This is a genomic window from Pseudoalteromonas sp. SWN166, from assembly GCF_015864485.1.
Taxonomy (GTDB): domain Bacteria; phylum Pseudomonadota; class Gammaproteobacteria; order Enterobacterales; family Alteromonadaceae; genus Pseudoalteromonas.
The window spans coordinates 1-57671 of sequence record NZ_JADYXB010000013.1 but is presented as its reverse complement, the minus strand read 5'-3'; the positions used below and the strand labels follow the sequence as shown (position 1 = coordinate 57671).

48 protein-coding genes and 2 pseudogenes (1 of these 50 running past the window's edge) are annotated in these 57671 nt (G+C 39.0%); 22 read left to right on the top strand and 28 right to left on the bottom strand.

Going from position 1 to position 57671, the window contains the following annotated elements:
* The 4 genes in view from I6F49_RS10025 to I6F49_RS10010 are tightly spaced (at most 53 nt apart) and all read left to right on the top strand, a layout consistent with a single transcriptional unit that may run on beyond the window.
* A protein-coding gene (locus tag I6F49_RS10025) for a DUF4331 domain-containing protein (RefSeq protein ID WP_197180191.1) crosses the window boundary here: on the top strand, nt 1–188 show its end. Its footprint begins 1405 nt before the window's first position; the window shows 188 of its 1593 coding nt (coding positions 1406–1593); its start codon lies beyond the left edge, outside the window; its stop codon occupies nt 186–188.
* A gap of 11 nt (nt 189–199) precedes the next feature.
* Entirely contained in the window at nt 200–709 is a 510-nt protein-coding gene (locus tag I6F49_RS10020) for an Ig-like domain-containing protein (RefSeq protein ID WP_197180189.1), read from the top strand.
* A 53-nt stretch (nt 710–762) separates the two neighbouring features.
* Nucleotides 763–1788, top strand: coding sequence for a hypothetical protein (locus tag I6F49_RS10015; protein WP_197180187.1), 1026 nt, complete (start codon nt 763–765; stop codon nt 1786–1788).
* The gene (locus I6F49_RS10010; RefSeq protein ID WP_197180185.1) at nt 1785–2897 is read left to right on the top strand and encodes a HupE/UreJ family protein; all 1113 of its coding nucleotides are present in this window, start codon (nt 1785–1787) and stop codon (nt 2895–2897) included. Before I6F49_RS10015 ends, I6F49_RS10010 begins: the two co-directional genes overlap by 4 nt.
* Before the next feature lie 59 nt (nt 2898–2956).
* Here the strand turns inward: I6F49_RS10010 and I6F49_RS10005 are convergent, their stop codons facing one another.
* From I6F49_RS10005 to I6F49_RS09980, 6 genes are all read right to left on the bottom strand, one after another.
* Nucleotides 2957–3583: a TetR/AcrR family transcriptional regulator gene (locus I6F49_RS10005; RefSeq protein WP_166420024.1), complete on the bottom strand. Its 627-nt coding sequence runs from the start codon at nt 3581–3583 to the stop codon at nt 2957–2959.
* 97 nt (nt 3584–3680) lie between these two features.
* The gene (locus I6F49_RS10000) at nt 3681–5099 is read right to left on the bottom strand and encodes an efflux transporter outer membrane subunit (protein WP_197180183.1); all 1419 of its coding nucleotides are present in this window, start codon (nt 5097–5099) and stop codon (nt 3681–3683) included.
* The gene (locus I6F49_RS09995) at nt 5096–8230 is read right to left on the bottom strand and encodes an efflux RND transporter permease subunit (RefSeq protein WP_197180181.1); all 3135 of its coding nucleotides are present in this window, start codon (nt 8228–8230) and stop codon (nt 5096–5098) included. Before I6F49_RS09995 ends, I6F49_RS10000 begins: the two co-directional genes overlap by 4 nt.
* Before the next feature lie 12 nt (nt 8231–8242).
* Nucleotides 8243–9412, bottom strand: coding sequence for an efflux RND transporter periplasmic adaptor subunit (locus I6F49_RS09990; protein WP_197180179.1), 1170 nt, complete (start codon nt 9410–9412; stop codon nt 8243–8245).
* Nucleotides 9413–9703: 291 nt separating this feature from the next.
* Nucleotides 9704–11005, bottom strand: coding sequence for a hemolysin family protein (locus tag I6F49_RS09985; RefSeq protein WP_197180177.1), 1302 nt, complete (start codon nt 11003–11005; stop codon nt 9704–9706).
* 256 nt (nt 11006–11261) lie between these two features.
* Complete coding sequence (locus I6F49_RS09980) at nt 11262–12371, bottom strand: arginase family protein (protein ID WP_197180175.1); 1110 nt, start codon at nt 12369–12371, stop codon at nt 11262–11264.
* A 464-nt stretch (nt 12372–12835) separates the two neighbouring features.
* Here I6F49_RS09980 and udp point away from each other — a divergent pair, with 464 nt between their 5' ends.
* Nucleotides 12836–13591, top strand: a complete 756-nt coding sequence (gene udp, locus I6F49_RS09975) for a uridine phosphorylase (protein ID WP_166420018.1) — start codon at nt 12836–12838, stop codon at nt 13589–13591.
* 184 nt (nt 13592–13775) lie between these two features.
* Here udp and cdd read toward each other — a convergent pair whose 3' ends face one another.
* The gene (cdd, locus tag I6F49_RS09970) at nt 13776–14702 is read right to left on the bottom strand and encodes a cytidine deaminase (RefSeq protein WP_197180173.1); all 927 of its coding nucleotides are present in this window, start codon (nt 14700–14702) and stop codon (nt 13776–13778) included.
* Between the two features lie 159 nt (nt 14703–14861).
* Entirely contained in the window at nt 14862–17507 is a 2646-nt protein-coding gene (gene ppc, locus I6F49_RS09965) for a phosphoenolpyruvate carboxylase (protein WP_197180171.1), read from the bottom strand.
* Nucleotides 17508–17627: 120 nt separating this feature from the next.
* Between ppc and I6F49_RS09960 the strand changes: the two genes are divergently transcribed.
* The 5 genes from I6F49_RS09960 (at nt 17628) to I6F49_RS09940 (ending at nt 21450) form a co-directional block, all read left to right on the top strand.
* Nucleotides 17628–18026 (top strand): thiol-disulfide oxidoreductase DCC family protein, encoded by a 399-nt coding sequence (locus tag I6F49_RS09960; protein WP_197180169.1) that lies wholly within the window; start codon nt 17628–17630, stop codon nt 18024–18026.
* The gene (locus I6F49_RS09955; protein WP_197180167.1) at nt 18023–18751 is read left to right on the top strand and encodes an SDR family NAD(P)-dependent oxidoreductase; all 729 of its coding nucleotides are present in this window, start codon (nt 18023–18025) and stop codon (nt 18749–18751) included. The genes I6F49_RS09960 and I6F49_RS09955 overlap by 4 nt, the downstream gene beginning before the upstream one ends.
* A 9-nt stretch (nt 18752–18760) precedes the next feature.
* Complete coding sequence (locus I6F49_RS09950; protein ID WP_165740765.1) at nt 18761–19372, top strand: flavin reductase family protein; 612 nt, start codon at nt 18761–18763, stop codon at nt 19370–19372.
* A gap of 73 nt (nt 19373–19445) precedes the next feature.
* A complete protein-coding gene (locus tag I6F49_RS09945; protein WP_197180165.1) occupies nt 19446–20666 on the top strand; it encodes a M24 family metallopeptidase in 1221 nt (406 codons plus the stop codon).
* A 124-nt stretch (nt 20667–20790) separates the two neighbouring features.
* The gene (locus tag I6F49_RS09940; RefSeq protein ID WP_197180163.1) at nt 20791–21450 is read left to right on the top strand and encodes a DsbA family oxidoreductase; all 660 of its coding nucleotides are present in this window, start codon (nt 20791–20793) and stop codon (nt 21448–21450) included.
* Between the two features lie 814 nt (nt 21451–22264).
* On the opposite strand, the gene I6F49_RS09935 is transcribed toward I6F49_RS09940, so the two are convergent.
* The 8 genes and pseudogenes from I6F49_RS09935 to I6F49_RS09905 form a co-directional block, all read right to left on the bottom strand.
* The gene (locus I6F49_RS09935) at nt 22265–23260 is read right to left on the bottom strand and encodes a DUF4062 domain-containing protein (protein ID WP_197180161.1); all 996 of its coding nucleotides are present in this window, start codon (nt 23258–23260) and stop codon (nt 22265–22267) included.
* A gap of 217 nt (nt 23261–23477) precedes the next feature.
* Nucleotides 23478–23778: pseudogene (locus I6F49_RS20635) on the bottom strand (transposase); the annotation flags it as partial.
* A gap of 679 nt (nt 23779–24457) precedes the next feature.
* On the bottom strand, nt 24458–24736 hold the full coding sequence (locus I6F49_RS09930) for a peptidylprolyl isomerase (RefSeq protein WP_002959014.1): 279 nt from the start codon (nt 24734–24736) through the stop codon (nt 24458–24460).
* A gap of 102 nt (nt 24737–24838) precedes the next feature.
* Nucleotides 24839–25261 carry a thiol-disulfide oxidoreductase DCC family protein gene (locus tag I6F49_RS09925; protein ID WP_197180159.1) on the bottom strand — a complete coding sequence of 141 codons (423 nt, stop codon included), beginning with the start codon at nt 25259–25261 and terminating at the stop codon, nt 24839–24841.
* A gap of 24 nt (nt 25262–25285) precedes the next feature.
* Nucleotides 25286–25813 (bottom strand): response regulator transcription factor, encoded by a 528-nt coding sequence (locus I6F49_RS09920; RefSeq protein ID WP_197180157.1) that lies wholly within the window; start codon nt 25811–25813, stop codon nt 25286–25288.
* Nucleotides 25810–27051 carry a sensor histidine kinase gene (locus I6F49_RS09915; RefSeq protein WP_197180258.1) on the bottom strand — a complete coding sequence of 414 codons (1242 nt, stop codon included), beginning with the start codon at nt 27049–27051 and terminating at the stop codon, nt 25810–25812. Before I6F49_RS09915 ends, I6F49_RS09920 begins: the two co-directional genes overlap by 4 nt.
* Nucleotides 27052–27112: 61 nt before the next feature.
* Nucleotides 27113–27517, bottom strand: coding sequence for a nuclear transport factor 2 family protein (locus I6F49_RS09910; protein ID WP_197180154.1), 405 nt, complete (start codon nt 27515–27517; stop codon nt 27113–27115).
* A gap of 8 nt (nt 27518–27525) precedes the next feature.
* The gene (locus I6F49_RS09905; RefSeq protein WP_197180152.1) at nt 27526–28833 is read right to left on the bottom strand and encodes a metal-dependent hydrolase family protein; all 1308 of its coding nucleotides are present in this window, start codon (nt 28831–28833) and stop codon (nt 27526–27528) included.
* Nucleotides 28834–28986: 153 nt separating this feature from the next.
* Here I6F49_RS09905 and I6F49_RS09900 point away from each other — a divergent pair, with 153 nt between their 5' ends.
* On the top strand, nt 28987–30066 hold the full coding sequence (locus I6F49_RS09900; RefSeq protein WP_010553987.1) for a ketoacyl-ACP synthase III: 1080 nt from the start codon (nt 28987–28989) through the stop codon (nt 30064–30066).
* A 70-nt stretch (nt 30067–30136) separates the two neighbouring features.
* Nucleotides 30137–30523 carry an SMU1112c/YaeR family gloxylase I-like metalloprotein gene (gloA2, locus tag I6F49_RS09895; protein ID WP_165741174.1) on the top strand — a complete coding sequence of 129 codons (387 nt, stop codon included), beginning with the start codon at nt 30137–30139 and terminating at the stop codon, nt 30521–30523.
* Nucleotides 30524–30561: 38 nt separating this feature from the next.
* Here gloA2 and I6F49_RS09890 read toward each other — a convergent pair whose 3' ends face one another.
* Both I6F49_RS09890 and I6F49_RS09885 read right to left on the bottom strand, forming a co-directional pair.
* Nucleotides 30562–31926 carry a leucyl aminopeptidase family protein gene (locus I6F49_RS09890; RefSeq protein ID WP_197180150.1) on the bottom strand — a complete coding sequence of 455 codons (1365 nt, stop codon included), beginning with the start codon at nt 31924–31926 and terminating at the stop codon, nt 30562–30564.
* Nucleotides 31927–32013: 87 nt separating this feature from the next.
* A complete protein-coding gene (locus I6F49_RS09885) occupies nt 32014–32436 on the bottom strand; it encodes a hypothetical protein (protein ID WP_007582356.1) in 423 nt (140 codons plus the stop codon).
* Nucleotides 32437–32548: 112 nt separating this feature from the next.
* On the opposite strand from I6F49_RS09885, the gene I6F49_RS09880 reads away from it, so the two are divergent.
* The 3 genes from I6F49_RS09880 (at nt 32549) to I6F49_RS09870 (ending at nt 37136) form a co-directional block, all read left to right on the top strand.
* Nucleotides 32549–32719, top strand: a complete 171-nt coding sequence (locus I6F49_RS09880) for an oxidoreductase-like domain-containing protein (protein WP_010553991.1) — start codon at nt 32549–32551, stop codon at nt 32717–32719.
* Nucleotides 32720–33029: 310 nt separating this feature from the next.
* The gene (locus tag I6F49_RS09875) at nt 33030–35612 is read left to right on the top strand and encodes a TonB-dependent receptor plug domain-containing protein (protein WP_197180148.1); all 2583 of its coding nucleotides are present in this window, start codon (nt 33030–33032) and stop codon (nt 35610–35612) included.
* A gap of 90 nt (nt 35613–35702) precedes the next feature.
* The gene (locus I6F49_RS09870) at nt 35703–37136 is read left to right on the top strand and encodes a tetratricopeptide repeat-containing sulfotransferase family protein (protein ID WP_197180146.1); all 1434 of its coding nucleotides are present in this window, start codon (nt 35703–35705) and stop codon (nt 37134–37136) included.
* Nucleotides 37137–37301: 165 nt separating this feature from the next.
* Here I6F49_RS09870 and I6F49_RS09865 read toward each other — a convergent pair whose 3' ends face one another.
* Nucleotides 37302–38204 (bottom strand): alpha/beta fold hydrolase, encoded by a 903-nt coding sequence (locus tag I6F49_RS09865; protein ID WP_165741399.1) that lies wholly within the window; start codon nt 38202–38204, stop codon nt 37302–37304.
* A 128-nt stretch (nt 38205–38332) separates the two neighbouring features.
* Between I6F49_RS09865 and rlmF the strand changes: the two genes are divergently transcribed.
* Nucleotides 38333–39265, top strand: coding sequence for a 23S rRNA (adenine(1618)-N(6))-methyltransferase RlmF (gene rlmF, locus I6F49_RS09860; protein ID WP_165728408.1), 933 nt, complete (start codon nt 38333–38335; stop codon nt 39263–39265).
* Between the two features lie 40 nt (nt 39266–39305).
* Nucleotides 39306–40310 carry a low-specificity L-threonine aldolase gene (gene ltaE, locus I6F49_RS09855; RefSeq protein WP_197160450.1) on the top strand — a complete coding sequence of 335 codons (1005 nt, stop codon included), beginning with the start codon at nt 39306–39308 and terminating at the stop codon, nt 40308–40310.
* Here ltaE and I6F49_RS09850 read toward each other — a convergent pair.
* The 7 genes and pseudogenes from I6F49_RS09850 to I6F49_RS09820 all read right to left on the bottom strand — a co-directional run bounded on the left by I6F49_RS09850 (nt 40284) and on the right by I6F49_RS09820 (nt 49312).
* Complete coding sequence (locus I6F49_RS09850; RefSeq protein ID WP_007582344.1) at nt 40284–40877, bottom strand: thymidine kinase; 594 nt, start codon at nt 40875–40877, stop codon at nt 40284–40286. The genes ltaE and I6F49_RS09850 overlap by 27 nt on opposite strands.
* Nucleotides 40878–40930: 53 nt before the next feature.
* Complete coding sequence (locus tag I6F49_RS09845) at nt 40931–41401, bottom strand: methylated-DNA--[protein]-cysteine S-methyltransferase (RefSeq protein WP_166421152.1); 471 nt, start codon at nt 41399–41401, stop codon at nt 40931–40933.
* Nucleotides 41401–42764 (bottom strand): annotated as a pseudogene (locus tag I6F49_RS09840) (DNA-3-methyladenine glycosylase 2 family protein). Before I6F49_RS09840 ends, I6F49_RS09845 begins: the two are co-directional and overlap by 1 nt.
* 74 nt (nt 42765–42838) lie before the next feature.
* Nucleotides 42839–43450: a superoxide dismutase gene (locus tag I6F49_RS09835; RefSeq protein WP_165740466.1), complete on the bottom strand. Its 612-nt coding sequence runs from the start codon at nt 43448–43450 to the stop codon at nt 42839–42841.
* A 16-nt stretch (nt 43451–43466) separates the two neighbouring features.
* Complete coding sequence (locus tag I6F49_RS09830) at nt 43467–43973, bottom strand: hypothetical protein (RefSeq protein ID WP_197180144.1); 507 nt, start codon at nt 43971–43973, stop codon at nt 43467–43469.
* An 80-nt stretch (nt 43974–44053) separates the two neighbouring features.
* Nucleotides 44054–44536: a GNAT family N-acetyltransferase gene (locus I6F49_RS09825; protein ID WP_197180142.1), complete on the bottom strand. Its 483-nt coding sequence runs from the start codon at nt 44534–44536 to the stop codon at nt 44054–44056.
* Between the two features lie 12 nt (nt 44537–44548).
* Nucleotides 44549–49312 carry a PAS domain-containing protein gene (locus I6F49_RS09820; RefSeq protein ID WP_166421150.1) on the bottom strand — a complete coding sequence of 1588 codons (4764 nt, stop codon included), beginning with the start codon at nt 49310–49312 and terminating at the stop codon, nt 44549–44551.
* A 252-nt stretch (nt 49313–49564) separates the two neighbouring features.
* On the opposite strand from I6F49_RS09820, the gene I6F49_RS09815 reads away from it, so the two are divergent.
* The 5 genes from I6F49_RS09815 to bfr (I6F49_RS09795) all read left to right on the top strand — a co-directional run bounded on the left by I6F49_RS09815 (nt 49565) and on the right by bfr (I6F49_RS09795) (nt 54989).
* Complete coding sequence (locus I6F49_RS09815; protein ID WP_166421149.1) at nt 49565–50440, top strand: cation diffusion facilitator family transporter; 876 nt, start codon at nt 49565–49567, stop codon at nt 50438–50440.
* A 57-nt stretch (nt 50441–50497) separates the two neighbouring features.
* Complete coding sequence (locus I6F49_RS09810; RefSeq protein WP_197180140.1) at nt 50498–51562, top strand: PepSY-associated TM helix domain-containing protein; 1065 nt, start codon at nt 50498–50500, stop codon at nt 51560–51562.
* A gap of 78 nt (nt 51563–51640) precedes the next feature.
* Entirely contained in the window at nt 51641–53776 is a 2136-nt protein-coding gene (locus I6F49_RS09805; RefSeq protein ID WP_197180138.1) for a TonB-dependent receptor, read from the top strand.
* A gap of 265 nt (nt 53777–54041) precedes the next feature.
* A complete protein-coding gene (gene bfr, locus I6F49_RS09800; protein WP_002958985.1) occupies nt 54042–54512 on the top strand; it encodes a bacterioferritin in 471 nt (156 codons plus the stop codon).
* Between the two features lie 12 nt (nt 54513–54524).
* Nucleotides 54525–54989, top strand: coding sequence for a bacterioferritin (gene bfr / locus I6F49_RS09795; protein ID WP_197180135.1), 465 nt, complete (start codon nt 54525–54527; stop codon nt 54987–54989).
* A gap of 66 nt (nt 54990–55055) precedes the next feature.
* Here bfr (I6F49_RS09795) and I6F49_RS09790 read toward each other — a convergent pair whose 3' ends face one another.
* A complete protein-coding gene (locus I6F49_RS09790; RefSeq protein WP_002960627.1) occupies nt 55056–55250 on the bottom strand; it encodes a (2Fe-2S)-binding protein in 195 nt (64 codons plus the stop codon).
* Nucleotides 55251–55687: 437 nt separating this feature from the next.
* Complete coding sequence (locus I6F49_RS09785) at nt 55688–56587, bottom strand: HNH endonuclease (protein ID WP_197180132.1); 900 nt, start codon at nt 56585–56587, stop codon at nt 55688–55690.
* Nucleotides 56588–57671: the final 1084 nt, after the last annotated feature.

Sequence of the window (57671 nt, the reverse complement as noted above, 5' to 3'; positions counted from 1 at the left end):
TGCGCGTTGTGATGGGGCGTTTATGTCATCCTATTCCTGTAAATGGCGAAGACACTGACTTAGGCCTTTGTACACCAGAGGATGCTAATACGGGTACAGTTCCATTTACTGATGGCGCACCTGTTGATGCAACAATGATGGACTCAGCATTCCCATACCTTGCAACACCTATTGCAGGATCTAAATAAGGAGTTAACTAATGCGTAATTTAAAAACTACCCATATTTGTGTTCTCCTCAGTGCATTAACATTGGGAGCATGTAGTAGCGATGATGATAAAAAACAGCCTACTCCGGTTGTAAACACAGCGCCTACAGCAAGTGATGCAATGCTAACTACACAAACTGAAGTAAGCATTACCGATATGCTTAGCGCAACCGACAATGATGGCGATTCGCTTACTTACTCGTTAACAAGTGAGCCAACTCTTGGAACTGTTACCGTTAATAGCGATGGTAACTTTACCTACACACCGAATAAAGAAGTGACAGGTTCAGATAGTTTTATGTTTGGTGTAAGTGATGGCGTTAATTCGCAAGTAACTGCAACAGTGAACATTACAATTGACGCACTACAAGTCGACTTTGCTCAATTTTCAACCGATGCATTTAATCAAGCCCCAAATGCAGAGCCGTTAACTGTTAACGGTCGGGTGTTTACAAACACCGATACCGATGTTGATGGATTGATTTCAACAAACGGTAACTAACCAAGTAATTAAGCTGACAGGCCATGGATGGCTTTTTTCAAAGGATATTTATAATGCATTTATCAATTTTTAAGTCCGTCGCATTTATTACTTTATGCCTAACACCCCTTGCGTTAAGCGCTGCGCCTTTTACCCCAAAAGATGATGCAGTTATTGCTAAAAGTAATTCAACGCTTAGTGCTTCCCTCTCTGTTGACGAAATAAATACATTAGTCACTAACAGCCAATATGCCGGCCAAACAGAGCGCTTACAGGGGCTACTTAAAACCCGTTTAGCCCAGCTATATAAACACACACCCTCATCTCAAATTGGTTACTTATATGCTCGCGTTTTACAAAAAGAGCACCTTTTTGACGAAGCTATTGATATTGCTAACAACGTTTTGATTGGAGAGCCAAAACATAGTAATAGCCATTTATTGCTAGCCAATATATTTATGACTCAAGGTAAGTTCGCACAAGCAAAAAAACACTGCGTAGCCTTAATTGGGCAAGTAAGCACTATTACTGCTAGCACCTGTGTACTCGATGTACAAAGCCAACATGAAAGCGTTTTAGGCAGCTACCAAGCATTAATAAAAATTATAAATAATAATCAAACTAGCCTAGCTACAAACCATGTTTTAAGTGAAATGAGCTACCGTTTAAATAACTACAAACAAGCTATGTCTCACTTACAAAGTGTAGATTTAGTTCAAGCCCCAGTGAGCCTTATTGTTTTATGGGCCGATATTCAAATTGCTCTAAATCAACCACAACAAGTATTAAATACATTAAGCGTACTGCTTCCTGATAAAAGTAATTTAGAGGATGCTATTTTGCTAAGACTTTCAATCGCAGAAAAAAAACTAAATAAACGCGATAAAAAATGGCAAAATACAATGACGCAAAGAGTTGCACTACGAGAGCTTCGCAAAGATTCTTTTCATGCAAGTGACTTAGCTAAATATTACCTTGATGTACAACCAAATCGCGAAAAAGCACTTTACTGGGCTCATATTAATTGGCAACAGGCTAAAATGAGCACCGATGAGCAATTACTTACTCAAGCAAAAGCGATGCAACGAGACACACTATGAAAACGCTTTATCTATTTATACTCACTTTAATGCTGTGCATTTTTTCAACTTACAGCTTTGCCCATCAATTAAGTACAAGTTATATAACCTTAAATAGCGAGAGCAATAACGACACCAACAAAAACCAATACACGGGTACCTGGCAAATAAATATAGCCGACTTAGAGCACGCAGTGCCTCTGGATTTAGACAAAAACGGGCAAATTTCATGGGCAGAAATAAAAGCAAAGCGCAGCTCAATTAATAACTTCATTACAGAAAATTTAAATATCACGCAAAACGAGCAAGCTTGCCATTTAACAAGTGAAGGTATCTATCAGTTAGATAACCATTTTAACCAGCCTTATTTGGTTATTCCGATAATGTTTAGTTGCAATGACAGTGAAACAATCTCTCTTTCTTATTCTGCTTTTTTTAAAACCGATGCTAATCATAAATCCATCGTAAATATAAATGGTGTATCTCGTGTATTTAATATCAACGAGGCTCAGCAAACATTTAGCTTTGAAAAATCTAGTTATTTAAGCACGTTCAATCAATACGTATATCAAGGTGTTTTACATATCTGGATAGGTATTGATCATATTTTATTTTTAATCGCCCTATTACTTACCTGTGTTTTAAAGCGTAGTGAAAAAACATGGCAAGGTATTAGCTCTAAAAAACAAATTATTAAACACACAGCATGGATAGTAACCGCGTTTACACTTGCGCACTCTATTACGCTTACCGCCACCGCTATGAACTTAGTCTCGCCAAATAGTCGTTGGGTAGAGCTTGGAATTGCTATCTCTGTTTTATTTGCAGCATTAAATAATGTTTGGCCGCTGATACTTCGTTTAGGTTGGCTTACTTTTGCTTTTGGTTTACTACATGGGATGGGATTTGCAAGCGTACTTGGCGAGCTTGGCTTGTCGAGCGACTATCAATTATTGAGCATTTTAGCATTTAATTTAGGTGTCGAAATAGGTCAGCTCAGTATATTACTGGTTGCGCTGCCATTACTTATTTATGTACGAAACTATACCTGGTATAGCAAGTGGTTAATGCCAATGGGTTCTGTAGCAATAGCAATAATTGCTCTGCAATGGTCAATAGAGCGTTTTTAAAGTATAAAAAAGCTAGCCAATAGTTGGCTAGCTTACTTTTTAGTTATCTATTTTGCGCTTTACTGTGCTTTATCAAATGGCATTAGTAATGTTTTCATCGCTGGACGAAGCGCTATTAATACTGTTTCTTCGGTTAACTCTGGGTAGAGTAACTTTCTAAGTAATAACCCTGCCATCATCGAAAAAATAACATTAATTCGGCTTTCAAGTTCAAGTTCATCAATATCTTTTAGCGCACTTCGCTCACTTGTTAAAAGCTGTCTCATGCGATCTCTTGCCTGAACATCAGTTTCGCGTAAAAGTGTTGCCACTTTAACATTTCGACCTGCTTCAGCCATCATGTCTAAATCAATAACACACGATCCCGTGTCCATGTGCCTTTGCACACCAATGTTTAAGCCATCAATGAGCGCTTGAAGTACATCACCAGGATGATCTTCAAACTGTTGGAAGATAGAAAACATCTCTTCCATGTCTTTTTCAATAATGCTTTCTATAATTGCTTCTTTGCTTTCAAAGTAATTATAAATATGGCCTGCACTCATCCCTGCCGTTTTAGATATTTCAGCCATGCCTGCACCGTGGTAACCTTTTCGGCGAAAACACTCTGCAGCAGCTGTTAGTATTTGCTCACGCCTAGCCAGTGCTATCGCGGGATCTGTTTGCCTTTTTGCTTTAGGCTTCATGTTCAACTCCACTACTAAGTCTTAAACTCAGTAAAGCGAGTACTATAAATAGCCTCGCTGTATCATTAAAATGCAGCTCGCAAGCGAGCTGCTAATATTACTGCTCTTCCTGAGTTGTTTTGTCGCTCGTATTCCATCCGCCACCAAGTGCTTTGTATAAGTTAATTTGACTAGCAAGATATGATTGCTGGCCGCTAATTAACTGTTGCTGCGCGCCATACCAAGTACGCTGAGCATCAAGTACTTGTAAGTAGCTGTCTGCGCCTTTTTCGTAGCGCATTTTTGATAAATCAAACGTGATTTGTCGGCTACTTATAAGCATATCAAGCGCACTTAATTGCTCTTGATAGCCTTCTCTGTCGGCAAGTGCATCGGCCACTTCGCGAAACGCATTTTGAATTTTTTGTTGGTACGTTGCCACTGCAATTTCTTGATCTGCTTTTGCTACATCAAGATTAGCTTGGTTACGTCCCATATTAAAAATAGGTAAGCTAATTGACGGTACAAAACTCCATGTACCTGAGCCCGAATCAAACAAGCCACTCAAATCACTTGAAGCAGACCCCGCATTGGCCGTTAAGCTAATACTTGGATAAAACGCCGCACGTGCAATACCAATATTGGCATTTGCGGCAAGCAGTAAATGCTCAGCGGCTTTAATATCTGGGCGCTGCGAGAGCAAATCAGACGGTAAGCCAACCGGTACTTCTGGCATGCTAATCAAGTTAGTAAGGTCTTTATTAGGCAGTAAATCAGCCGAAACAGATTTACCCACTAATAAATCTAGAGCGCTTTTATCACGCTTTAATAAACGCTTATACGTTGCTATGTCTACTTTTGCTGTAGCAACTGTACTTCTAAGCTGCTCAAGCGTAATTGAAGACGTTGCACCTAAATCAAAGCTTTTTTGTGTAAGCGATAATGACTCTTGCTGAGAGGTTAACGTTTCTTTTGCAAGCTCTAGTAGTTGTAAGTCTGTTGCGTAATTAAGCCATGCATTTGCAAGCTCTGAAATTAAAGACACCTGCGTACTGTATTGGCTAAGCTCTGTAGAGTATAAATTTTGCAATGCTTGCGCTGATTGATTGCGCACTTTGCCCCAAATATCTAACTCGTATGAGGTAATACCTACCGTTGCACTGTATTGCGAGCTAATAGCTGCATCGCCAGTACCCGATAAATCAGCCGGTAAACGCTGGCGAGTACCAGAAGCATTTAAATCAAGCGACGGATATAAAGCAGAATCTTCAATTTGATACAAACCACGCACACGCTGCACGTTAAGTACAGCAATTTGCATGTCTTTATTATGCTCAAGGCTTTGCGTAATTAATGTTTGTAGTTTTTCATCATTAAAAAACTGCTGCCAATTTAATTGTTGTGCTGAGCTTTGCTCAGTACCTGATGCATAAGCATCAGATACTGGTAGAGCAAGATCTTTTTGCTCTGGTGCAAGTTGGCAACCACTTAGTACTAATAAAGCAATGGCACTTAGGCTGAATGTTTTAATACTCATTCTGCACTCTCCTTCGTTGTCTCTTTAGCTTTACCTGGGAATACACGGCGAACTAAAACAAAGAATAAAGGTACAAAAACAACGACTAATATTGATGATGCAAGTGTGCCACCAATAATTGAAATACCTAGTGCATTTTGCGCACCAGAGCCCGCGCTTGAGGCGATTGCTAGTGGGATTACACCACAAATAAACGCCATTGAAGTCATTAATATTGGACGTAAACGAAGGCGTACCGCAGCAACTGCAGCATCAACTAGCCCTAGTCCTTCATCCATTTTATGAATAGCAAATTCAACAATTAATATCGCATTTTTAGAGGCTAAACCAATGGTGGTCAACAAGCCTACCTGCAAGTAAATATCGTTAGATAAGCCACCACCAAGCGCCGCCATAATTGCACCAAATATACCCAGTGGCACAATCATCATTACCGCAAATGGTACCGACCAACTTTCATAAAGTGCGGCTAAACATAAAAATACAAACAACAGCGATAAGCCATATAGTAAAGGTGCTTGACCACTACTAGAGCGCTCTTGGAATGAAATACCGGTCCATTCAGACGAAATACCATTTGGTAGCTGTTTAACTAAACGTTCCATTTCATCCATTGCTTGGCCTGTACTGTAACCCGGCGCTGCACTACCTTGAATTTCCATTGCTGAAAAACCATTGTAACGCTCTAAGCGAGGTGATCCGTAAGTCCAATAGGCACTAGCAAAGGCTGAAAACGGCACCATATCGCCATTATTATTGCGCACATACCACTTATTTAGATCCTCAGGCACCATGCGCGATTGTGCGTCACCTTGCATATACACTTTTTTAACTCGACCACGGTCAATAAAGTCATTCACATAACTACTACCCCATGCTGTCGAAAGTGTACTGTTGATATCGTTTTGCGACACGCCAAGCGCTTCGGCTTTTGCAAGGTCTGTATCAAGTTGCAGCTCTGGCATATCTTCTTGTCCGTTTGGACGTACACCCGCTAAAATTGGACTTTGACTTGCTAAACCTAATAATTGATTTCGTGCAGCTAATAACTCATCGTGGCCTAGGCCTACACGGTCTTGTAAGAAAATATTAAAGCCATTAGCAGTACCCAGCTCAACAATTGCAGGTGGCGGGAATGCAAACACAAACGCTTCTTTTATAGTCGAAAAGTAACCCATCGCTTTACCTGCAACACCTTGTACCGATAAGTCATCGCGTTGACGTTCATCCCAATGTTTAAGGTTAACAAAGGCAATTGCTGAGTTTTGACCAGAGCCTGCAAAACTAAAACCAGTCACGGTAAAAATACCGTTTACTGCTTCAGATTGATCGTTTAAAAAGTGATTTTCTACCTTTTTAACAACCTCAAGCGTTTGCTGTGTTGTAGAACCTGCTGGTAATGAAACTTGGTTAAACAAAATACCTTGGTCTTCGTCTGGTAAAAATGCGGTTGGTAAATGTGAAAATACATAAACCATGCCACCCACTATCACAGCGTAAATAAGTAAGTAACGCTTAGAGTGATTGATCATACGGCTTACAAAGCCTTGTGCACCGCGATTCGTTTTATCAAAACCTCGGTTAAATCCAGAGAAAAACTTACCAATAAACGAGCCATCGTCGTGAACATGGCTTGGTTTTAATAACGTAGCACACAGTGCTGGTGTTAAAATAAGGGCAACCAATACCGAAAGCCCCATTGCCGATACCAATGTAATAGAGAACTGACGATAAATAATACCCGTCGAGCCACTAAAAAATGCCATTGGAATAAATACAGCCGAAAGCACCATCGCTATACCTACCAGCGCACCTTTAATTTCGTCCATTGATTTACGCGTAGCTTCGAGCGCTGAGAGCTTTTCTTCAGTCATTAATCGTTCTACGTTTTCTACAACAACGATTGCATCATCTACCAATAAGCCTATGGCAAGTACCATTGCAAACATCGTTAGCGTATTTATCGAATAACCAAAGGTGTATAAAATACCAAACGTACCTAGTAAAACCACTGGCACGGCAATAGTTGGAATAAGTGTTGCCCTAAAGTTTTGTAGGAACAAATACATAACTACAAAAACAAGTACAACAGCTTCAATTAAGGTGTGAATAACTTTTTCGATAGAGAGCGATACAAACGGCGTTGTGTCGTAAGGTACAACAGCATCTAACCCTTCAGGGAAAAACGGTTTTAGCTCTTCAATTGCTTTTTTAACTCCAGCGGCAGTATCAAGTGCATTAGCACCACTGGCTAGTTTAATACCTAAGCCTGATGCTGGCTGACCGTCATAACGAGCAACAACGCGGTAGCTTTCGCCGCCAAGCTCTACTCTAGCAACGTCCTCAAGGCGAACAAAAGAGCCATCTGGGTTGGTTTTAACTAAGATTTTTTCAAATTGCTCTGGCGTTTGTAATCGACTTTGCGCTGTTACTGTTGCATTAAGTTGCTGACCATCAACGGCTGGCATACCGCCAAGTTGACCGGCAGATACTTGTGCATTTTGTGCAGAAATAGAGGCACTAATATCGGCAGGTGTAAGCTGATAGTTTTGTAACTTTGAAGGGTCTAACCAAATACGCATCGCGTACTGAGAACCAAACAGCTGCACTTCACCTACGCCTTCAACACGCGACACAATATCTTGCACGTTTGATGAAACATAATCGCCAATATCAATATTGGTCATGCTGCCATCTTTAGACACAAAAGCATAAACCATTAAAAAGTTACGCGCTGACTTTGCAACTACAACACCTTGCCTTTGTACGGCTTCTGGTAAAAGTGGAGTTGCTGTTGCTAATTTATTTTGCACTTGAACTTGTGCAATATCAGGGTCTGTTTCGGCGCTAAACGAAAGTGTAAGCGTAGCAGAACCGCTAGATTCTGACGTTGATGACATATAAAGCAGGCCATCAAGCCCTTTCATTTTTTGCTCAATAACTTGCGTTACCGTATCTTCGAGTGTACGCGCAGATGCACCAGGGTACGTTGCCGTAATACTCACTGCAGGTGGTGCAATTGAAGGATACTGCGAAATAGGTAAACTCCTAATCGCCAAAATACCTGCAAGCATCACTACAATAGCGAGTACCCAAGCAAATATCGGTCTATCGATAAAAAATCGTGACATTAAAACTCTCCGTTATTGCGCTTGATCGGCTTTAGCAGGCGATTGAATTTCAGAAGGATTCACTGGTGCACCAGGACGGATTTTTTGTAAGCCTTCAACTATTAACTTATCGCCATCCATTAAGCCATCGGTAACAAGCCAGTCAGCACCTATTGTGCGGTCTACTTTTAAAACACGACTTTCAACAGTATTCTCTTTACTCACAACCATTGCCGTTGGCTCACCTTTTGAGTTTCGGCTAACACCACGTTGCGGGGCTAAAATAGCACCGGCCTTAACGCCTTCCACAATAGAAGCGCGGGCATACATTCCTGGCAATAATAGTTTTTCTGGGTTTGAAAATTTAGCACGTAATGTTACTGAGCCAGTACTTGGATCAACGGTCACTTCGGAGAACTGCAATGTACCTTTATGAGGATAAACAGAGCCATCTTCCATAATAAGTTCAACGTCAGTTTGGCTAGTAGAATCTACGCTTAGTGCACCTGATGATAATGCTTTTTTAAGTTTTGTAAGCTCATTACTTGATTGTGTTAAATCAATATAAATTGGATCTAGCTGAGTTACGGTAGCAAGTGCAGTACTTTGATTGGCACTGACTAGTGCACCCACTGTTACGCTTGATTTACTAATTTGACCACTAATTGGTGAAGACACATGGCTGTAATCAAGGTTAATTTGCGCCGATTTTAACTGCGCTTTAGCCGTTAATAATTCAGCATTTGCTTGCTTGTAAGCAGCGTCTGCTTCGTCAAAATCTTGTTGACTGACGGCTTTAATTTTTAATAATTCACTATAACGCGATGCTTTTGATTTAGAACTTGCAATGCTTGCTTGTGCGCGCGCTACGCTTGCTTCACTTGCTGCTAAGTCAGCTTCAAATGTCGCAGGATCTATTTGATACAGAGCCTGGCCTTGTTTAACCTCTTTACCTTCTACAAATAAACGAGATTGCACAATACCACTTACTTGAGGGCGTATTTCAGCAATTTGAAATGCACTGATACGACCAGGAAGTTCTTTTTTGAGAGTAAGCGCTTGGCTTTTTAATGTAAGTACACCCACTGGCACAGCTTTAGGAGCTGAAGCTTGTGACTGCTCAGCTGCCTGGTCACAACCAGTTAAAGCAACAGAACCGACGAGGGCTGATAATACAAATAAAGCGATGCGGGAACGCTGCATGTTAAATACCTTTCAGTTTAGAGTGAACGATCATTCTAAATTAAAACGCGCTGAAAATGAATCTTAATTAGAAGAAATTTACACAAACTTACACTCCCCAGTGCAATATACGTATTAGGTCGTATTTGATGTTAATTAGATGACAACAGGATTAAACTTGTATGAAAATAAAACAACTTAACATATTGAAATGATTTTTTATTTTAGGAACAAAGCTTCTAACAAACACAAAAAAGCCAAGCAAATATAGCTTGGCTATTTATATAAACGACTAGCGTCATACCTAGTTTTTTAAGGGGTAATAGTAGTCTGCGGGGTGATAACCCTTGAAACTAACAATTGCTCTACCCTAATCCCTTCAACATCAACAACTTCAAACTTAAAGCCTGCAAAAGTTAAATGCTCTGCGCGTTTAGGTATTCGCTTCATGTTGTAAATTAAAAATCCAGCAACTGTTTCATAGTGCATCTGAGCAGGAAACTCTTCTATATCAAGTACTTTTGCTAAATCTGTAATTGGCGTTAGTCCATCTACAAGCCATGAGTTTTTATCGCGTTCTATGATTAATTCGTCGCCTTGGTGAGTTATTAAATCACCCATAAACCCTTTCATTAAATCTTTAACCGTAACAATACCCACTGAAAGCGCATATTCGTTTACTACTACCGCAAATGGTTTTGCTGCACTTTTAAACGCATTTAAAGCTTCTGATAGGCTTAGTGTTTCAGGTAAGTAAAAAACATCTTTATCAATCAAGTCGTCGTTTATATTGGCGGCTTCGCCTTTTAGGACTTGTCGTAAAATATCTTTAGATTCAACAGAGCCATGCAACTTATCTAAATTTCCTGATACCACTAAAAAGTGATTATGAGGATGATCTATAATTTTAGTGGCAATATCATGGCTAGATTCGTTTAAATCAAAATACACAATTTGGTCACGTGGCGTCATCACGCTTGATAAAAAACGGGCTTCTAGGTCAAACACATTGCCAATGAGTTCATACTCTTGCTTTTGCAAGCTACCATACGCAGCACCTGCATCCATCATGGCAACAATGTCCTCTGTTGTTACATTGTCTTCTCGCTCAGCGGGTACTTTAAATAAGCGCAGCACAAAGTTAGTAACCCCATTAAAAAACATAACAAGAGGCGTAAGCGCAAATGTAACCCAGCGCATAATGGTTACTACACGAACTGCAACGGCCTCTGGCATTATCATCGCTAAACGCTTTGGCATTAAATCGGCAAACAATATAAACAAAGATGTAATAGTAAAAAATGAAAGTAAAAAGCTAATCTTTTCTAAATGCACACCTTGATAAAACAATACCAATACACTTTCAACATAAGGAGATAGCGCCTGCTCGCCCACAATACCACCCAATATCGCAATCGCGTTGAGTGCTATTTGGATCATGGCAAAAAAAGCCCCTGGATTTTCTTGTAGCTTTAATACCGCTGCTGCTTTTATACTTCCTTCATCTGCCATTACACGCAGTTTTATTTTACGCGACGCTGCAATTGCTATTTCTGACATAGCAAACAACGCACTGATCAAGATCAATAAGCTAATCCCGATTAAATCACCCATTTAACGCTCCAAAAAGTTAGCGCTTTTTTAAACAAAAAGCAGCTGGATTATAATCGGTTTTTTAAACGCAGCAATTTATATTTATTAAATACATATAAATCTTTAAATTTCATAATATTATAAAGTTAATCGAGGATTAAAAACGCGTAATTTACGCTAAAATATAAATAACAGGAGGAAAGTTAAGTGTTTATAAAGGCTAAAGCGATAAAAGCTAGCTATAAGCGCTATTTCAACGTTTATCTAATAGGCCGTATTACTTGTTCATTGCATTAATTAAAAATGCTGAAATTTTGGCGCCTTCTCTAAGTGTTGTTTCAGAGCTTGATTGACCCACTAAAGAGCTGTCGGTAAAGGGCGCTATTTCCATCATATCAGCACCCGTAATCGGAAACTCATCCGCAATAGCTGATAAAATATCAAGCGCATGCTGTGGTGTTAAACCATTATGCTCTGGCGTACCTGTGGCTGATGCAAACTCGGCATCAAGCGCATCAATATCAAAGCTTACGTAAACTTCATCAACGTTATCGGCTTTTAGCTGTGCAATTGCATCAGCAGCAACGGCCGCTGCACCGCGCTCAATAATTTCATGTGCCCAGTGCTGTTTAACACCAAATGTACTTTCCCAATGCGCTTTTGGCTTACCACTTGAGCGTATACCAAACTGAATTAAATGATGCGGTGCCGGTAAAAATTCTAAAATATGTGTACACCACGAGCCAAAACATAAATCTATGCCTAAGCGCTCAACAAGTAAGTCGGTATGCGCGTCAAAGTGAATAATAGCGGTGCGTTTACCTTGCTCACGCTTTGCTTTTAAGTACGCTTTAGTAAGTGGGTAACTAATTGAGTGATCGCCACCAATACCAAATATGCCTTTATCTTTAAATGTTGCGTAAAAGCTGTCGCATACATCCTCTGTGATTGATAACGGACTTACGTAATAGTCGTTATCTTCATTACCGTATAGGGCTTTTTGGCAATTAGAAATAGTTGCATCATTTAAGTATTTATCGTGAAGTAAATGTGGGATTACACGTACATCGCCTAAATCAAACGAATGACACTGCGGCTGCTGATCAATTAATGCTGAGCGCACAAATAACGGCCCCCAATTTGCGCCGCGTAAAATACCACCGCCACAGTCTGAGCTAATACCTAACATTACGGCTTTATGTGGAGAATTTGGTAGCTCATTTAAAGAGTCGCGCCAAAGTGAATCTACGTTTTCGGTTTGCCCATAAAGCTTATTACGTAGTGCGGCTTTGCGCTCTTTAGCGGTGTTTACTGTAAATACACCATCGCCTGGTGAACATAAATAGTGTTCAACTTTGTTTTTAAATGCTTCAAATTGTGTGCTCATAGTAAACTCCTTCGGTTTTTGTTCTGTACGCAGCTAATTAGTTTCGATTACTTTTGATTAGTTATGCAAAATTACTAAAAATGCCTAAACTTCAAATAAATTTCGTTTTTCTAAATAAGTGGGCGCCTAATGTAAATAAATACGTTTACTTCCATGCAACTAACAAAGCCATAAGCAAATGAATTTAAATGATATTTTAATGATTCGGCAATCAACTTTTAAATTGTAGTTACGCGCTTGAGTGATACTTATTATGTCTGCTTGAACAAGTCAACACCGTAACGGAGCTGCGAATATAAGTGCTTGATTGAATATTCATAGTTGGTGAATAAATCAAATTAGTACTTAAAATTATTAAGGTTTAATTGGAGGAGTTAAGATAAATCGGACAATCGTCCTGTACTTAATATACGTTTCTAGTAATGATGCTAGATTGACAACAAATTATTATAAAAGGCTTAGTTATGGAAAAGGTATTTCACTTAGGACTATGTATTGACGATCTTAAAGGTGCAAAACTTGCGATTGTACCGGGCGACCCTGATCGTGCAAAACGTATTTCTCAATTCCTAGACAACCCAACCTGCCTAGCTCAAACTCGCGAATTTCATGTTTACTTAGGTCAATTAAACGGCCACTCAGTGGTTATTTGTTCTACGGGTATTGGTGGTCCATCTACGTCGATTGCAGTAGAAGAATTAGCACAACTTGGCGTGCGTAAGTTTTTACGTATTGGTACAACCGGTGCGATTCAACCACATATTAATGAAGGCGAAATTTTAATTAGCCAAGCGTCTGTACGTTTAGACGGTGCTAGCCAACATTTTGCCCCTCTTAGCTACCCTGCTGTGTCTGACTTTTATGCAACGCAAGCTATGGTACAAGCATGTAAAAACTTAAATATCGATTTCCATATTGGTATTACGGCATCAAGCGATACATTTTACCCAGGACAGGAGCGTTACGATACGCATTCTGGCTACGTTCCTAAATCACTACAAGGTAGCTGCGAAGAATGGCAAAAACTTGGCGTGATGAACTACGAAATGGAATCTGCAACATTATTCACTATGTGTGCAGCCCTTGGTTTACAAGCAGCATGTGTAGCAGGCGTACTTGTTAATCGTACTCGCCAAGAAATACCAAATGTTGACCATGGTGAAATTGAGCGTAAATCTGTAGCGGTAGTATTAGAAGCGGCTAAAGTATTACTTGATTAATACGGATTCTATTATTAATGGGCTATTATAACGATAAGAAAATGGCTCAGTAACAAGGCAAAAATTATGAAGTATAGTTGTCTTATATGAATAATTTTTAACGCAGTTAGTGAGTTATTTAATTCGATAGAATAGCGCATTTTAATAAAGCACAGCTCTGGCTGTGCTTTATTGTTTTGAAAGGTTATTTTAGCTGCGCACTAATTACTTCTATTGCCGGTAGATTATTAAAACTTGCAAGTACAGCACGTGCTACACCCGCTTGGTTTTCATGGCCTGCGGTTTCTAAAAGTGTAATTGATTTTACCGTACTTTCGTTAAAGCTAAGCCCTGCGATAAATAATTGGCTAAGTGCACTTTGTAGTGGCGACAAGCTTGGGCTGTATGCTGCGTTTTCTGCGTAACTTCCGTAAAAATCACCATTTTCAAATGTACTAATTTTTACTGCACTAAAGTTTTTACTATAGGGTACGTATGCGTTTAATGCTGTACTTGCTAGCTTTTCATCTAGTTGAGTATTTGCAAATACTTGCTGGTGAGGCTCTGGATTAAACAAGCTAAACGCGTTGCCTAAATCAGTCGGCCCGAACGAATGAGGCAGTAACTCTGCTAATTTAAAGTGCTGCTCTGGCAATAAAATATCAAACTCTTTAGCATCAGCGAGTTCGTTCATAAACTGGCGACAATACCCACACGGTGCATCGCTAATCGCTATTTTAACTATTTTTTTAGCGCCGTTTAGCCATGCATTATTAATTGCCGACTGCTCTGCATGCACCACAAGGCTAAGAGCCTGATGATCAAACTCTACATTTGCACCAAAGTAAAAGTTTATCTCATCGTTTTCATCAAGTGCTTTAACAATTGCGCCAACATGAAAATGTGATACCGGTGCAACGGCATACTCAGAAGCTAAAGGCACTAAACCTTGTAATAATGAATCATCAGATACGTTGAATTGTGAGCATAGCTGTTTAATATTATTGGAATTTAATATGCCACGTTGGTTTTTTAATTGACTACGTAATGATGCCGTTTGCGCTACGTTTAATGTGATGTGCGAATTTGTAAGTGCTGTATCTTGCTGTACAGTAAAAGTTGCTGAAGCCATAACATTTTTTAATTATTCAATGGCTAAGTAGTTTAAAAGGTTAGGGTGTTAAATACCAGCCTATTTAACGCAAAAAAGGGAGCACATCGCGTGCTCCCTTTAATTTTAACTGATATACCCAACAAAATAATTAATTGGTATACCTAACAAAATAACATGTTAACCGGTATTACGCATACCTGCCGCAATACCTGTCATCGTGATCATTAATGCATTATCAATGTCACCTTCGTTGTGTTTTTCTTCTGAACGAGCACGGCGTAAAAGCTCAACCTGCAATAAATTAAGTGGATCGGTGTACGGGTTACGTAAACTAATCGACTCTTTAATCCAAGGCTGTTCAGCCAGCAAGCTTTTTTGTGGGCTAAGTGACTGCACTAGGCTAATAGCTTCTTGTAGCTCTTTACGAAGCGTTACACCTAGTGGTTTGTATATATCTTCCACCAGCGCGTTATCGTAATGTTCACTCAACCAGCAATCGGCTTTACTAAATACCATTTCTAGCATTTCTAAGCGCGACCTGAAGAACGGCCACTGTAAGCTCATTTCGTTTAGAGTTTCTGCGCCGTATTTATCAAGCGCTGCTTTTAAACCCGTTAACGCACCTAACCATGCCGGAAGCATTAAACGGTTTTGACTCCACGCAAAAATCCACGGAATAGCACGCAGGCTTTCAACGCCGCCATTAGGATTACGTTTTGCAGGGCGTGAACCTAGCGGTAATTTAGACAGTTCAAGCTCAGGTGTTGCCATTCTAAAGTAAGGTACAAAGTTTTCATCGTGACGAACTACGTTACGGTAGTGTTCACACGACTCTTCACTTATTAGCTTCATTACCTCGCGCCATTCTGGCTTTGGCTCCGGCGGCGGTAGTAAGTTACTTTGCAGAACTGCGCCTGCGTAAATATTTAAGCTTTGCAGTGCTACATCGGGTAAACCAAATTTAAAGCGGATCATCTCGCCCTGTTCGGTTACACGCAAACCCCCTTTTAACGAACCTGGCGGTTGTGAATGCAGCGCTTGCGCCGCAGGTGCACCACCACGCCCTACTGTACCACCACGTCCATGGAATAAAATAAGCTCAATACCGCGAGCATCAGCAAGCTGTACTAGTTTATCCATTGCTTCGTACTGCGCCCAACCTGCTGCCATCATGCCGGCATCTTTGGCAGAATCAGAGTAACCAATCATTACGTTTTGGGTATTTTTAATATGCCCGCGATACCAAACATTATCAAGCAATGTAGTAATTACATCACTGCCTGCATTTAAATCATCGAGTGTTTCAAACAGCGGCGCTACAGGTAAATCAAAGCTACAGCCGCTTTCTTTTAACAATAGCTGTACTGCTAAAATGTCTGATGCTGTTCGCGCCATCGAAATAATATACAAACCAAATGTTTCTTCGTCTTGCTTGGCAATTACATCAAAGGTATCAAGTACTTCTTGTACATCTGGGCTTGGTTGCCAATGTTTTGGAATAAGCGGTCTGCGTGAGTTAAGCTCGGCAAGTAAAAACGCTTGTTTGTCTTGCTCTTGCCATTGGTTGTAGTCGCCTAAACCTAAATAACGAGTAAGCTCTGAAAACACATCGCCGTGACGAGATGAATCTTGGCGAACATCAAGTTTAGCTAAACGCAATCCAAAGCTATTTATACGGTGCAATAAATCAAGCAATAGGCCATCGGCAACTACTTTCATATTACACTTTAATAATGAGCGGTAGCACACCTCTACTGGGTGCTTAAGCTGATTAATATTAGTAATTAAGTCTTGTGAATCACTACGCTTATTTTTAATTTTAGCACCTAAGTGCGCCACGGTTTCTGCAACTTGATTTTTAAGCTTTTTAATTACTGCTCTGTAAGGTTCAAACTCTTGCCCTGCAAGCTCAATAAGCTCATCACTGGCATCTGACATTGATAGTTCAGCACATAATGTTTTTAAATCTTGAATGTATAAATTAAGTGCCATCCAACGGCCATGGTCAAGCACCTCTGTTGTAACCTGCGAAGTTACAAACGGATTACCATCACGATCTCCACCCATCCAAGACGTAAACTCAATTGGGCTGTAATCTATTGGTAACTCCAAGCTGAGCTGGTCTTTAACATTAGCTGAAAACTCACGTAAAAAACGCGGAACGGCGTGCCACAGGCTATTTTCTATAACCGCATAGCCCCATTTAGCTTCATCTACAGGCGTTGGGCGAGAACGACGAATATCGTCAGTATGCCAAGCTTGGCTAATCAGCTGCTCAATGCGATTTAAAATATTATCACGCTCTTGCGGTAAGTTATCTTTTCGCTCAAGCGATGCTAAACAATCGCTTAGCTCAACTTGTTTGTTAATCATAGTACGGCGCGTAACCTCGGTTGGGTGAGCAGTCAATACTAAGTTTATGTGGAGTTTTGAGAGTGTTTCGGCCAAATGATTACTGTCTAGCTGGCCTTGGTCTGCTTTTGTAGCTAACGTTTTTAATGTTTGAGTGAGAGGGTTTTGTTGACCAAAGCCAACATCATTAAAACGCGAAACGGTATGAAATTGCTCTGCTACATTGGCAAGATTTAAAAAATGATTAAATGAACGGGCAACCGGTAAAAGCTCTTCATCACTAAGCGCGTGAAGTATATCTATCAGCGCTTGTCTGTCGTCTTCATTACCACTGCGAGATGACTTTGATAAAGCACGAATTTCTTCAACTTTATCTAAAATCGCTTGGCCTTGGGCATCTTTAATTGTTTGTCCTAGTAGTTGCCCTAGTAAGTTTACATTACCTCGCAAGGCGGTATATTGTTCACTCATTTCTCATTCTCCTTTGTTTCGTGGAGTGCTATTAATATCATCATGGAGCAAAATTTAATAGATCCATTTGCAATGCCGTGTCGTAAAAAAGTATATGAAAAATAAACGCTAACCTATTTTATGATCATTTTTTATGATGGCAGCTGCCCTCTTTGCAGCACCGAAATGACACAACTAAAACAATTTGATACTGACAATAAAATTGTGCTTGAAGATCTTAACGCCGCCGATTTTAGTGAGCGCTATTCATATATTGATAAAGAAAAAGCAATGACCTATTTACAAGCGCAAACACATTCAGGCGAAATGGTTTATGGGTTAGATGTAACCTATCAGGCATGGAAAATTGTAGGTAAACACAGCTGGTTGAAAATTTTTCGCTTGCCAATAATTAGTTTTTTCGCTGACTGCGGATACCTACTATTTGCAAAGTATCGGCACCCCATCAGTCGCTTTTTAATGCCAAATACTCAGTGCAGTAACGGCCAATGTGGTATAAAAACAAAAGGTGACAAATGAAAACCATTGTTTTATTTGGCGCTAGCAGCGCAATTGCAAAAGCGTATGTTGGGCACTTAAATAACCATGCATCGCAATTTAAAGTACTGTGTGTAAGCTCAAGTGAATATCGCAGTAGTGCCTCTACGAATATTGAGCACTTTAGCACTGACTACAGCGCTAAAAGCTTGGCTATTTTTACCCAGCACTTAAAAGACACGCAAGCCGATTTACACCAAGTTATTATATTCAATGGTAAACTTCATAACGCTCAGCACATGCCAGAGAAAAAATTAGAAGATTTAAACGCTGATTATTTTAATGAGATTATAAGTGCAAACACCCTCACCCCATTGCTGTGCTTGCAAAGTATATTGCCGCTGTTAACCCATAAAACGCAGTGCACAATTACAGCACTAAGTGCACGCGTAGGTAGCATTAACGATAACAAGTTAGGTGGTTGGTATACTTACAGAGCGTCTAAAGCGGCGCTTAACATGTTGTTTAAAACTGCCGCTATAGAGCTTGCTCGTCGTGCTAAAAATACCAAACTCATTCTGTTTCACCCTGGCACTACCGATACAGCACTTTCAAAGCCCTTTCAAAAGAATGTACCTGAAGGCAAATTATTTACCCCTGAATTTGTAGCCAAGCAACTATTTGAATTAACAAACAATAACCCTGATTTAAAACTAAACGGTGAGCCTGCTTATTTAGACTGGCAAGGCTCTACAATACCGTGGTAAGGACTTTTAATGCATTTTACTAAAGCGCAAATAGACGCACTTGAAAAACATACCCGTACACATTTAATTAATTCTCTTTCGGGTTTTAAAAGCGCTAATTTAATTGGCACGCAAGACTTACTCGGCAATACCAACTTGTCGATTGTAAGTTCGGTTATTCACCTTGGGGCTAACCCACCGTTAGTCGCAATGATTATGCGCCCTCACAGTGTGCCGCGTCATACGTTTGAAAACATATTACAAACGGGCACTTACACCATAAACCAAGTGAATAAGTCAATTTATAAGCAAGCTCATCAAACTTCAGCCCGTTACGATAAAGACGAGTCTGAGTTTGACGCTACAGGCTTAACACCTGAGTACTTAAACGACTTTACAGCGCCTTTTGTACAAGAAAGCCGTTTAAAGTACTCGGTTAAATTTGTAGAAAACCAACATTTAGCCATCAATGGTACCGAGCTTGTTATCGGCGAAATTATGGATGTATATGTAGATAAAGCAGCACTACAAAGCGATGGTTTCCTAGATTTACAAGCAATAGAAACAGTGGCAGTAACCGGGCTTGATAGCTACCATACCAGTAATAAATTAATGCGCCTGCCTTATGCAAAAAAACCTTAGCGTGCATGTTATCTCATAAAATTGAATTCCCTTTTCACATTGCGCACAATGCCTAAAAACCAAGGAGAAAAACATGACCACCATAGGTATAGGTACACAATCAAGCGAGCAAGCACTGGCAAGCTTAAGTAATATGACGCAAACGCTAACCCCTATTGCTGCTGACGAACATTTAGAGCGCATAGCCAAGGCGCAAGCGTATATGCTAGCAAACAACATAGATGCAATTTATTTAAACGCTGGCACCAATCTAACCTACTTTACAGGTATGAAATGGTACGCGAGCGAGCGCATGGTTGGCGCAATATTACCCGCCCTTGGTGAAGTACAATACATTGCGCCTTATTTTGAAATTGGCTCGTTAAACGGGTTTAAAGTAATAGATGGGCCTATTCATGGGTGGCAAGAGCACGAAAACCCTTATGCACTTTTTGTCGAAGTATTAAAAAAATTAAACATTAATGAAAACGCAACCATTGGCATTGATGAAAGCGCACAGTTTTTTATATTCGACGGTATTAATAAAGCGCAAACGGGTTTAACACTCATAAACGCACAACCTGTAACTGCGCATTGCCGTATGCATAAATCAGTTCACGAGCTTAGCTTAATGCAGCGCGCTATGGATATGACCTTAGCCGTGCATCAAGCCACAGCAAGCATGCTTTATGAGGGAATAAGCACCACCGAAGTAGAAGCCTTTATTAAGCAAGCACACCAAAAAGTAGGTGCGCCAGGTAACTATTTTTGTATTGTTTTATTTGGTGTAGCAACATCTTTTCCGCATGGTGTTAAAGACGCCCAAGTACTTAAAAAAGGCGATATGGTATTAATTGATACCGGCTGTAAAGTGCACGATTACCTATCGGATATAACCCGTACCTATGTATTTGGCGAGCCAACAATGCGCCAACGTATGTTTTGGGATCACGAAAAAGCAGCGCAAATGGCCGCATTTAATGCCGCTAAAATTGGCGCTACCTGCGAAGACGTAGACGCGGGCGCACGTAACTATTTAGCGGCGCAAGGGTTAGGCCCGCAGTATCAAACACCGGGTTGCCCGCATAGAACGGGGCATGGCATTGGGCTAGACATTCACGAATGGCCATACTTAGTTGGCGGTGATAAAACCCCACTTGCCCCAGGCATGTGCTTTAGTAACGAGCCAATGTTAGTTATACCCGATGAATTTGGCGTGCGTTTAGAAGATCATTTTTACATGACCGACAACGGCCCTCACTGGTTTACAGAGCCTAGCCATAGCATCGACGACCCATTTGGGCTTAACGCCTAAAGATTAGTACCATCTAAAAGAGCAGCTGTTTAGCTGCTCTTTTTAGTTTGAGGATTGATAATGCATACTTCGTCCCAATATCCTTTTTTATACTTAGTTATAAGCAATCCTCAAAAGGATAAATATGAAAAACTTTAAAATTGATATCGTTTCAGACGTAATGTGCCCTTGGTGTGTAGTGGGTTATAAAAACCTAGAAACTGCACTAGAGCAACTTAAAGGCGAAATGAGCGCAGATATTACGTGGCATCCTTTTGAACTAAATCCAGATATGCCAATTGAAGGTCAAGACTTAAACGAACACTTAATGCAAAAGTACAACCTAAGTGAAGAGCAAGGCGACGAAAATCGTAAAAACATGTTCGAAGCAGGTCAACGTGCTGGATTCACCTTTAATTTTGATGGCAAACGCATCATGATCAACAGCTTTGACTTGCATCGTTTATTAATGTGGGCACGTGAAGAAGGTAAGCAAACAGAGTTAAAACTCGCCTTTTTTGAAGCGCACTTCACCGATTTAAAATACTTAAATCAAGAAGAAGCACTGCTCGATGTAGTTGAAAAAGTGGGTCTTGATAAAGAAACTGCGCGCGGTATTCTACATTCAGATAAATACGTACAAGACGTACGCCAAGAGCAAGACAACTTTAAACAGATGGGTATTACTTCCGTCCCTACATTTATCATAAACGATAAATATGCACTTACTGGCGGACAACCAAGCGACTCATTCATTCAAGCACTAAAACAAATTAGTGAAGAAGAAGCCAAGCAAGACGCTTAGCGAGTAAAATTGTTGTTTAACACTTCAAAAGGCTGCACATTGCAGCCTTTTCTATTGCGTATAAGTAAGCGAGTAATAATCACCTTACTATAAACTTATTTGATATTTTATCGTCAACATACAGTATTAAATGCGCGTGATTATTCGTAATATTAAAAGTAATTTATCTTTAACACACCCTCTTGGATTCTCATAAAATGCTCTTCACCGTATAAAAATTAGAATGGGTATTTGTAGTGCTCAACTAATTTCGGCTGATGGGCAGAACGCTCAGGCAACGCTATTTTCGTCTGCGTAAAAATTTAAGTTAAACACGTAGGTTGTGTAGAGCGTAGCGAAACCCAACGAATATTCAATATTAGACAACTAGCCTGGCAGAGAAGGTAACGACCACCCTTCAAATATATTTGAAAATGGTGCTCGGATAAGCAAAGCGTCATCTGGCACAGTAACTTATTTGAGTTTCGAAACACATAAACAGCTAATTTATATAGCAAAAAAAGCAAGACAGGTATCTTAATTGAACAAGCAAAGCTATCCCAATTAAGATGGGTGTCACGTTAACTCTGTGTAAATAGAAATATTTGCGCTAAATTATGTACTTAAAAGCCCAACTAAACTCCAAATAATGGCTCCAGCAACCGGCATTGAAATAGATCTGTTTGAAGATTGTTCAAATTCTTTTCTGTATTCATCTAATGTCAAAATACCCTCTCCTTGCTTGAGTAATTCTCAGACTTATTGAAGCACATAACGCTTTGCTCACCGGAAAATTGGGAGCGCAGCGAGTAATTTTTCTGCGTGCAGCAACTTGTTATGTATTAGTCTTTCGGACAGTTCTTAATTTCAACATTAAGTCCTTTCCTGCCTCGGTTATGCGCCAAAAAAGCATCATTCCACCTTTTGTCGTTTTAGAATAAGCAACATCAACAAGACCAAGAGCCATTAACTGAATCTTTATTGTTTGGAATATCTGGTCATCTATATCAGATTCAAGATAGTCACTAACCGTACGTTTTATAGCATTCTTTTTAATTGTTATTTTTACTGAGCCGTCACTCGGATTTTCAAGTAGATATGGCGCTATACATGAAAAAACATCCTGCCAAGTCATTTCTTCTGACCATTGATAAGTGCTACCTTGCCATTGTTTCTTATAACTACCACTTAGCTTAATAACTTCAGTATAATCAGCTAAATTATCGATTGAAGACTTTGGCTTAATACTTAGCTCAGCTAAATCTTTATTGAGTTTATCGTTTTGTTTTCTCAATTCATTTATTTCTGAGAGCGACTCTGATGAAGTTTGATTGTTAGCCCTAACCCACCCAACGGCAGGATAAGTTTTAATTGTCTTTGTTAAGCTTAAAGCGACAAGACCTGGCAGCTCGTTTGCGTGCGTCCAAAATTTAACAAGTCGACCAGATGAAACTTGGCTTCTAAACTCGCTAAGTTTGGCCATAAGTTCAGGATCAATATCAGTTTTGGAAACTGATAAATCTTCAGGAGATTCGTGAAGGAAGGCTATTACTTTTATGCCTTTCTCAACAGCATATTGATATTCCTTTTCTGTGTAACTAATACCGTCACTAGACAAAGAACCATAACGACCACCAATAATTAATAGATAATAATCACAGTCGTCGATTACTTTCTTAATAAACTCCCACTGTTCCTCATCAGAGGCTGGGAACATTTCCATTCCTGATGGTATGCAATCCATTTCCATTAAGGTCTGGAGGACTTTTTGGCGTTCATCCTTTAAATCTGCATACGTTGAGCTAACAAAAACTTGATAACGTTTGTCCAACCTTTCCTCCTAATACATAACGAGCCTGTAGATTAACTCGTTTTTTAATTTGTTTTTATTGATAAATAAACCATAGCTGAGTTCCTATTTTGGTTCAATCGATTACTGTGTTTTTCATAGAATATAAAAAGCTGGTTTGGTGTTGTTTCAATTGGTGTTTTGGAAGGGATTTCAGGTGTCTGAATGGCTTATTTGAGGTTAAAAGGGCTTCCCCTTCTTAATGCATCGTGTTTTGCAGTTTTTCTATATTATGAACAAGGCAATACAGGTATTCACTTTCGCTTGACCTCGTAAGGTCAGTTTATTCATCCCTTTATTCACTGTAATGTTCCGCTTTTTATTTGAAGGTAAGCCGGTCAATACAGCCTAGTCGTTTGCCATTCTTTAATAAACAGCTATCGTCGCCCCATTGGGCTATCTATTTTTACTTTCATTTTGTCTACATAGCTCAGCTTTTTGCGTAATTCATTATTTATAATAATACGCTCTTCATGCTGTTTTTGTTGGCTTTTTCGCAAAAATTTAGGATGGGTGTCTTGTTAATTTTCGCTTCTTGTTAATTTTCGCTGTTAATTTACTAGAAGGCGCTCGCTTCATGCAAGCGCAACAACAGGAGATGTGATCAAGAGACAGCAATTAAGATGGGTGTCACGTTAATTTAAAGCAAAACGTAATACAAAAAAAAGAATGGCCTGAGCAACTTGGCTGGCTCATTAGCTCTTTTTATTAAAAGGGTTAGATAACTCTATTACCTGCTTACAGTAACTTGCTAATAGGCCCTCTATTTACTCTGTAAAATGGATTCATTTGGCTTTGAATATTTCAATTCAAAGTATTCAGGATTATTTATAATTAAAATAGCAATAAAGTACGCTATAAGAAGCCCCGCTCCTCCCTTCAATATAGTTCTAACTTTCAACGTTTTATAAAACCACAAGGCTCTAAAAAAAATAAATAAACTATTACAAGAAAATAAGACTAAAAGTACTGAAAAAATTAGTAAAATTATTCCTAATGGATTTCCCATCATTTTTCTCCTAGCAAACTAAGTTAGAGCAATCACTACAAATCACTACAAATTAAGAAAATTAAGATGACACCCATCCTAATTCTTAGTTCGTCAAAGTGTAAAGTTTTGGATAGGTGTTGAGGTGGACGCTTGTTAAGGCGCGTCAATTGCCAAACTGCTTAAGTAAATTAAGTTCGATAAAGTACTTTAATTACATGCCAGCCGAATTTTGTTTTAACTAGGTGGGGTTCTAAAATTGCACCTTTAAATGCAATTTTATCAAACTGAGGAACCATTTGTCCGCGTCTAAATTCACCTAAGTCTCCGCCTTTTTTGCCCGAAGGGCATGACGAATACTTTTTAGCTAAGGTTTGAAACTTTGCACCTTTACCTAATTGCTTAATAATATCTTCTGCAATCTCTTTGTGCTTAACCAAAATGTGAAGTGCATGTGCTGTGTTTGCCATGAAAAAAGCCTTTTATACCGTTAGCTAAAATTAAACGCGGCGATTTTAACACAACCCCATAAACCTAGCATCTACTTATACTGCAGTGTATTAATGCCTAATTTATAAATAATGTTTAGCATCATCAGGGTTGGGAATTCTACAATACTGATATTTTCCAAATAAGGTATAGCGGTTTAAGGCAACCCTATCGTATAACCAATTATTAAACCTATTTGGCAAAATACTAAATACGTTTGCTAGTTTATATGGGTAACCTAACTGCTTAACAACGTTAAAAAAAGCATGACTTTGTGTAAATGCTTTGCCATCCTCAACAAACACCATTGAGGCATATTCAGTTGTTGAAAAACCAAAGTGTTCTAACAACAGTTCCCCTTTTGGAGATTGCACGCTGCATAGTTTAAAAATGGTATTTGTATCGTGAGTAATAATAAAATTACACCACGCGCTGCATAGCTTACATTGCGCATCAAATAATATAATTTTTTGATTTTGCATTAATGCTGCTGCATCATTACTCATAACACTTTCCTTAAATTAAGTACTTTACTGCTGCACCGGCTTTTTTTGTAATTTACGCTGTAACGTGCGCCTGTGCATATTAAGTTGCCTTGCGGTAACCGACACATTGCCATTATTGCTGTGAAGCACTTGTTGAATATGCTCCCACTCTAAGCGCTCCGGCGACATAACTGCATCACCAATAGCACACGATGCAGATGCTACAGGCTCGGTGTTAAGCGCTTTTAATAATGTTGCCATATCAACCGGCTTAGTAAGGTAGTCGTTTGCGCCTAAACGCATTGCCTCTACTGCGGTTGCTATACTTGCAAACCCAGTTAGTAAAACAATATGAGTTTGGGGGAGCAAACTACGCAGCGGCTTTATGAGTGCAAGTCCGTTGTCGTCACCTAGTTTCATGTCTAATAAAACAAAGTCAGGCAATAGTTTGCGTGCAGTGAGTAACGCATCACTTTGATTATGTGCTACTTCGCAAGTAAAGCCCTGTTTAGTTAAGCGCCTTGCCAGTGTGCTGGCTAAATTAATGTCGTCTTCAATTATAAGTAACTTCATGAGGCTGTTTTCTCGGTGTTTACAATAGCGAGTTTCACTTTGGCGACAGCACCGCCATCTGCATGGTTAAATAAGGTAAGTGAGCCATTTAAACGCTCAAAAGTAACATTTGATAAAAGCACAGCAAGCCCCATTCCCTGATCGCTTGGCATAAGTTGCCCACCCAGCTCTGCTAATTGCGATGACGAAAAGCCAGGGCCAAAATCACGAATTAACAAGTAAACGCATTCGCTATGTAAGTTATCTTGCTGCCAACTCAGCTCTAATTGAGTTTGACCTTGTTTTTGATTGGCGAGCGCGGCGTTTTGCAATAAATTCAAAATAGCAGGCAATAACATCGCATCACTCAATAGCGTTGCCGCAATAGGTGGCGTAATCCATTTAATGTGCTGATCAGGGTATTGCAGTAAAAGTGTGTCTGTAATTTGTGTTTGCAGTTGCTTTACCGTGGTATGCTCTTGCGAATTTTTAAGGCGTAATTGCTCTGAGAGTTTTCTAAAGTCGTTAAGCTGTGTACTACACTGAGTAAGCGGCGCTTGCATGTGCTTAACAATAGGGTTGTTTGGTTGATCTTCTAATAACTCTTCAAACAGTAACTGTAAGTTTGCTATAGGAGTCGCTAGTTGATGAGTTATTTGCGCAGCAGCGCCATCTAAGGTAACAAGCTGTTCGTTACGCAATTGTTTTTCACGCACATTTGCAATAATACGCTCTCGCTCCTTAAGTGCCCTGCTCATTGCGCCAATCACTAATGCAATTACGCTAGCACTTAAAACAAAATTAACCCACATGCCAATAAAATGACCACTCATATTCATTTGATGCATACTGTGATCGGGCATCTTTATCAGCAAAAAACTGTATGCGGCAATGGCTAATACCGCAATATAAGCTAATCCTTTTTCTCGCAGCGTAACAGCAGCTATCATTATTGGGAGCAATAACAGTGATACAAATGCATTGGTTGCACCGCCGCTTAGCGAAAGCAAAACCGTTAAAAATAATACATCAGCAGTTAGCTGCATCAACATACCCAAAGGTTTAGCGCGGCTTACATTACGATAGGCAAACAGGCTAATAAGCTGAAAAACAGCCTCAATGGCAATAACAATCAGTAAAGGCAGTAATGCGATTTGATGTTCTAGTAAAAAATAAACGCTAAGCACAGCAATTAATTGCACCGCAATAGCGCCGCTTCGCAGCATTAATAGTCGACTAATAGTGGGGTCGGTACGCATTAACAAGAGGTAATTGCCCAATCAAATGTTTAATAAAGGTATTTTAACGGGTATATGGTTTTTAATCATCATCCATCGAAATTGAAAACGGCGCACAAGGCGTTCCTTGATGAAACACCATTTTCCATTGCTCGCCTTGTTTACGCCAAAGCGACATACGCAACGAGTAATTAAACTCCGCCCGAGCAGAGCGCCTATAAGCAGTTTGATAACTAAGTTGCACTACATCATCACTCAGCATTCGGCCCTTAAAATGCTGATTATAAAACTGTGGCACAACCTCGGTAGGTAAGCGGGTAAGCACTTGGTATTTATTGAACGTAGTGCCGTTGGCAGCAATTTCGATAAATTCATCATCGAGTAAAGCATCTAATGCGCGCTCAGATTGGCGAACTTCTGGGTCTAGTAACTGGCGCTCAGCGTCAATCAAATGATTAAACAACGACACTTTTATTTTGCTGCTCATAACCTTCCCTATTGTTTATAAACTTGCCCAGCTTTCATAACAAATTGCACGTTTTTAAGTACGTCGATATTTTTAAGCGGTGAGCCATTCACACTGATAATATCTGCTTGTTTACCAACACTCAAGTCGCCAATGAGTGCACTTTGTCCCAGCAGTTTAGCTGCTTGTATAGTTGCTGATTTAATAGCTTGGGCTTCGCTCATACCATTGTTTACCATTAAACTAAATTCGTTAGCATTGAGCCCATGACGCGACACCCCAGAGTCTGTTCCAAAAGCTATATTAACCTTATTCTTCAGTGCAAGTTTAAACGAAGCCTGCATTTTTGGAGTTACTTCACGCACTTTATCGGCTATTGCCGGTGGCATATTTGGATTTGTAAGCACCTCTTCACTGACCGTTGCACCCGCTAAAAGCGTCGGTACTAAATAAGCTCCCGTTTTTTTAAATAACTTTATTGCCTCTTTATCTAAATAAGAGCCATGCTCAATAGAATCTACACCGGCTTTTAAGGCCGCTTTTATACCTTGTGTACCGTGTGCATGCGCTGTAACTTTACGCCCTAAGTGGTGAGCCGTATCAACAATTGCAATCAGCTCTGCATCTGTAAGTTGTTGGTTAACACCTGCTGCGGTATTACTTAGTACTCCACCCGTGGCAGTAATTTTAATTACATCAGCGCCACTTTTAATTACCTCGCGTACCGCACGGCTACAATCATCCGCGCCATTACATATACCAATCCCGCCTGTAACCGCATCTGTAATATCTTTTCGATAACCGTGCATATCTGCGTGTCCACCGGTAGGCGATATTGTATTACCCGCTGCAAAAATGCGAGGGCCGTTAATATCATTTCGGTCAATAGCACGTTTTAGCGGAAATATAACTTTGTGATCGCTACCTAAATCTCGCACTGATGTAAAACCCGCATCGAGCGTACGTTGTAAATATTTAATTGAGCGCAAAGCATAATCGGCGTCATATTCTGTTGCCCAGCGGTGAGGGTTTGCTTTAGCATCTCGCTCAAACGTAACGTGAACATGCATATCAATAAGACCAGGCATTACAAATTGATTTTTAAGATTGATAATATCGGCATCAGGTAGGTTAAGTTCTGCTTTTGTGAGGTAGCCGTTTTTAATGGCTGTTATTGTATTATCTGTTATGACTAACGTTTGCTCTGTTTTTACTTTTTGATCCTCGGATGCAAGTAAACTGCCCGCATAAATAATTTTATGTTGTTGAGCAAAAGCCCCATTTGCTATTAATGCCAGCGTTATTGCAGTGAATGTTGTTATTAGTGTTGTTTTCATACTTGCTCCTTTTTTATACTAGCATTACCTTAAATAACCTGTAATTGCGAATATTTACGACACAAAGCATGCTATAAACTAGTCTTGAAAGCCGTTTTTTGGTATAACTCACCCATTAGTAATACATGTCAGACCACCTTAAGAGAACATACTATGCCTTACGCACATATCACTGGTTGGGGTAAATGCATTCCACCAGCAAGCATTAGCAACGATGAAATTAGTGAAATAGTTGATACCACCGACGAGTGGATAACCTCGCGTACAGGCATTAAATCTCGCCGAGTGAGCCATGTAAGTACCGCCGAGCTGGCAACCGTTGCAGCTAAGCATGCTATTGCGTGCGCAGGCGTTGATCCTAAAGATATTGATTTAGTGATATTAGCAACCTGTACACCTTCTACAGTTGTGGCAAATACTGCCTCACAAGTGCAAAAAAATATTGGTGCAACAGGCGCTGCCGCAATGGATACAAACGCGGCATGTTCGGGCTTTTTATATGCATTGCAAGCTGCTACAGCACAAATTCAAGCGGGTATGATCAAAAAAGCAGTGGTCATTGCCGCTGAGCGTATGACCTGGTATGTAAACTGGGCACGTCGCGACAGCGCTGTTTTATTTGGCGATGGCGCAGGTGCTGTCGTACTTGAAGCGGCAGATACGCCAGCTGGTTTACTAGCAACCAAAACTGGTTGTGACAGTGAAGACCGCGATATTTTACACATCACTAACTTTGGTAGTGATTTAAATAAATATGAGCCAATTGGTCCATCTGATTTATTATTTGAAGGTCGTGAAATTTTCAAACGTGCTGTTAAAGGCATGAGCGAAGCGTGCGACGATGTACTTAAACAAGCCGATTTGAGCCTTGATGACATTAATGTACTCGTTCCACACCAAGCTAACTTACGTATTATTCAGGCTATTCAGCATCGTTTAAAAGTACCTGACGAAAAAGTAATGGTTAACATTGGTGAGTATGGTAATACCTCTGCTGCTACGATTGCTATTGCGTTATGTGAAGCCGTTGAGCAAGGGTTAATTAAACCGCATTCAAACATTATGTCTGCTGCATTTGGTGCAGGCCTTACGTGGGCTGCAAGTTACATAAAATGGGGCGAACGCGTAACGCCTATTAGTGTAAGCGATGCCGCTTTACCGCCATGTGATAAAACCGGTTTAGAACTTGTAGCACCGGCCGTTAAAGCATGTAAAGAAGCGCAGCCAAGCTAACACGAGATGTAATAAGCCACATTTAAAACGCACTTATTTAAGTGCGTTTTTGCTTTTTAAGGAATTAAATTTGAAACTTTTAGGGATTCATCACGCTGCGATTATTTGTAGTGACTATGCGCGTTCTAAACACTTTTATAGTAATGTACTTAAACTTAACGTTATTAATGAGCACTTTAGAGCTGATCGTAATTCATATAAATTAGATTTAGCCATGCCCGATGGTAGCCAAATAGAGCTATTTTCGTTTGATGGAGCGCCTGTAAGACCAAGCTATCCCGAAGCACACGGCTTAAGACATTTAGCTTTTAAGGTAGCGGATGTACAGAGTGCTAAAACGTATTTAGAGTCGTGCGAAGTAAACGTTGAGGATATTAGAGTGGATGAAATAACCGGCAAAAAGTTTACCTTTTTTGCCGATCCAGATAACTTGCCACTTGAGCTTTATGAGGTTTAAAACTCATAAGCTCAAGTTCTTACTATTGAATCAAAAACTTATTTATTAAAACGATTTTGTAAGTAGTTAAATACAGCCCGAATACCTAATGCTTCACCACCCGTTGGACGACCTGGTAATGCACGTAAGTTCCACGCCATTACATCAAAATGTACCCACGGTGTTGTTGGTTCAACAAATTCTTTTAAGTAAAGCGCTGCAGTAATAGCACCACCAAACGGTGTACTTGCGCAGTTTGCCATATCGGCTACATCACTTTTTAGTAAGTTTTTATATTGCTCAAACAACGGAAGTTGCCAAACAGGGTCGTGTACACTTAAACCAGCGTCAATAATACCGTTTGCTACATCGCGCTCTGTTGAGAAAAAGCCCGGAAGCTCTGTGCCTAATGCAACACGACATGCGCCCGTAAGCGTAGCAAAATCAATAATTAGTTCAGGGTTATCGTTTTGTGCTTCACTTAGCGCATCACACAATACTAAGCGCCCTTCTGCGTCGGTATTATCAATTTCGACCATAATGCCTTTGCGGGTTTTAATTACATCGCCTGGACGAAATGCATTACGCGATACCGCATTTTCAACAGCTGGTACAAGCACTCGTAACCTAATTGGTAAGTTAGCTGCCATAATAAGCTGCGCTAGTGCTATTACGTGCGCTGCGCCGCCCATGTCTTTTTTCATGTTACGCATGCCAGAGCTCGGTTTTAAATCAAGTCCGCCTGAGTCAAAACATACGCCCTTACCTACTAGTGTAATTAATGGAGCATCTGTTGCACCCCATTTTAAATCGAGTAAACGCGGTTTATTTTCGCTTGCACGACCCACCATGTGAATAGTCGGGTAGTTTTGCTCTAGTAACTCATCGCCAATCCACTGTGAAAATTCGCCATTGTAAGTTGCAGCTAAATCTTCCATTACTTGCGATAAATGTTGCGGCATCATATCTACCGCTGGCGTATTAACTAAATCACGTGCAAGTGTAATAGCATCAGCTTGTTGGCTAATACGCTCAAACAACGCTTTATCGCTAATGGCTAATTGCGCTTTTGCTGTTGGTTTTTCTTTATATTCACTAAATTCGTAACCACCAAGCACAAACCCTAAAGCAACTTGCTCTACAAAAGCGCTCTCACCTTGAATTTGATAAGTACCAGTAGGAAGTGTATTTGCTAAATTACCCGCAGCCCAAAAATCATCGCTACTTTGCATTAAACAAAATACCTGGCTTAACTCGCCCGTTTTAGCATCAGGGATTAAAGCAACACCTTGCTTTTCGAAACCTGTATTAGTTAACCAATTTTGTATAAATGCAGGCTGCTGTGCTTGCCAGTCAGATAATTCGTTTTTAAGAATAAAAGATAAAGGAATACCAGAAGATGTATGACGTAGTAATGCACTCATTAAAAAGCTCATATAATATAAAAATGGTACTTAAGAGCATATCAATAAGCGCACCTAAAAGGTATCGCTAATTTGAAGGGATTTTAGCTACTTTTTTAAGCTATTTTTGGATTCTTGCTTTTGATTTTCTTGATCTATTTTAGCATCAAGTTCTTTAATAGATTTGTTCATATTAAACGAACTTGGCAGTACATCAACTCCCACTAAACTCCCTAATTTAACAACTAAAGGAATTGTAAGCGGGGCAAAAGGTAATACTGCAAACACACCGAGCCCTAACCCTTTTAAAATATCAACAAACTGTTCATTGGCGCGTTTTAACTCCTCTTTACTTGTTTGGCCTTGAGTGTAGCGCCTATAAATAGAGAGCATTTCTTTGGTTTCTTGTTTTTCTTGCGCAAGTGCAATTTTAAGCGCCACCATAGCACGGCGAAAACGCAGCTGTTGGCGTTTTTTACTAATTTTAACTACCCGCCAAGGTGCACGGTGAATAACTTTATATAATCGCATAACTTTTATTTTCACACAGCAGCACGGGTTCACAAAGAATAATTTACTTACAACATCCTTTAACTTATCCTTTGCACCAAATTAGTATTAAATACATACAACAACACTGAATATGACAAACCAACTACCGCAAAAACCTGAAAAACCAAAATCTGATGAATGTTGTGGTGGTGGCAGTTGCTGCCCCTGCGTGTGGGATGAATATAAAGAAAAATTAGCAACTTGGCGATGTGCACAAAACATTGAAAACCCCACCAAAAAGAAACAAATAAATAACATTTAAATACTGATAACGCATTAATTTTCCTCTCAACAACCCTATTTGCACTTATTTAATTCATTTTAGCTTTACTTTGCACCATTGTTGCATTTTTTCTTAAATTGAATCTTTTTGTTATCAAATGGTTAATTAGTAATTGCCCTTCCCGTTTTTTACCTATAGTCTGTAAATAGGACTTCACAAAAAGTAAGCTTAATTGATTAGGCTTTTGAGCTAAACCCTCAAACTTATGTGAAACAAAAAATTAAGTTAAAAATAAATGATGTGAAATTAGCATCAAAAATAAGAATTATTCTAACTGGGGAAAATTAGAATGAAATTAAAAAATAATGCGCTAAACCAAGCAATCAAATTTGCTTTAGCTACAACCACTGCAGGGTTGTTTTTTTCGGGTTCTGCTATTGCAGCAGACGAGCAACAGCAAACTAAAGTAAATAAAAACGTAGAGAAAATTGCCGTAGTAGGTACGCGCTCAGCTCCACGTTCAATCGGTGACTCACCAGTTCCAATCGATATTATTGGCGGCGAAGAATTAGAAAGATCAGGCAATACCGACATGCTTGAGCTTTTAAAAGGTGCCGTGCCATCTTTTAACGTACATCAAAATCCTATTAGTGATGCGGCCTCTCTTGTTCGCCCAGCTAACTTACGTGGTTTACCATCAGACAGCACATTGGTTCTTTTAAACGGCAAACGTCGTCATCGTGCTTCTGTAATTGCATTTTTAGGCGGTGGTATTAACGATGGCGCGCAAGGCGCAGATATTTCAGTTATTCCAAGCATTGCTATTAAACAAGTAGAAGTACTTCGTGATGGCGCAGCTGCACAGTATGGTTCTGATGCGATTGCCGGTGTAATGAACTTCCAACTAAAAGACGCTTCTGAAGGTGGTAAATTAGAAATCCGCCATGGTCAATTTTATGAAGGTGATGGCGATACAACACAAGTGTCGGGTAACGTGGGTTTACCGTTTACCGACAATGGCTTTGCTAATTTAAGCTTTCAATATAAAACAGCTGATGCAACAAGCCGATCAGTTCAACGTGCCGATGCTGCTGCACTTTCAGCAGCCGGTGTTCCTGATGTATCTTCTCTTGCACAAGTATGGGGCGCACCAGAAGTAAACGACGATATTACAATTTTTGGTAATGTAGGTTTAGAGCTAACGAACGATTCTGAATTTTACATGTTTGGTAACTACTCTGAACGCGATGTACGCGGCGGCTTTTACTACCGTAACCCGCAAACACGTTCTGGCGTTTACTCAAACGATGGTGGTGAAACACTACTCGTTGCCGACACAACACCTGATATGAGTGCTAACTGTCCTACTATTGCAATAACAGATGGCAACGTACTAGATGATCCTGCTTATATAAATGGTGTAGCAAACAACCCAGATTGTTTTGCCTTTAATGAGATGCTTCCAGGTGGTTTTACACCTAACTTTGGCGGCAACATTACTGATACTTCTTTAACTATTGGTACTAAAGGTCGATTCACTGGTGGTTTCTTAAAAGATACATACTATGACTTAAGTGGTACTGTGGGTTTAAATGAATCACGTTACTTTATTTACGATACGGTTAATGCCTCTTTAGGTGCAGATACACCACGTGATTTCAGCCCAGGTAAATATGAGCAACTAGAGAAAAACTTTAACTTTGATTTATCAAAGGGTGTCAACTTTGGTTTAGCTTATGATGTAAACATTGCCGGTGGTTTTGAATGGCATGAAGAAACATTCACTATCATCTCTGGTGATGAAGCATCTTACACAGCTGGCCCTTTAACAGCACAAGGTTTTGGTATTGGCTCTAACGGCTTCCCAGGTTTTAAACCATCACAAGCTGGTGAGTTTTCTCGTCGTAACTATGCAGCATATGTTGATGTTGAAGCACCCTTTACTGAAGACTTCTTAATGGGCTTAGCGCTTCGCTTTGAAGACTACGACAGCTTTGGTACTACAACTAACTACAAAGTAATGGCTCAATACCATTTAACTGAAGATTTAAATATTCGTGGTTCTGTAAGTAGCGGTTTCCGTGCACCTACAGTTGGTCAAGCTAACGTAAGTAACGTACAAACAAGCTTAGACAGCGGTGTATTACAAGATTCAGCGCTTCTTCCACCAACAAACCCTATTGCAGTGCAATTAGGTGGTACAGAGCTTGAGCCGGAAGAATCACAAAGCTATACACTTGGTGCTGTATACACAATCGGCGAGTTATTTTTAACGCTTGATTACTACAACATTCAAGTAGATGACCGTATTAGTCAATCAGATAAAATCAACTTAAGCCAAGCAGATAAAGATACACTTACAGCCGCTGGAGTTCCTAATGTACAAGGTCTTGCTCAGGTAAGCTTTTTTACAAATGACTTTGATACAACAACTCAAGGTATCGATTTAGTTGCAAACTATACTGCTGAACTAATGGGCGGTAGCTCTACATTTAGTCTTGCTTATAACTGGAATGATACTGAAGTAACTCAATTTAGTGAGATTACAGGTGCGTTTAAAGTTAAGCGCCTAGAAGAAGACTTACCTAATCATCGTGCAACGTTCACATTGTCTCAACAATGGGAATCAGTTTCTGCATTTGCTCGTGCAAACTACTACGGTGAATACCAAGGTGTTCACGTTGATTATGATGCAACAGCTAAAACAGCAGATGCTGCAGTCACTATTGATGCTGAAGTAACTTACTTCTTAAATGAATCAGTTAGCTTTTCTGTAGGCGCTCAAAACTTGTTTGACCAAGATGCTGAAAAACTTGATTTTGCAGAAGCCGCAGGCGCACCAAATAATAACTGGGGTGGTAAATATTACGAAACATCTCCGTTTGGTATTAACGGTGGCTTTTACTACGCTAAAGCAACATATACTTTTTAAACTATTTTCATGAAGAACCAAAGGCGAAATGTTAAAGACATTTCGCCTTTTTAATTTTATAGTTAATAAAAATAATAATAATGCCTAACTATGCTACTTGAAAAAGCTAACCAACTACTGCAACAAAATAAACTCAAAGAAGCTGAGTTTCATTTTAAAACGCTATTAAATAGTAATCCCGAAAATGGTGAAGCTTTATTTGGCTTAGGCAGAATTGCCCTACGATTAGAGCGTTATGACGCTGCCGTGTACTTACTCCAAAAAGCGTGTGAGCGCATGCCTCATATGCTTGAACCATTACATGCCCTTGCTGATGCATTTAACGGTGTTAATTCGCCAAACGATGCGTTAACGGTGCTCGAATACGCAAAAAAATTAGCAAGTCATAACCCAGAGCCTCATTATTACTTAGCACAGCACTATTTAACACATGGCGAGTTAGATAAAGCCCATACAACCTTTGCTCATGCACTCAGTATTGGGGTATACCCTGTAACAGCTTATATTTTATTTGAACTTGTGCAGTTAGGCCGGTTTGATAAAGAGCATAATTATGTAAGTAATTTGCACCACTTACTAACTCAAACGAGCAATTTACGTTTAAAAATGGTGTGTTACTACGCATTAGCAAACAGTTACGATGCACTTGAAGATACCGAGCAAGCATTTAATTATTTTATATTGGCAAATAAATTACAAAGAAAATTAAGTGAATTTAACACTAAAGATTTAATCCCTTTTTACGATGAAATAATAAAATACAACACCGAGGAATTTATTGCCTCTGCCGATAAAAAATTTACAGGTAATATTACACCTGTATTTATTATTGGTATGCCTCGTAGTGGCTCTACCCTCCTGGAGCAAATGTTGGCAAGCCATAGTCAGTTTTCGAGCCTAGGAGAAAGTACGAGTATTAGTAATAACGCGGTTGCTTTTATCGAGCAAAAAACGGGAGTTGCTTACCCGCAATGTTTAGCGCATTTAACGCCTGACTTAATCAAAAAAGCCCGCGAGCTTTATATCGCAACATTAAAAACAGCATCGCCCATCAGACCTTTTATAATAAATAAACTGCCGAGTAATTATCAGTCGCTCGGACTAATATATATCCTATTTCCAAATGCCAAATTTATAAACTTAAGTCGCAACTTTAATGCTACTGCGTTTTCTATTTTCACTAATTACTTTGCCGAAAACGAGCCTTATTTTTGCTCACTACCTGAGTTTAAGCTTTACCATAGTGTGTATGAAAAACTGATGAGCCATTGGTACTCCTTTAAAAGTATGCCAATTTATGATGTCAGTTACGAAGATTTAGTGAGCAACCCAAAAGAGCAGCTAACGCAGTTACTTGGTTTTTTAAACTGTCATTTTGAACAGCGTTGCTTAGCGTTTTATAAACAAAAAACACCGGTAACCACGTTGAGTAAACATGCTATTCGCCAACCTATTAATAACGCCGCAATCGCTAAGTGGGAGCGTTACAAAACACCGCTTTTAAAGTTACTTGATGAGAATTAATTAGGGCCTGTTTATCTTTCGAGGTTAAATTTGCAGTAGGCTGTTTGGTATTTAGGCAAGGCAGAGCCTATGTAGTGTGGTTGTTCCCCATAAATAGGCGATAACGTAGCATAAAGACCAAACATGCGCTGCCTTTTGGGTTCAACCCTGAAAGGTCAACAGATCCTACAGATGTGCTTTAAACCAATTAAGTAAATCTTTAAATTGATCATCACGCGCACTTGGGTGGGTAAGCATATTAATATGATCGTAATCAAAATTATGCCCGTGTTTACGACCGTAAATTCGCATTTGTTGAATGCCAGGCCCTGATTCGTCCATAAACTTTTGAATATCGATTGGTTGCGCTAATGCTTTATCTTTTACCGCAGCAATATGAAGCGTTGGCGGTAAATGCAGGTTGTTTAGAGCTTTTGCATAATCAAAATTATCATCAGAATCTATCCATGGCTTCTTTTTAGCCCATTGCATACTTTGATAATGCGACTTTTGAGTTTCGTTATCGCTTCCCCACTTATAACCTTTAGCATTTAAATAGCCGTGTTTTTTAGCAAGTAAAGGTGCCATAAAATACCAAATTAAATTGGCTTGTAATAATTTTTGAGGATGGTTATTAAATAAAGAACGCTTAGAGCCAAAATACACACACGCTTTTACATCATTAATATACTCTGGAAAACGTGCAAACGCGCTGTTCATCAATACCCCGCCCCAAGAGTGAGCGACCCAGTAGTCAGGCTTCTTGCCTTCAATCAACTCTATTTGCTTAATAAAGGTAGGGATGTCTTCTAGGATAGACTCAGTTTGTCCATATTCGGACTCGCTCGAAATAATTGGCTTACTATCACCTCGTCCACGTAAATCAGCCACATAGCATCGGTACCCATGCTCAGCCAAAAAAGGGGCAAGCCCTTTATTAGAATGGGTGTAAAAAATTTTACCGTTTTCTACAGCTCCATGCATAAAAAATACGACAGGCCCTTGCTGATTATCATCGCTGATTCGACGTAAATGAAGTGTTTGGTGAGCGTCTAAATTGATAATTATTGATTGCTGAGAAATCGCCACAGTTATTCCTTTTTATTATTTTCAACTCATCCTACCAGCAATATTAAATATACCAAAGGAAATGTCTGCACTTTACTCATCAGCATTTGTTACAATCACCACATCATATCTGTTGTTAAAATGAAGCCATGAAAGAAAATAAAGCACGTTCAAAATTACACCCTCGTAACCTACATAAAAATGGGTACGACTTCGATTTATTAACAACAGAGCACCCTGCTCTACTGCCTTTTGTTATAACCACACCTGCAGGTACTAAAAGTATTGATTTTAGTGATAACAAAGCCGTTAAAACACTCAATCAAGCTCTTTTAAAAGCACATTATAATATTGATTTTTGGGATATTCCTGAGCACAATTTATGTCCACCTATACCTGGGCGTGTTGACTACATTCATTACTTAGCTGACTTATTAAGTGATGATAATCAACAACAAATACCTTTAGGTAAGCAAATTAAAGTGCTTGATATTGGCACTGGCGCTAACTTAGTTTATCCGCTTACTGGTACAAGTGAATATAAGTGGCATTTTACAGGGACTGATATTGATGCAGCTTCGGTAAAAATAGCAAAGCAAATTGCTCAGTTTAATAGTTTAAAAATAACCCTAAAACAACAAAAAAACGCATCACATATTTTTAAAGGCGTTGTAAATCAAAAAGATTTATACCATTTAACGCTCTGCAACCCTCCGTTTCATGCAAGTGAAGAAGAGGCAAGTAAAGGCAGTGAACGTAAATGGAAAAACCTAGGAAAAACACCCAGTAGCACGCTTAATTTTGGTGGTCATAATAATGAATTATGGTGTGAAGGCGGTGAAGTACAGTTTATCTCTAACATGATTAAAGAGAGCGAAGACTTTGCAGAGCAAGTACTGTGGTTTACGTCGTTAGTCTCTAAAAAAGATAATATTGCAGCCCTTGAAGAAGTATTAAAAGCCCACCCAATAGCACAATATAAAATAGTTGATATGGCACAAGGTCAAAAAATTAGCCGCTTTATTGCATGGAGCTACTTTGATAAAGAAACTCGTGAACAAATTTGTAGCGAGCTGGCTTAGTACCAATTTTATTAAAAACAATAAAAAGGATAAGGCAATCATGATAGATTTTCGCTCTGATACAGTTACAAAACCAACAAAAGAAATGCGCGATATTATGTACAGCGCACCGGTTGGTGACGATGTATACGGTGATGATGAAAGCGTTAACCAGCTAGAAGCTTATGCGTGTGAGCGTTTTAACTTTGAAGCTGCTCTTTATTGTAGCTCAGGTACACAAGCCAACTTACTTGCAATAATGGCGCATTGTGAGCGAGGTGACGAATACATTTGTGGCCAAAATGCTCACAATTATAAGTTTGAGGGCGGCGGCGCAGCTGTTTTAGGGTCTGTGCAACCACAGCCTATTGAAAATGAAGCCGATGGTAGCATCCCCTTCAGTAAAATAGCTGCAGCAATAAAACCAGACGATTGCCATTTTGCAAACACGCGATTACTTAGCTTAGAAAATACCATAGGCGGAAAAGTGCTCCCGCTTGAGTACTTAGCCCAAGCTCGTGACTTTGTTAATACGCATAATTTAGCGCTGCACTTAGACGGCGCACGTGCTTTTAATGCCGCTGTTGAGCTAAATATTGATATCACTGAAATCACAAAGCACTTTGACTCAATTTCTATTTGTTTATCTAAAGGTTTGGGGGCGCCCGTAGGCTCTTTATTATTAGGCTCACCAGCACTTATTAATAAAGCAAGACGATGGAGAAAAGTACTTGGTGGCGGTATGCGCCAAGCCGGAATGCTTGCAGCTGCCGGGCAGTTTGCACTTGAGCACAATGTAGAGCGCTTAAAAGACGATCATGCAAATGCACGTTATTTGGCTCAACAATTAAGTGAAATCAGTGGCTTTACTGTAGATATGAGTAACACCACTAATATGGTTTACGCAACATACACTAGCAGTATAAACATTGAAGAGATTGCTGAGGCACTTAAACAACAAGGTATACTATTTAGCCCAAGCAAGCAGCTTAGGCTAGTGACGCATTTAGATATTACGCGCGAAGATATTGATACATTTTTAAATGCTTTGTCGGCCCATATTTAACGCGGCTTTATAATGTTTGCGGCATACCGAAACGTATCGGTCATTGCCGCCAATTTCTACTTGGTTACCATCGGCTATTGCTTCACCATTTTCATCGGTACGCAGTACATGGTTTGCTTTACGTCCACAGTGGCATACAGTTTTAAGCTCAACTAACTTATCAGCCCACGCAAGCAAATATTGCGACCCTATAAATAGCTCGCCTCTAAAGTCGTTACGCAAGCCATAACACAATACCGGTATACCTAATTCATCAACCACATCGGTTAATTGCATTACTTGTTCTTTTGATAAAAATTGGCATTCATCAACTAATACACAATGGCGTTTTTTGTCGTTGTTAAGCGATTGAATAAGATCAAATACATCTTTACTAGCATCAAATACATGCGCGTCAGCTTGTAAGCCTATACGAGACGATACTTTACCCACGCCTTGTCTATCATCAATGGCTGCAGTAAGGATCACAGGTTCCATGCCACGTTCTTTATAATTAAATGCAGATTGTAATAACGTGGTTGATTTACCTGCGTTCATTGCAGAGTAGTAAAAGTATAATTGAGCCATTGCAGTGCCATTTTATAAAAAGTGCGCTTATGCTACCTTAATATTAAATTAATTTACATTAATCCTTCGTGTTTCAGTAACCAACGTTTTCTATCAAGCCCACCAGCATAACCCGTTAGCTTTGCATTTGCGCCAATGATCCTATGACAAGGCACGATTATGCTAATCGGGTTTTTACCATTCGCAGCGCCTACCGCTCTCACTGCTTTTGGGTTATTGAGTTGGTTTGCAATATAGCCGTATGTTTGCGACTGTCCAAAAGGTACCGTTAATAATGCTTGCCATACGCTTTGTTGAAATACTGTACCGTTTGTATCAAGTGGTACATTAAAAGTAGTGCGTTTTTTTGCAAAGTACTCGTTTAACTGCGCAGCGCAAATAAGCACCGCCTTGTTAGCGACTTGCTCAAATGGCGTATGAGGGTGCTCAACTGGAGGATAAAACCCGACGTAACTCACGCCTTTATTGGTCGCTTGAATAATTATGTCGTCTATTGGGCTTGAGATTGATGTTTGAATTATCATTATAATTGCTGCCAAAGTTGAAAAGTTAAGTAAGACCGAAAGGGAGCGCAATTAGCGGGCTCAAACGGGTTTGCCGCCGCTTGTGCTTTTTTAACACCTAAATCGCCATCAAGTAATATATCGGGTTGGCTTTGTCCTCGCAGCTTTGCGTAATTTACCGTCCAAGGGCCAATTCCCTTTAAAATAAGCCATTCGTCTAAATCGTCATTCTCAGGGTTTAAAGCACAAAACTGCGCTAAATTATGCAGTGCATTTTTACGCGCTTGTGGCATTTTAAAAAATGCAAAGTCACTATTAGCAACAATGTTAGCCGTAGGAAAGTAAATAACATCGCCCTCTTTTTCGCCTAATTCATCAACTAACGTTGTTACTAAATTATGCGCAGCAGTAACACTCACTTGCTGCCCAAGTACTGCCCAAGTACTGCCCTTATACCAGCTTCAAAGCTTGACCAAATTCCCGGAAGCCTGAGCCCTTCACACACTGCAAACGCATTGTTTATATTGGCGCTTAAATGCATTTGAATTAAATTAATATCGGCATCTAAATCAAGTACACGACGTATATTATTTATAACCGATTGCAAATAAGCCGTATTATCTATATTGATAGATACACTAAAATGGTTTTTACTCGCTATAAATTCAGCGGTAAAGCTTCCTTTATATTCCTCACTTGCAAAAGTGCGCCCGTAACTCGTTTGCGTTATCCACTCCATTGGTTTTATCAAACGCCTTTGTAAAAAGCTCTGCAAAGCAGGCCAATTATAAGGCGGCCTAAATGGTAGTGTTAAAGTGAGTGTTGATGCTGGTTTTTTATCGCCACTGCGCAGCTTTGAGGGAGCTATATTTAACTGCTGTAAAAAAGCATCATTAAAACGCCTAATACTTTTAAAGCCAGCGGCAAATGCTATTTCGGTAAGGGGTAAGTGTGTTTCTTGAATCAGTTTTTTAGCAAAGTGACACTGGTTAAATAATCGGTATTGCGTAATCGACACGCCAAAATACTGCTTAAATAACTGTCTTAAATAACGACTACTTACACCTAAACGAGCGGCTAATTTTTCGCAGTCGTGCTCATCATTTTGATCTATTAACTGTTTTGCTCTAAGTGCAGTTGTTTTTGTACCCTGCCATGCTGCGCTGCCTGGTGCGCTATCGGGTCTGCATCGTATACATGGCCTAAACCCAGCTTGGGCTGCATTATGTGCACACTGATAATACGTGACGTTTTTTTCATGAGCCGTTGGCGCAGGGCAAATAGGTCTGCAATAAATACCGGTACTTTTAACAGCAACATAAAAAAGCCCGTCAAAACGTGGATCGCGGCTCTGACGTGCTTTTTGCCAATGTAAAATGTCCATAAGCGACTCTATAAAATAACCTAATAGAGTCTAGCTTATAGAAAATAAACTGTATTACTAGCCATATTCGGAACTCAACTAATAGAAGCTAAGTAGCGCTTTTCAACTTCAGTCCAATTAATTACATTATAAAAAGCAGCGATATACTCAGGGCGCTTATTTTGATATTTCAAGTAATAGGCATGTTCCCATACATCAAGTCCCAAAATAGGGATATTCCCTTGCATTAAAGGGCAATCTTGATTAGCGCTATTTTGTACAATCAGCTTTTCATCTGGAGTGACGCATAACCACGCCCAGCCACTACCAAATTGGCTAATTGCAGCGGCTGTAAATTCCTCTTTAAATTCATCAAAACCGCCGAGTTGCTCATTTATAGCTTGGGCCACAATACCTTCAGGTTTACCACCTCCTTGCAGGCTCATTACTTGCCAAAACAAACTGTGATTAAAGTGCCCACCTACGTGTTCTTGAACCGCTTTTTGCAATTGAGTGGGCAGCTTACTTATATTAATAAGTAACTCCTCAGCATTTACGTTGGCATATTCAGTGTTCTCTAATGCTGTATTAGCCTTATTTATGTAGGTTTGATGATGTAAAGTATGATGAATATACATTGTTTTACTGTCTATATGAGGCTCAAGCGCATCGTATTCATAATTAAGTGCTGGCAAGGTAAACGCCATAAATTACTCCTTTATTTTAATGTAGCAGGCTGTTTGTTGAGTCTTTAGAACATAAGCAAAAATTCACTTGCTCAATCAGTTCTGGAAAAGAAGGATAACGCTGTGCAAATGCAATAAGTTCAGCAGAGGTTTTGAGGTAATGATGCTTACTCACTTTTTGTATATCGTAATGAGTATGCTTAATTAATGAAGAGAGTGTTAAGTGTACTTCGCATAACCATTTACATGCATTTTCAGGCTGTTGCATAGCAATATAGGTATCAGCTAAATTATGTGAAGCAACAACAAGTGCGGGTATACAATGCTCAATAGCATGAATGGCATTATTATTAATCTGAGCGTATAAAAACTGCTGAAGGAGATGATCTGCGAGTGTTTTGGCTAATAAGTATTTATCGCGTGCTTCGAGTAAAGCACCTTGTTCAAATGCATAATTACCTTGCATTATGTTCGACTGCCAAGGGCTTAATGCTTGTTCAAAATAGAGTAGATCTGGCTGGGGCTGTTTTTGACTTGAGATCATATAATCATCTGCACATTTAATTATTGAGTGTGTATTTAACTTACACACCCAACAACGCAAATGCAAATGATTTTCATTAACTATTTAGCGAAATCTAATAATTCCTGCCCTGTTAAGCGATATATAATCCATTCGTTTTGTGGCTTTGCACCAATGCTATTGTAAAAATCGATAGCGGGTTTATTCCAATCAAGGACCACCCATTCAAAACGGCCACAGTTATTACTAATCGCATTATTAGCTAAGTGCTTCATAATGGCTTTGCCTGCACCATTGCCACGACTATCAGGGCTTACATATAAATCTTCTAGGTACAGGCCATTTTTACCTAACCAGGTAGAGTAATTATAAAAATATACTGCAAAACCAATTGGCTCATCGCCTTCTAAACAAATTATGCTGTGCGCGGTTGATCCTTCGCTAAACAAAGTATCTAGAATTGCTTGTTCATCTGTTTTTACCGCATCAGGTTCTTTTTCGTATATGGCAAGTTCGGTAATAAAGTGCAAAATTGTTTTTGCGTCACTTGGTTTTGCATCACGTATTATAACGGGGTTACTCATTGTATTTTGACCTTAAATATACAGCTCTAATTTATCTTTTAAAATATCTAATTGAATAGGCTTACTCAAGTAATCATCCATTCCAGCAGTTATACAGCGCTCTTTATCGGAGTCCATTGCATTAGCAGTGATAGCAATAATTTTTATATTTTTGTGCTGCTCACCCGCGACCCCTTCGCGTATAGCTGCAGTTGCCCCAAAGCCATCCAAAACTGGCATTTGGCAATCCATAAGTACAAGCTTAAAGAATCCTGAATCATGCGCTTTTAATATATCAATTGCCAATTGACCATTCCCGGCAATCGTAACGTCACAATTAAGCTTTTTGAGCATTAATTTAGCCACCTGTTGGTTAATGGGATTATCTTCTACAAGTAGTATTTGGGCAGATTCCTGCACCTTTTCTTTTTTAAGTGACGAAATATAGCCTGACGTAACAAGTGGAAGTGTCTCGCCTGCATCATTACTCGTTATAACCGACAGTGCAGAAATTAAATCGGCAGTGGTCACAGGTTTAGGAAAATATGCCTGAAAGCCAGCGTCAGAATAACGCTGAGCGCCTTCCATACCAGCAATACTGGTCATCATTACAAGTGGCATTGATTTATAATGTGCATGTGCTTTTAGTGCTTTACAAAGCTCTATGCCGTCCATTCCTGGCATTTGCATATCAAGCACTGCAATATCGTACATACAATTTTTGCTTTCATATTGCTGCGCGCACATATCAAGTGCTTGATGTGCATCGCATGCAAGCGCAACCTTAGCGCCCCAATGCTCAAGCTGTTGTAAAATTACAATTCGATTTGTTTCGTTATCATCAACAACTAAAACCGTTAACTCTTTCATATTAATATTAGGAATATAACGCTCTTTTTGATCGCCAGGGGTCAGCATTATAGTGGCAGTAAAGGTACTTCCTTCGCCGGCTTCACTACTAAGAGAAATTGCCCCACCCATTAGCTCACAAAGCTGCTTACAAATAGCCAGCCCTAAGCCACTGCCCCCGTATTCACGCGTTGTTGATGCATCTACTTGAGAAAACGGAGTAAATAATTGCTGCTGTTTTTCTAAACTGATCCCTATACCTGAGTCTTTTATACTGACAATAAATTCTAAGCCTTGAGCCACTTTATTAATTTTCGCACTTACAACAACCTCGCCTTTACTCGTAAACTTAACGGCGTTACTTAGTAAATTAGTAAGTACTTGGCGAATTCGCCCAGGATCACCGCATAACTGCGAAGGCTCAAGTGCAACCAAATCCAAAATTATTTCAATCCCTTTGTCTTGAGCTGTAAATGCTTGCGCGGCAGCAACTTCACCAATTAAATCGCGGGCATTAAAGTTAATTTCTTCAAGCTCAATTTTACCCGCTTCGGCTTTAGAAAAGTCCAAAATATCGTTAATTACACCCAATAAAGAGTGTGCACTTGTTTTGGCTATATCGACTTTTGTTTCTATTGGTTTAGGAAGTGACTCTAATTGAACAAGCTCTAACATACCAAGTACACCATTCATTGGCGTTCTTATTTCGTGACTCATCGTTGCTAAAAATTGGCTCTTAGCAATAGCTGCATCCTCTGCTTTTACAAGCGCAATTTTAAGCTCTTCACTAATTACTTTTCGTTTTTGAGAAACCAACGTACTGCCCACTAAAGTAGCTAATGATCGAAGATAGGTTTCTTCACTTTGCGTCCAATAGTGGTGCTCGCCAACAGTTTCAGCACATAAAACACCTAAATTACCATCGCCTGTTGCTATAACAGCATCAAGTATTGATTTAATATCGAGTGGTTTTGCATACGCTTCTATAAAATCAACAGTGGCCGGGTGAGTATAAACATCATCAATAGCCACTAAGTTTTGCTCATAAATGGCGTTATAATATGCAGGATAGTCTTTAGCAGTTAAAACAGCATCTGTATCTACAAACCCTTGCCCATCTATATATAAGCTATGACACGCCATTGCGTCTCGTTGTTCGTTAAAAATCCATACCGACGCACGTGCAATATTTAGCACTTCACACATAGATTTAACCGCTAGCTTTTTAACTTGCTCTACATCACTATTTTGTACTTCAGGTGCAACCGTAAGCGCGGCTAAGTTTTTGTTATATCTGTTGGCTTTTTCGCTTTCAAGTTCAAGGCGTTTATGTGCGTCAATACTTTGAAATGAGCCAAAAACACGCACACATTTACCACCTTTAAACTCTGTTTGCCCCATCGATTTAACCCAGCGTTCTTGCCCAGCATAGGTTAAAATAATAAGTTCAACACTCCAGCTTTCGCCTAATGTCACTGCGCATTCAAACAAAGTATTTATAGTATCTCGGTGCACTCCTGGTTTATAAAAATCAATTGCGGTATCTATGCTAGGCTCAAAACCCTCTGGTACTTCGTGGATAACTTTAACTTCATCAGACCAATAAAGCGTATGTGCTTCTAAGTCAATTTCCCATGCCCCAATCTGCCCTTGCTTACTCATTGACTCTAGCAAGCTTTGCTGACGATTTATTTTTAATTGCGTATTGTATCGCTCTGTAATATCTAAAATAAATCCATCTAAATACAAAACGTTACCAGTTTCATCGTAAATCGCTTGGCCTTTTTCATTTACCCAATGCAAAGAGCCATCGCGAGCTGTAATTCTATACTCAACAGACCATGACTGCTTAGCACTGGCACAGCGTAAAATTTCAGCTTTTATTTTTTTAGAATCGTCTTCGCATATTAAATCAAAAAAGCTTAGAGCATCATTGCCTATCAACTCATCAGGTGAATAGCCTGTTATCTCACTTGCTTGCTCACTCATATAAAGCGTGCTTAATTTATCATCAAATTTACACCGATAAATAATACCCGGTATATTTGATACCAAAGATGCAAATCTATCTCGGCTTCCTTGCAGTTCAAGTTCAGTTGCTTTTTTATCTGAGATATCTAAGTGAGTACCTATCATTCGCTTAGGCGAACCATCACTATTCCATTCAACCACTTTAGCTGTATCAAGCACCCACACCCAGTGGCCATTTTTATGCTTCATACGCGCTTCACTTTCGTAGTAATCTGTTTCGCCTGCAAAGTGCGCTTTTAGCTTTAAGTCTGATTCAATTAAATCCTCTGGGTGAATAAATTTATACCAAGTTTGTATTGTACAAGGCTCTATTTCGCTGAGTTTATACCCTATAATTTCAGCCCAACGGTTATTTAAAACAGCTACGTTAGTATCAATATACCAATCCCAAATACCTACAGCAGTTGTATCTATCACTAACTGCAACTGTGTTTTATGCTGCTCAAGTTCTAGTTCTTGCAGTTTAAGAAATGTCATATCGGTACGAATAGCAATATAGCTTTGCGGTTTACCGCTTTCATCTAAAAATGGCGCAATGGTCGTATCTACCCAATAAAAACCACCATGCTTCGCTTTATTGCATATTTGCCCGTTCCATACATCTCCGCGTTTAAGCGTTTGATACATATTTTTAAAAAATTCTTTTTCGTGCTTTCCTGAATTTAAAATACGGTGGTTTTGACCTATTAATTCATGCTCATCATAGCCACTAATTTCACAAAATTTCTTATTTACAAAAGTAATGGTGCCATGCAAATCAGTTACTGCAACAATGGCATGTTCATCTAATGCGCTTTTTTGTTCAGCTAATTGTTTTAATGCAATTTGAAGCGCAGAGCGTTGTTTTTGCAGTATGCTTTGCTGTTCTGCTTTTACGGCCACTAACTTACGCAGGCCTAATGAAAGCTGATTAAACTCTATGCTGTCGTTTATTATTGGCACTTTAACCACATCACCTTTGGTAATGTTTTCAACAATTTTAGCTAAGTTAATTAAAGGACGAGAAAGCCGACGACCAAACCACCACGACGACGTTAATATAAGTAGTAATGCCCCCATATTTGTTAATATAGCGAGCTGCTTATAATAATTAGATCCTTGCAATGCAACGTCTTTTGGTTTTGATACAAGTAATTGCCAACCAGATTCATTTAAAAACTCTAAAGAATTAATATACCCATATAAAGTGGCTTCATCTTTATTACTATAAGAAAAAACACGTTGTGTTGGTGAGCCATTCTGAGAGAAAAATAGTGGTTGGGCATCGTTTGTATTATTACTTTTTTGAATTTTATTATTGTGCATAACATAAAATGTTATGTCTTTATTAGCTGTGTGTATTTTACTTAGATTATTCAATAAGCCGTTTAAATTTATATCTGCGAGCAATATGGTTTGTAACTTATTTTCGTCATTTAATACCGGTAAACCAATAATATGATACTCACGCCCTGAGACAGTCATTGACTGAAATTGAATTTCTCCTGTATTTTTAATACCAGAACGAATGTCGTTAAAACGTTGGTCTTTAATAACATTAAAAAAGGGGGATTTAGGGAGTGAATTAACGAGGTCTACATCAATAAGCTCTACATTATTAACAAAGTCGTACTGCTCAACAAATTGACTGATTAATTTTTGCTTTTTAGCAGGGCTAATATCAAGCTGTGTCCTAAGCAAATATAGGTCTGTAACATGGTCCGCAAACCAAATATCAGCAAATTGCTTACCTATATTATTTAGCTCGTTTAGTTCAGTGTCTGCATTTTGTTTAAGGGTGCGATTTACGTGTTCAAGACTAAACCAAGTAAGTATACAAAGTGGCCCTAAGGCTATAATTATAAAGGTTATAATTAACTTACTTCGAACAGATTGTCCTTTACCTGTTAATTCACCAAAGTTTAAACCTTTGTCCATGCTTAATACCCAGCAGCTTTTAATCATTTAATATTACTTACATTAATGCACTAAATATATAAAGACGCAAGTTTTGAGCTGTAAACTCCTTAAAAAATCGACATTTAGCGTTACAATCTTAAATTCGCGCATTCAAAAAAAGTACGTCTTTATTACTAACTTACAATTGCGTTCATTTACACTATAACTCCTGTAGCTGTTTTAAATCACCCATGATATAAGCAATATTAAATCAAAGCATTTGAGAGCATTATGGCGCACGATCACTCACATAGTCATGTAGACGAAAACCAAAGCAATAAACAACTCACCGTTGCTGTGGTTATTAATGTATTGCTAACCGTAGCCCAAGTTATTGGCGGGATATTTTCGGGCAGTTTGTCACTTATAGCCGATGCCCTTCATAATTTAAGTGATGCTGCCGCTATATTTATAGCCTTGGTTGCACGTAAAGTTGGTAATAAACCTGCTGACGGCACTCATCACTTTGGCTATAAACGCGCAGAAATACTCGCCACACTTTTTAATAGCAGTACATTAATATTAATTGGCGTGTATTTAATTTTTGAAGCCATTTCGAGCTATTTAAACCCTCAACCAATTAATGGCTGGATAGTTGTGTGGGTGGCAGCAATAGCATTGGTAATCGATTTAGCAACCGCATTTTTAACCTACCGAGCAGGTGCAAATCACAGCATAAATATAAAGGCGGCTTTTATCCATAACGTATCTGATGCAATGGCGTCTATTGTGGTAATTATTGCGGGCACCTTAATTATTTTATACCAATGGTACATTGTCGATTTAATTGCCACTGTACTTATTTCTATCTATGTAATTTATCATGGCATTTTACTATTAAAGCAAAGCTGCAAAATTTTAATGCAAGCAGCACCCAATAACATCGACACACATGCTATATCACATGCTATTGGTAGTGAATTTAATATCGAGTCTGTAACCAGTATTAAGCTTTGGCAACTAGACGATAAAGAAAACTACTGCGAGCTTGTTATTAGCACTCAGCAAGCAATTGATTTGCCAACCTTAAAAAGCTTTTTACACGACAATTTTAATATCGAAAACTGCATAATAGAAATCCAACCAAATACACAACTATTTAATTGAAAACAGCTCGTATTATCATTTACAATGTTGCCATTAACTCATAATGAGATACCGTTTTTGAAACTTTGGTTACGTAGAATTCATTTAGGCCTTGCCCTTATTAGCGGACTATTTTTATTAATAGTGAGCTTAACCGGTGCTGTTATGATTTATGCAAAAGACATACAGCACTTAATAGAACCCGCAAAATGGCAAGTAACACCACAAGCAAATTTAATGCCTTACGATGAGCTTATACAAAATGTACAAGCTCAAACTAAGCAAAAAATCACCTTTTTTATGCCCGAGCAAGCACCAGAAACTGCATGGCAATTTAGGTTAGCTAATAAATACTACGCCAGTGTTGATCCCTACTCAGGGAGAGTGCTAAACGTCTATGAATCAACCGATACGATTTATGGGTTTGCTATGGGATTACATCGTTGGCTGTTGTTTGAAGACAGTGAGGGTGAAAAAACCTTTAGAAATTGGATGTCGGTGTGTGCATTGCTACTTTTAATAAATGTATTACTCGGCTTTTATTTATGGGTAAAACCTAAAAACAGAATTAAGCGTTTAGCTATAAAACCAAAAGCCAAATTTAGAGTGCTCATGTATCAATTACATACCGTACTGGGTGTTTACTTTTTTATACCGCTGGTACTTATTGCCTTCACTGGCATGGCATTTAATTGGAAAACACAAACTCAATCGGTATTAGAATTTGTAACGTTTAATAAAGTAGAACAAAGGCCTAAAGCACCGAAAATAATACAGCCCTCTCAGGCTACTTTAGACTATAACAAAGCAATTAAAAATGCAGAGAACGTATTTCCAGATGGCAAAGTATATAGAATTTATTTACCTAAAAAAGCCGACGAAGCAATAGCACTGAGAATGCAAAACCCTGGCGAAAGCCACGCTTACAGTTGGGTGTGGACCAACCCATTTACTGGTAAAGTATTAAACTCATTTGACGCCAGTAAAACTAACTTCACAACACAAGCATGGAACTTTAAGTATAAGTTTCACATTGGTGATTTTGCAGGTCCTATAGTGCAGTTTTTATGGTTATTAATAGCCCTTTCACTCGCGTTTTTTATTGTAAGCGGTGTGTATTTTTGGTTAAAACGCCATAAATAGAAATAAATCTCATTAACACTTGCGTCATTAGTTGATAATAATTACCATTACGGAAATTATTATCAACTAAGACACCCCATGTTAAAAACTTCGCTTTGCCTTATTGCTGTTGCAATAAGTGCTAACACGTTAGCAAATGAAAATAATAAAAATGAATACACTTCTGATCAGTTAGAGCACGTGATTGTATCTGGCAGCCGCATATCAGAAAGCATAGACGAAGTACCCGCCTCTATTACCGTTATTAATCAGCAACAAATACAACAGCATTTAAAAGTAAGTTCAGAACTAAGTAGTTTACTCGCGCAAATGGTTCCTGGCCTTGCCCCAGATACTGGCAGTTCAAGCAATTCTGGGCAAACACTACGCGGCCGTGCGCCTTTAATAATGATTGATGGTGTACCGCAATCAACCCCTCTTCGTAATGGTTCTTTAGGCGTAAAAACGCTTGATGCAAGTGCCATAGCGCGCATTGAAGTCATAAAAGGCGCAACGTCTATTTATGGTAATGGTGCCTCAGGTGGCATTATTAACTACATAACAAAACAGGCTCGCAGTGATGGTAAGCCTGAAGGCGAAATAAGTATTTCAAGTCGCTTTAGTGCGGTTAAATTAGCAGAAAGTGGCGGCGGTAGAATATCGGCAGCGGTAAACGGTAAGCTCGATAAACTAAGCTATCTGTTAACAGCAAGCTATGAAGAAAACGGCGTACAACGCGATGCAGAAGGCGATATTTTAGGTTTACAATATGGTTTATCCGACTCTGAAACTCAAAACTATTTTACCAAACTAACTTATGATTTTGACGACGAAAAGCAACTGCAGTTTAGCTATAACTTTTATAGTTCACAGCAAAAAACTGATTTAGGCGATGTTACTGGCGATGTCAATATAGGGGAAAAAACATACGCTATACACGTCCCCTTAGCGCTTCAAAAACAAGGTAAACCGCAAGGCCCAGAAGGCAACGAAAATATAACCCTAAAATATGTTGATTACGCGTTGTTTGAAAACACACAAATGACCCTCGATCTGTATAAACAAAATATAGAAAACGTGTTCTTTTTCTCAACCGCTTTAGCCAATCTTGATGAAGGTTATAGCGGTGGTCAATCGGTTATTAAGTCAGATAAACAAGGGGCAAGAGCCACATTTAACAGCCAGTTTGATTTTGAAAACGTAACCGCTACTTTAATTTATGGAATTGATGCTTTAAACGATAAAACATCGCAACCTTTAGTGGATGGTCGTGTTTGGGTGCCAGAAATGGACATGGAAAGTGTTGCTGGCTTTTTACAAACCAAATGGGTAATAAACGACAACATTATTGTAAAAGCGGGTGTAAGAAACGAAAGCATTGATTTGAGCGTAAGTGATTATCAAACACTAAAGCTGTGCAGAACCGCATCACAATGTTCAGTGCCATTAAGTGTTCGTGGCGACACCATTAATTACGATGCAACAACCTATAATGCAGGCATTAAATATAATTTAACAGATACCTTTAGCCCGTTCTTTAGCTACTCACAAGGCTCTGACATTTCTGATATTGGTCGCTTACTTCGCGCAGCGACCGTTGACGATATTGCGCTAATTCAAACACAAGCTTCAATAATCGATAATTACGAAGTTGGTTTTACCTCACAGTTTGAAAACGTGCGTTTTGAATTTGCACTTTACAGAAGTACCTCAGAGCTTGGTACAAGTAATGAGTATAATGAAGTAACGGGTGTTTACGAACCTGTACGTGCACCACAAGAAATATGGGGTTACGAAGGGTTAGTTAACTACACTATTACCCAAGACCTTAAATTAAGTGCCACATACAGTTACGTAGAAGGTAAAAACACCGAAGCTGATGACTATCTAGGCGCAAGCCAAATTAGCCCACCTAAAGCCACTGCTAATTTAACATGGCAAACAAATGACGAACTATCACTTGCTATGAGCTTTTTATATGTAGGCGACAGAAAGCGTTTTGATAAAAATGCGCAAGGCCAATACTCTGGCGATCAGGGCCCTGTTAGTAGCTACAATACATTTAACTTAAGTGGCCTATACAATGTTAACACTCAATGGAGTGGGTATTTTGGAATAGAAAACCTGTTCAATAGCGATTACTACACTGCCCGCGCACAGGCTTACACCTACGGTGGATATAACATTAAAGGCTTAGGCACAACCGCAACGCTGGGTGCTAAATATCAATTTTAACAAATAAGCGCACGTTATAGGCATGCCCTGCATGCCTATATGCTCAACTAATCCCGCATAAATAAACGTCTCAATTTTTATCTAGCAGTCATGATCTTGTATTAGATGCTAATACAAATAAAAAACTGTCCATAAACCAAGCAGTAACGCAAACTTAAATAAGAATCAAAACCAATAGTAACACAATGATTTTTATAGAGAAAACTTGCAATGTAGGCTATTTGTACTACACTGCATACAATTGAAATAGTTAAGGCGATTTATCATGAAAGGTAATCAAAAAGTAATCGATGCGTTTAATACATTGTTAGCTAACGAATTAGCAGCAATCGATCAGTATTTTATACACTCGCGCATGTATGACGACTGGGGTTTAAACAAGCTATACGAGCGCCTTAACCATGAAATGGAAGAAGAAAAAGATCACGCAGACTGGCTTATTAAGCGCATCTTGTTTTTAGAAGGTGTACCAAATATGACTAAGCGCCGTGATTTACTTATCGGTAACGATGTAAAAAGCATGATGCAAAACGATTTAACACTAGAGCTTGAAGTAGTTGCGTGTGTTAAAGATGTAATCGCAATATGTGAAGAACAACAAGATTATCAATCTCGTAGCATTTTAGAAAAACTGTTATTTGATACCGAAGAAGACCATGTTTACTGGTTAGAGCAGCAACTTGGCTTAATTGATAAGATTGGTTCTGAAAACTATCATCAAGCACAAATGGCTTAGTAGGAGCATATTATGAAAGGCGATAAAGACGTTATTGCAGCGCTTAATAAAGTACTCGCTAATGAGCTTGTTGGTATTAACCAATACTTTTTACATGCACGCATGTTTAAAGATTTTGGTTTCACTCAACTAGACAAAGCAGATTACAAAGTATCAATTCAAAAGATGAAAAACGCCGATCGTTTAATCGAACGTATTTTGTTTTTAGAAGGCTTACCAAATCTTCAAGACTTAGGTCGATTACGTATTGGTGAAAACAGCGAAGAAATGATTGCAGCTAACATGAGTTTTGAACTTGATACTATTACCGAGTTGCAAAGCGCAGTAAAACTGGCTGAAAGCAAAAAAGATTACATTACCCGTGAAGCACTTGATCACATTTTAAATGAGCAAGAAGAGCAAATTGACTGGTTAGAAACCCAGCAATTACTTATTAAAAATACGGGTATTAAAAACTACTTACAATCTCAACTGTAAATAGTAACAAGCATAAAAAAAGCAGCTAAAAAGCTGCTTTTTTTATATCTAAATTTTTATATGTAATTAAGCAACTTGATCCGTTACATCAGCAATTTGAATAAGTCTGCGATTAAGGATCTTTTTAGTACAACCACAACACTTACCACATTGGCTGCCTACTTTAAGCTCTTTAGTTAATTCACGCATGGTCGTTGCACCATCGTCAATTGTTTGCTCAATTTTTTTATCGGTCACACCGTGACATAGACAAATATACATGAATACAAACCACTCTCAATTTCATTTAGTAGGTGCATACTAATCTAAACGAAAATGGTTATCAATTGTTATTTGAAAATATATGTATTTTTTGAAATTTTTTTGGCCAGCGCCACTTAAGTCGAGAATTCGCGGCAGCTTGAGAATAGTTTTAATTTTAAGCAAGGTGTGGCACTCAGATTGAGATTTATTAATTAGAGTCCACCTTAAATCTAAGTAAGATTAGGTTTAGGTAAATATCTGAATGGTTGAGAATTAATTACTTTAGGCTTTAAAAAACTTAATGTATCAATACGGAGTTTATGGATGGGTGATTTCCGGTTTGTGCCATAAGCAGTCATTGGTAACGCCCAAATAAGGGAAAAAATAGTTTGTTAAAATAAGCGACGAAGAGACAAAAACCAACTGCTTTTTGTTCTGTTAATTGCTTGTTAGGTTTATTTTGTGCGTTCAAGAATTTCTTTCAGATTTTCTAAAGAAAGCATCGGTTTAGCTCGATGTAATATTCGATGACAATTTGAACAGACTACTGCTAAATCAGACAACTCTGTCTTAATTACACCATCACACTTATGCAAAGGTATCAAATGATGAATTTCACAAAATTCTTTACCTGCTTCACCATAAACATCAAAGAAATCAAAATCACAAGCCTCACATTTCAAAAATCCATTTTCAGCTAGGACTTTATTTCGCTTTTTCTTAATAATACTTGAATCACGTTCACGGGCTATATGAGCTCTTAAACGAGGATTCCCTTCAACTCCAAAAGCTTCTTCGTCTATATCTGGAGTTTCATCAATCTCTGTAATCCCGTTAATTAAATTTTTTACTTTTGTTACATGAACTAAACTATCATGGGAATCTGCGTACCAAACATTACTTTGACCAACGCCTCCTTTTACTGCCCTAGGAATCAATAATGTACGCTTTTCTATAGGTAATAAAACTGTATTTTCCCATAATGCTTTTACACGATATGTATCAACACCATTAAGACTTTGCTCTTTTGATGGCTGTAGTAATTTTTGTTTGTCTCTGTAAACAGTCGCATCTTTATACCAACCGATCACAGCAGTCCCACCAGTTTCAGGGCCAGCTAACCAAACAACGGTTACTCCTTCAATGTATGACGATTTTTTATCCGCTCCAAGCCTTTCAATTTTTATTTGACCTGTTGGTTGTACGTAACCAAATACGGTTCCATCAACATTGGAAAAATTGCAAACCTCATGGCCAATCTCTGTTTTGTTATAAGCCCCGCCTCGCTCAATATTGTCACCATCGATGCCTTCATATCGCTGCATCCAACCTATATTACAAAACAGAATTGTCATATTTACCCTTAAACCTAACGAGACTGTAGAATAACCCCAACAGCCAAATTCAATTAAAAAACGAGCTCCTGTAATTAACTCTAAGCGTTTTTAAAGCATTAGGTAATGTATTTAGAACCCATAAAACAGGCTGTTTTTCTTAAATATGAGTAATTCTACAGCCTCAACAGCTTTGTCAGAGGACACTTTCCCTATTTCAGCGCAGAAAAGTCCTTATTTCATGAGCTTCCATTAATAGCAAAAAGCATAAGTTATTGCTAGCTATAAATATTATGCTTACTGTAGTTTATATAAACATGTGAAAAAGAGGAAAGTGTCCTCTTATTCTTACTAAGTTAATAACGACACAACTGAATGACCGCTTGTCGCTGTGAGCTCAAATAAGACCCTGAAAAGTAGCTCATATAGCTATCTAGGTTAACACCGCTATCAAAAAACAGAAGTATATTTCCGATAACTACCTTTGAAGCCCTAGAAACGGAAGTTTACTTCCGAAATATGGCAATATAGGCTTAAAATCGGAAGTCTACTTCCGTTTTGTACTTTAAGATTATAAGCCGGTGTCTAGTGAAAGCTGGGAAATCCAAACTCGTTTCTGCCCCTTTATGATTCAGAGTAAAAGCTCATGCACACTTTGTTCATAACAACTTTCCCTACCAGTAGTTATCCGAATGCGACATTTAAAAGTGCTATTGGCTGATGGTGTTCGGACGGGATATTTTGAAAAAACTTGAGTTTAATTTTGCCGAGTATTTATCGTATTGCCAAAAATAATGATAATGAAATCTAATCTCAGTGAGGGCTATCAAGCTTTTTTAGTTTGCTGGATAACAGTATTCAGTATAATCTTATTATTTATAGTGACTTATGGTGGTTGAATGTCTAAAACAAGAGATAATCATTACGTACCTCAATGGCATCAAAAGGGTTTCTTTAGTGAAAGAGAAAATGAGCTTTGTCATCTTGTAGTGGTACAGTGATTTTGGCCACCCATTAAGAGAGAAATGTTATGCTAATAAGCATACAAATTTGGGTGAAAAAATGACGAAATTAAAACGCGCAACGTATTCTGCAGCAATAAAAT

What these genes read in the sequence shown, in the direction of transcription:
- I6F49_RS10010 (WP_197180185.1), top strand. Translation starts at nt 1,785, where the DNA reads ATGAAAACGCTTTATCTATTTATACTCACTTTAATGCTGTGCATTTTT.
- I6F49_RS10000 (WP_197180183.1), bottom strand. Translation starts at nt 5,099, where the DNA reads ATGAGTATTAAAACATTCAGCCTAAGTGCCATTGCTTTATTAGTACTA.
- rlmF (WP_165728408.1), top strand. Translation starts at nt 38,333, where the DNA reads ATGAAAGAAAATAAAGCACGTTCAAAATTACACCCTCGTAACCTACAT.
- I6F49_RS09980 (WP_197180175.1), bottom strand. Translation starts at nt 12,371, where the DNA reads ATGAGCACACAATTTGAAGCATTTAAAAACAAAGTTGAACACTATTTA.
- I6F49_RS09995 (WP_197180181.1), bottom strand. Translation starts at nt 8,230, where the DNA reads ATGTCACGATTTTTTATCGATAGACCGATATTTGCTTGGGTACTCGCT.
- I6F49_RS10020 (WP_197180189.1), top strand. Translation starts at nt 200, where the DNA reads ATGCGTAATTTAAAAACTACCCATATTTGTGTTCTCCTCAGTGCATTA.
- I6F49_RS09950 (WP_165740765.1), top strand. Translation starts at nt 18,761, where the DNA reads ATGCATTTTACTAAAGCGCAAATAGACGCACTTGAAAAACATACCCGT.
- I6F49_RS09845 (WP_166421152.1), bottom strand. Translation starts at nt 41,401, where the DNA reads ATGATAATTCAAACATCAATCTCAAGCCCAATAGACGACATAATTATT.
- ppc (WP_197180171.1), bottom strand. Translation starts at nt 17,507, where the DNA reads ATGAGTGAACAATATACCGCCTTGCGAGGTAATGTAAACTTACTAGGG.
- ltaE (WP_197160450.1), top strand. Translation starts at nt 39,306, where the DNA reads ATGATAGATTTTCGCTCTGATACAGTTACAAAACCAACAAAAGAAATG.
- I6F49_RS09805 (WP_197180138.1), top strand. Translation starts at nt 51,641, where the DNA reads ATGTTAAAAACTTCGCTTTGCCTTATTGCTGTTGCAATAAGTGCTAAC.
- bfr (WP_002958985.1), top strand. Translation starts at nt 54,042, where the DNA reads ATGAAAGGTAATCAAAAAGTAATCGATGCGTTTAATACATTGTTAGCT.
- bfr (WP_197180135.1), top strand. Translation starts at nt 54,525, where the DNA reads ATGAAAGGCGATAAAGACGTTATTGCAGCGCTTAATAAAGTACTCGCT.
- I6F49_RS09910 (WP_197180154.1), bottom strand. Translation starts at nt 27,517, where the DNA reads ATGAGCAGCAAAATAAAAGTGTCGTTGTTTAATCATTTGATTGACGCT.
- I6F49_RS09985 (WP_197180177.1), bottom strand. Translation starts at nt 11,005, where the DNA reads ATGGGTGATTTAATCGGGATTAGCTTATTGATCTTGATCAGTGCGTTG.
- I6F49_RS09850 (WP_007582344.1), bottom strand. Translation starts at nt 40,877, where the DNA reads ATGGCTCAATTATACTTTTACTACTCTGCAATGAACGCAGGTAAATCA.
- I6F49_RS09870 (WP_197180146.1), top strand. Translation starts at nt 35,703, where the DNA reads ATGCTACTTGAAAAAGCTAACCAACTACTGCAACAAAATAAACTCAAA.
- udp (WP_166420018.1), top strand. Translation starts at nt 12,836, where the DNA reads ATGGAAAAGGTATTTCACTTAGGACTATGTATTGACGATCTTAAAGGT.
- I6F49_RS09905 (WP_197180152.1), bottom strand. Translation starts at nt 28,833, where the DNA reads ATGAAAACAACACTAATAACAACATTCACTGCAATAACGCTGGCATTA.
- I6F49_RS09900 (WP_010553987.1), top strand. Translation starts at nt 28,987, where the DNA reads ATGCCTTACGCACATATCACTGGTTGGGGTAAATGCATTCCACCAGCA.
- I6F49_RS09815 (WP_166421149.1), top strand. Translation starts at nt 49,565, where the DNA reads ATGGCGCACGATCACTCACATAGTCATGTAGACGAAAACCAAAGCAAT.
- I6F49_RS09835 (WP_165740466.1), bottom strand. Translation starts at nt 43,450, where the DNA reads ATGGCGTTTACCTTGCCAGCACTTAATTATGAATACGATGCGCTTGAG.
- I6F49_RS09785 (WP_197180132.1), bottom strand. Translation starts at nt 56,587, where the DNA reads ATGACAATTCTGTTTTGTAATATAGGTTGGATGCAGCGATATGAAGGC.
- I6F49_RS09885 (WP_007582356.1), bottom strand. Translation starts at nt 32,436, where the DNA reads ATGCGATTATATAAAGTTATTCACCGTGCACCTTGGCGGGTAGTTAAA.
- I6F49_RS10015 (WP_197180187.1), top strand. Translation starts at nt 763, where the DNA reads ATGCATTTATCAATTTTTAAGTCCGTCGCATTTATTACTTTATGCCTA.
- I6F49_RS09890 (WP_197180150.1), bottom strand. Translation starts at nt 31,926, where the DNA reads ATGAGTGCATTACTACGTCATACATCTTCTGGTATTCCTTTATCTTTT.
- I6F49_RS09925 (WP_197180159.1), bottom strand. Translation starts at nt 25,261, where the DNA reads ATGAGTAATGATGCAGCAGCATTAATGCAAAATCAAAAAATTATATTA.
- I6F49_RS09940 (WP_197180163.1), top strand. Translation starts at nt 20,791, where the DNA reads ATGAAAAACTTTAAAATTGATATCGTTTCAGACGTAATGTGCCCTTGG.
- I6F49_RS09955 (WP_197180167.1), top strand. Translation starts at nt 18,023, where the DNA reads ATGAAAACCATTGTTTTATTTGGCGCTAGCAGCGCAATTGCAAAAGCG.
- I6F49_RS09880 (WP_010553991.1), top strand. Translation starts at nt 32,549, where the DNA reads ATGACAAACCAACTACCGCAAAAACCTGAAAAACCAAAATCTGATGAA.
- I6F49_RS09820 (WP_166421150.1), bottom strand. Translation starts at nt 49,312, where the DNA reads ATGGACAAAGGTTTAAACTTTGGTGAATTAACAGGTAAAGGACAATCT.
- I6F49_RS09920 (WP_197180157.1), bottom strand. Translation starts at nt 25,813, where the DNA reads ATGAAGTTACTTATAATTGAAGACGACATTAATTTAGCCAGCACACTG.
- I6F49_RS10005 (WP_166420024.1), bottom strand. Translation starts at nt 3,583, where the DNA reads ATGAAGCCTAAAGCAAAAAGGCAAACAGATCCCGCGATAGCACTGGCT.
- I6F49_RS09915 (WP_197180258.1), bottom strand. Translation starts at nt 27,051, where the DNA reads ATGCGTACCGACCCCACTATTAGTCGACTATTAATGCTGCGAAGCGGC.
- I6F49_RS09825 (WP_197180142.1), bottom strand. Translation starts at nt 44,536, where the DNA reads ATGAGTAACCCCGTTATAATACGTGATGCAAAACCAAGTGACGCAAAA.
- I6F49_RS09930 (WP_002959014.1), bottom strand. Translation starts at nt 24,736, where the DNA reads ATGGCAAACACAGCACATGCACTTCACATTTTGGTTAAGCACAAAGAG.
- I6F49_RS09945 (WP_197180165.1), top strand. Translation starts at nt 19,446, where the DNA reads ATGACCACCATAGGTATAGGTACACAATCAAGCGAGCAAGCACTGGCA.
- cdd (WP_197180173.1), bottom strand. Translation starts at nt 14,702, where the DNA reads ATGGCTTCAGCAACTTTTACTGTACAGCAAGATACAGCACTTACAAAT.
- I6F49_RS09960 (WP_197180169.1), top strand. Translation starts at nt 17,628, where the DNA reads ATGATCATTTTTTATGATGGCAGCTGCCCTCTTTGCAGCACCGAAATG.
- I6F49_RS09790 (WP_002960627.1), bottom strand. Translation starts at nt 55,250, where the DNA reads ATGTATATTTGTCTATGTCACGGTGTGACCGATAAAAAAATTGAGCAA.
- I6F49_RS09990 (WP_197180179.1), bottom strand. Translation starts at nt 9,412, where the DNA reads ATGCAGCGTTCCCGCATCGCTTTATTTGTATTATCAGCCCTCGTCGGT.
- I6F49_RS09875 (WP_197180148.1), top strand. Translation starts at nt 33,030, where the DNA reads ATGAAATTAAAAAATAATGCGCTAAACCAAGCAATCAAATTTGCTTTA.
- I6F49_RS09830 (WP_197180144.1), bottom strand. Translation starts at nt 43,973, where the DNA reads ATGATCTCAAGTCAAAAACAGCCCCAGCCAGATCTACTCTATTTTGAA.